General features: G+C 33.4%; 60 protein-coding genes and 1 pseudogene (1 of these 61 running past the window's edge). 55 read left to right on the top strand and 6 right to left on the bottom strand.

Annotation, left to right across the window (positions count from 1 at the left end):
- Nucleotides 1-718: the 5' portion of a hypothetical protein gene (locus tag HMPREF1871_RS04630; RefSeq protein WP_066130573.1), read on the bottom strand. 197 nt of this gene lie to the left of the window's left edge; 718 of the gene's 915 nt are visible here — the first part of the coding sequence; its start codon is at nucleotides 716-718; its stop codon lies beyond the left edge, outside the window.
- A gap of 239 nt (nucleotides 719-957) precedes the next feature.
- Here HMPREF1871_RS04630 and HMPREF1871_RS04625 point away from each other — a divergent pair, with 239 nt between their 5' ends.
- From HMPREF1871_RS04625 to HMPREF1871_RS04570, 12 genes are all read left to right on the top strand, one after another.
- Nucleotides 958-1,611, top strand: coding sequence for an RNA polymerase sigma factor (locus tag HMPREF1871_RS04625; RefSeq protein WP_198145775.1), 654 nt, complete (start codon nucleotides 958-960; stop codon nucleotides 1,609-1,611).
- Between the two features lie 85 nt (nucleotides 1,612-1,696).
- The gene (locus HMPREF1871_RS04620) at nucleotides 1,697-1,948 is read left to right on the top strand and encodes a hypothetical protein (protein ID WP_066130571.1); all 252 of its coding nucleotides are present in this window, start codon (nucleotides 1,697-1,699) and stop codon (nucleotides 1,946-1,948) included.
- Complete coding sequence (locus HMPREF1871_RS04615; RefSeq protein ID WP_066130569.1) at nucleotides 1,890-2,186, top strand: hypothetical protein; 297 nt, start codon at nucleotides 1,890-1,892, stop codon at nucleotides 2,184-2,186. The genes HMPREF1871_RS04620 and HMPREF1871_RS04615 overlap by 59 nt, the downstream gene beginning before the upstream one ends.
- Complete coding sequence (locus HMPREF1871_RS04610; RefSeq protein WP_066130567.1) at nucleotides 2,186-3,310, top strand: DUF2800 domain-containing protein; 1,125 nt, start codon at nucleotides 2,186-2,188, stop codon at nucleotides 3,308-3,310. The genes HMPREF1871_RS04615 and HMPREF1871_RS04610 overlap by 1 nt, the downstream gene beginning before the upstream one ends.
- On the top strand, nucleotides 3,300-3,845 hold the full coding sequence (locus tag HMPREF1871_RS04605) for a DUF2815 family protein (RefSeq protein ID WP_066130565.1): 546 nt from the start codon (nucleotides 3,300-3,302) through the stop codon (nucleotides 3,843-3,845). Before HMPREF1871_RS04610 ends, HMPREF1871_RS04605 begins: the two co-directional genes overlap by 11 nt.
- Before the next feature lie 11 nt (nucleotides 3,846-3,856).
- The gene (locus tag HMPREF1871_RS04600; protein ID WP_066130563.1) at nucleotides 3,857-4,048 is read left to right on the top strand and encodes a hypothetical protein; all 192 of its coding nucleotides are present in this window, start codon (nucleotides 3,857-3,859) and stop codon (nucleotides 4,046-4,048) included.
- Between the two features lie 2 nt (nucleotides 4,049-4,050).
- Nucleotides 4,051-5,982 (top strand): DNA polymerase, encoded by a 1,932-nt coding sequence (locus HMPREF1871_RS04595; protein ID WP_066130561.1) that lies wholly within the window; start codon nucleotides 4,051-4,053, stop codon nucleotides 5,980-5,982.
- Between the two features lie 13 nt (nucleotides 5,983-5,995).
- A complete protein-coding gene (locus tag HMPREF1871_RS04590; protein WP_198145774.1) occupies nucleotides 5,996-6,319 on the top strand; it encodes a DUF7768 domain-containing protein in 324 nt (107 codons plus the stop codon).
- Nucleotides 6,320-8,548 (top strand): phage/plasmid primase, P4 family, encoded by a 2,229-nt coding sequence (locus HMPREF1871_RS04585; RefSeq protein WP_066130557.1) that lies wholly within the window; start codon nucleotides 6,320-6,322, stop codon nucleotides 8,546-8,548.
- 135 nt (nucleotides 8,549-8,683) lie between these two features.
- Nucleotides 8,684-8,965, top strand: a complete 282-nt coding sequence (locus HMPREF1871_RS04580) for a VRR-NUC domain-containing protein (RefSeq protein WP_066130555.1) — start codon at nucleotides 8,684-8,686, stop codon at nucleotides 8,963-8,965.
- Complete coding sequence (locus HMPREF1871_RS04575; RefSeq protein WP_066130553.1) at nucleotides 8,966-10,309, top strand: DEAD/DEAH box helicase; 1,344 nt, start codon at nucleotides 8,966-8,968, stop codon at nucleotides 10,307-10,309.
- Nucleotides 10,310-10,356: 47 nt separating this feature from the next.
- Complete coding sequence (locus HMPREF1871_RS04570) at nucleotides 10,357-10,758, top strand: DUF1492 domain-containing protein (RefSeq protein WP_066130551.1); 402 nt, start codon at nucleotides 10,357-10,359, stop codon at nucleotides 10,756-10,758.
- A 73-nt stretch (nucleotides 10,759-10,831) separates the two neighbouring features.
- Here the strand turns inward: HMPREF1871_RS04570 and HMPREF1871_RS04565 are convergent, their stop codons facing one another.
- The gene (locus tag HMPREF1871_RS04565; RefSeq protein WP_198145773.1) at nucleotides 10,832-11,725 is read right to left on the bottom strand and encodes an Abi family protein; all 894 of its coding nucleotides are present in this window, start codon (nucleotides 11,723-11,725) and stop codon (nucleotides 10,832-10,834) included.
- Between the two features lie 159 nt (nucleotides 11,726-11,884).
- On the opposite strand from HMPREF1871_RS04565, the gene HMPREF1871_RS04560 reads away from it, so the two are divergent.
- The 27 genes from HMPREF1871_RS04560 to HMPREF1871_RS04435 all read left to right on the top strand — a co-directional run bounded on the left by HMPREF1871_RS04560 (nucleotide 11,885) and on the right by HMPREF1871_RS04435 (nucleotide 34,890).
- Nucleotides 11,885-12,241, top strand: coding sequence for an HNH endonuclease (locus HMPREF1871_RS04560; RefSeq protein WP_066130548.1), 357 nt, complete (start codon nucleotides 11,885-11,887; stop codon nucleotides 12,239-12,241).
- A gap of 224 nt (nucleotides 12,242-12,465) precedes the next feature.
- Nucleotides 12,466-12,933, top strand: coding sequence for a P27 family phage terminase small subunit (locus HMPREF1871_RS04555; protein WP_083505643.1), 468 nt, complete (start codon nucleotides 12,466-12,468; stop codon nucleotides 12,931-12,933).
- A 5-nt stretch (nucleotides 12,934-12,938) separates the two neighbouring features.
- Nucleotides 12,939-13,721 carry an S-adenosylmethionine synthetase N-terminal domain-containing protein gene (locus tag HMPREF1871_RS04550; RefSeq protein WP_066130544.1) on the top strand — a complete coding sequence of 261 codons (783 nt, stop codon included), beginning with the start codon at nucleotides 12,939-12,941 and terminating at the stop codon, nucleotides 13,719-13,721.
- Nucleotides 13,718-14,953 (top strand): site-specific DNA-methyltransferase, encoded by a 1,236-nt coding sequence (locus tag HMPREF1871_RS04545; protein ID WP_066130542.1) that lies wholly within the window; start codon nucleotides 13,718-13,720, stop codon nucleotides 14,951-14,953. Before HMPREF1871_RS04550 ends, HMPREF1871_RS04545 begins: the two co-directional genes overlap by 4 nt.
- A gap of 43 nt (nucleotides 14,954-14,996) precedes the next feature.
- Complete coding sequence (locus HMPREF1871_RS04540; protein ID WP_066130540.1) at nucleotides 14,997-15,209, top strand: DUF4314 domain-containing protein; 213 nt, start codon at nucleotides 14,997-14,999, stop codon at nucleotides 15,207-15,209.
- Between the two features lie 99 nt (nucleotides 15,210-15,308).
- Complete coding sequence (locus HMPREF1871_RS04535) at nucleotides 15,309-15,614, top strand: hypothetical protein (protein ID WP_066130537.1); 306 nt, start codon at nucleotides 15,309-15,311, stop codon at nucleotides 15,612-15,614.
- Between the two features lie 98 nt (nucleotides 15,615-15,712).
- Nucleotides 15,713-16,000, top strand: a complete 288-nt coding sequence (locus tag HMPREF1871_RS04530; protein ID WP_066130534.1) for a transcriptional regulator — start codon at nucleotides 15,713-15,715, stop codon at nucleotides 15,998-16,000.
- Nucleotides 16,001-16,097: 97 nt separating this feature from the next.
- Nucleotides 16,098-17,687, top strand: coding sequence for a terminase large subunit (locus tag HMPREF1871_RS04525; RefSeq protein ID WP_066130532.1), 1,590 nt, complete (start codon nucleotides 16,098-16,100; stop codon nucleotides 17,685-17,687).
- A gap of 57 nt (nucleotides 17,688-17,744) precedes the next feature.
- The gene (locus HMPREF1871_RS04520; RefSeq protein ID WP_066130530.1) at nucleotides 17,745-18,872 is read left to right on the top strand and encodes a hypothetical protein; all 1,128 of its coding nucleotides are present in this window, start codon (nucleotides 17,745-17,747) and stop codon (nucleotides 18,870-18,872) included.
- Between the two features lie 86 nt (nucleotides 18,873-18,958).
- Complete coding sequence (locus HMPREF1871_RS04515) at nucleotides 18,959-20,200, top strand: phage portal protein (protein ID WP_066130528.1); 1,242 nt, start codon at nucleotides 18,959-18,961, stop codon at nucleotides 20,198-20,200.
- Nucleotides 20,187-20,873 carry a head maturation protease, ClpP-related gene (locus tag HMPREF1871_RS04510; RefSeq protein WP_066130526.1) on the top strand — a complete coding sequence of 229 codons (687 nt, stop codon included), beginning with the start codon at nucleotides 20,187-20,189 and terminating at the stop codon, nucleotides 20,871-20,873. The genes HMPREF1871_RS04515 and HMPREF1871_RS04510 overlap by 14 nt, the downstream gene beginning before the upstream one ends.
- A gap of 4 nt (nucleotides 20,874-20,877) precedes the next feature.
- The gene (locus HMPREF1871_RS04505) at nucleotides 20,878-22,068 is read left to right on the top strand and encodes a phage major capsid protein (protein WP_066130522.1); all 1,191 of its coding nucleotides are present in this window, start codon (nucleotides 20,878-20,880) and stop codon (nucleotides 22,066-22,068) included.
- A 10-nt stretch (nucleotides 22,069-22,078) separates the two neighbouring features.
- The gene (locus HMPREF1871_RS04500) at nucleotides 22,079-22,351 is read left to right on the top strand and encodes a head-tail connector protein (protein WP_066130520.1); all 273 of its coding nucleotides are present in this window, start codon (nucleotides 22,079-22,081) and stop codon (nucleotides 22,349-22,351) included.
- Nucleotides 22,352-22,360: 9 nt separating this feature from the next.
- Complete coding sequence (locus tag HMPREF1871_RS04495) at nucleotides 22,361-24,205, top strand: collagen-like triple helix repeat-containing protein (protein ID WP_066130518.1); 1,845 nt, start codon at nucleotides 22,361-22,363, stop codon at nucleotides 24,203-24,205.
- On the top strand, nucleotides 24,192-24,524 hold the full coding sequence (locus HMPREF1871_RS04490) for a phage head closure protein (RefSeq protein WP_066130516.1): 333 nt from the start codon (nucleotides 24,192-24,194) through the stop codon (nucleotides 24,522-24,524). The genes HMPREF1871_RS04495 and HMPREF1871_RS04490 overlap by 14 nt, the downstream gene beginning before the upstream one ends.
- Nucleotides 24,521-24,898, top strand: a complete 378-nt coding sequence (locus tag HMPREF1871_RS04485; RefSeq protein ID WP_157058070.1) for an HK97 gp10 family phage protein — start codon at nucleotides 24,521-24,523, stop codon at nucleotides 24,896-24,898. The genes HMPREF1871_RS04490 and HMPREF1871_RS04485 overlap by 4 nt, the downstream gene beginning before the upstream one ends.
- Nucleotides 24,895-25,242 (top strand): hypothetical protein, encoded by a 348-nt coding sequence (locus tag HMPREF1871_RS04480; protein WP_066130514.1) that lies wholly within the window; start codon nucleotides 24,895-24,897, stop codon nucleotides 25,240-25,242. Before HMPREF1871_RS04485 ends, HMPREF1871_RS04480 begins: the two co-directional genes overlap by 4 nt.
- The gene (locus HMPREF1871_RS04475) at nucleotides 25,232-25,828 is read left to right on the top strand and encodes a major tail protein (protein ID WP_066130512.1); all 597 of its coding nucleotides are present in this window, start codon (nucleotides 25,232-25,234) and stop codon (nucleotides 25,826-25,828) included. The genes HMPREF1871_RS04480 and HMPREF1871_RS04475 overlap by 11 nt, the downstream gene beginning before the upstream one ends.
- Entirely contained in the window at nucleotides 25,828-26,184 is a 357-nt protein-coding gene (locus tag HMPREF1871_RS04470) for a hypothetical protein (protein WP_066130510.1), read from the top strand. Before HMPREF1871_RS04475 ends, HMPREF1871_RS04470 begins: the two co-directional genes overlap by 1 nt.
- A gap of 17 nt (nucleotides 26,185-26,201) precedes the next feature.
- Complete coding sequence (locus tag HMPREF1871_RS06305) at nucleotides 26,202-26,366, top strand: hypothetical protein (RefSeq protein WP_198145772.1); 165 nt, start codon at nucleotides 26,202-26,204, stop codon at nucleotides 26,364-26,366.
- Nucleotides 26,367-26,773: 407 nt separating this feature from the next.
- The gene (locus HMPREF1871_RS04465) at nucleotides 26,774-29,608 is read left to right on the top strand and encodes a phage tail tape measure protein (RefSeq protein WP_232297369.1); all 2,835 of its coding nucleotides are present in this window, start codon (nucleotides 26,774-26,776) and stop codon (nucleotides 29,606-29,608) included.
- Between the two features lie 2 nt (nucleotides 29,609-29,610).
- Entirely contained in the window at nucleotides 29,611-29,973 is a 363-nt protein-coding gene (locus HMPREF1871_RS04460; RefSeq protein ID WP_066130507.1) for a hypothetical protein, read from the top strand.
- Nucleotides 29,973-31,838, top strand: a complete 1,866-nt coding sequence (locus tag HMPREF1871_RS04455; RefSeq protein ID WP_066130505.1) for a hypothetical protein — start codon at nucleotides 29,973-29,975, stop codon at nucleotides 31,836-31,838. The genes HMPREF1871_RS04460 and HMPREF1871_RS04455 overlap by 1 nt, the downstream gene beginning before the upstream one ends.
- Nucleotides 31,831-33,225 (top strand): hypothetical protein, encoded by a 1,395-nt coding sequence (locus HMPREF1871_RS04450; RefSeq protein WP_066130504.1) that lies wholly within the window; start codon nucleotides 31,831-31,833, stop codon nucleotides 33,223-33,225. The genes HMPREF1871_RS04455 and HMPREF1871_RS04450 overlap by 8 nt, the downstream gene beginning before the upstream one ends.
- Before the next feature lies 1 nt (nucleotide 33,226).
- Nucleotides 33,227-33,628: a phage holin family protein gene (locus HMPREF1871_RS04445; protein ID WP_066130502.1), complete on the top strand. Its 402-nt coding sequence runs from the start codon at nucleotides 33,227-33,229 to the stop codon at nucleotides 33,626-33,628.
- Nucleotides 33,629-34,438 (top strand): N-acetylmuramoyl-L-alanine amidase, encoded by an 810-nt coding sequence (locus HMPREF1871_RS04440; RefSeq protein WP_066130500.1) that lies wholly within the window; start codon nucleotides 33,629-33,631, stop codon nucleotides 34,436-34,438.
- Between the two features lie 137 nt (nucleotides 34,439-34,575).
- The gene (locus tag HMPREF1871_RS04435; protein WP_066130499.1) at nucleotides 34,576-34,890 is read left to right on the top strand and encodes an N-6 DNA methylase; all 315 of its coding nucleotides are present in this window, start codon (nucleotides 34,576-34,578) and stop codon (nucleotides 34,888-34,890) included.
- A gap of 16 nt (nucleotides 34,891-34,906) precedes the next feature.
- Here the strand turns inward: HMPREF1871_RS04435 and HMPREF1871_RS04430 are convergent, their stop codons facing one another.
- Both HMPREF1871_RS04430 and HMPREF1871_RS04425 read right to left on the bottom strand, forming a co-directional pair.
- A complete protein-coding gene (locus HMPREF1871_RS04430; RefSeq protein WP_066130497.1) occupies nucleotides 34,907-36,088 on the bottom strand; it encodes an alpha/beta hydrolase in 1,182 nt (393 codons plus the stop codon).
- Nucleotides 36,089-36,126: 38 nt separating this feature from the next.
- Nucleotides 36,127-36,648 carry an HXXEE domain-containing protein gene (locus HMPREF1871_RS04425; protein ID WP_066130495.1) on the bottom strand — a complete coding sequence of 174 codons (522 nt, stop codon included), beginning with the start codon at nucleotides 36,646-36,648 and terminating at the stop codon, nucleotides 36,127-36,129.
- A 129-nt stretch (nucleotides 36,649-36,777) separates the two neighbouring features.
- Here HMPREF1871_RS04425 and HMPREF1871_RS04420 point away from each other — a divergent pair, with 129 nt between their 5' ends.
- A complete protein-coding gene (locus HMPREF1871_RS04420) occupies nucleotides 36,778-37,335 on the top strand; it encodes a TetR/AcrR family transcriptional regulator (protein WP_066130492.1) in 558 nt (185 codons plus the stop codon).
- A gap of 728 nt (nucleotides 37,336-38,063) precedes the next feature.
- Here HMPREF1871_RS04420 and HMPREF1871_RS06545 read toward each other — a convergent pair.
- Nucleotides 38,064-38,309: a ParB N-terminal domain-containing protein gene (locus HMPREF1871_RS06545; protein WP_425330837.1), complete on the bottom strand. Its 246-nt coding sequence runs from the start codon at nucleotides 38,307-38,309 to the stop codon at nucleotides 38,064-38,066.
- Nucleotides 38,310-38,693: 384 nt separating this feature from the next.
- Between HMPREF1871_RS06545 and HMPREF1871_RS04405 the strand changes: the two genes are divergently transcribed.
- The 15 genes from HMPREF1871_RS04405 to HMPREF1871_RS04340 all read left to right on the top strand — a co-directional run bounded on the left by HMPREF1871_RS04405 (nucleotide 38,694) and on the right by HMPREF1871_RS04340 (nucleotide 56,329).
- A complete protein-coding gene (locus HMPREF1871_RS04405) occupies nucleotides 38,694-38,903 on the top strand; it encodes an SHOCT domain-containing protein (RefSeq protein WP_066130488.1) in 210 nt (69 codons plus the stop codon).
- 59 nt (nucleotides 38,904-38,962) lie between these two features.
- The gene (locus HMPREF1871_RS04400; protein WP_066130485.1) at nucleotides 38,963-40,525 is read left to right on the top strand and encodes a recombinase family protein; all 1,563 of its coding nucleotides are present in this window, start codon (nucleotides 38,963-38,965) and stop codon (nucleotides 40,523-40,525) included.
- The gene (locus HMPREF1871_RS04395; protein ID WP_066130483.1) at nucleotides 40,518-40,934 is read left to right on the top strand and encodes a serine integrase family protein; all 417 of its coding nucleotides are present in this window, start codon (nucleotides 40,518-40,520) and stop codon (nucleotides 40,932-40,934) included. The genes HMPREF1871_RS04400 and HMPREF1871_RS04395 overlap by 8 nt, the downstream gene beginning before the upstream one ends.
- Nucleotides 40,927-42,489 (top strand): recombinase family protein, encoded by a 1,563-nt coding sequence (locus HMPREF1871_RS04390; RefSeq protein ID WP_066130480.1) that lies wholly within the window; start codon nucleotides 40,927-40,929, stop codon nucleotides 42,487-42,489. The genes HMPREF1871_RS04395 and HMPREF1871_RS04390 overlap by 8 nt, the downstream gene beginning before the upstream one ends.
- Before the next feature lie 446 nt (nucleotides 42,490-42,935).
- A complete protein-coding gene (locus HMPREF1871_RS04385) occupies nucleotides 42,936-43,529 on the top strand; it encodes a DUF4097 family beta strand repeat-containing protein (protein WP_066130478.1) in 594 nt (197 codons plus the stop codon).
- Between the two features lie 91 nt (nucleotides 43,530-43,620).
- Nucleotides 43,621-43,905 (top strand): hypothetical protein, encoded by a 285-nt coding sequence (locus HMPREF1871_RS04380; RefSeq protein WP_066130475.1) that lies wholly within the window; start codon nucleotides 43,621-43,623, stop codon nucleotides 43,903-43,905.
- A gap of 383 nt (nucleotides 43,906-44,288) precedes the next feature.
- Nucleotides 44,289-46,127, top strand: coding sequence for a hypothetical protein (locus HMPREF1871_RS04375; protein ID WP_198145770.1), 1,839 nt, complete (start codon nucleotides 44,289-44,291; stop codon nucleotides 46,125-46,127).
- Between the two features lie 491 nt (nucleotides 46,128-46,618).
- Entirely contained in the window at nucleotides 46,619-47,572 is a 954-nt protein-coding gene (locus tag HMPREF1871_RS04370) for a ketopantoate reductase family protein (RefSeq protein WP_066130472.1), read from the top strand.
- 404 nt (nucleotides 47,573-47,976) lie between these two features.
- On the top strand, nucleotides 47,977-49,455 hold the full coding sequence (locus HMPREF1871_RS04365) for an Lsa family ABC-F type ribosomal protection protein (protein WP_066130469.1): 1,479 nt from the start codon (nucleotides 47,977-47,979) through the stop codon (nucleotides 49,453-49,455).
- Between the two features lie 552 nt (nucleotides 49,456-50,007).
- Nucleotides 50,008-51,075, top strand: coding sequence for an ATP-binding protein (locus HMPREF1871_RS04360; RefSeq protein ID WP_066130467.1), 1,068 nt, complete (start codon nucleotides 50,008-50,010; stop codon nucleotides 51,073-51,075).
- Nucleotides 51,068-53,302, top strand: a complete 2,235-nt coding sequence (locus HMPREF1871_RS04355; protein WP_066130464.1) for a S8 family peptidase — start codon at nucleotides 51,068-51,070, stop codon at nucleotides 53,300-53,302. The genes HMPREF1871_RS04360 and HMPREF1871_RS04355 overlap by 8 nt, the downstream gene beginning before the upstream one ends.
- Before the next feature lie 22 nt (nucleotides 53,303-53,324).
- Nucleotides 53,325-54,032: an SMODS-associated NUDIX domain-containing protein gene (locus tag HMPREF1871_RS04350; RefSeq protein WP_066130460.1), complete on the top strand. Its 708-nt coding sequence runs from the start codon at nucleotides 53,325-53,327 to the stop codon at nucleotides 54,030-54,032.
- A gap of 18 nt (nucleotides 54,033-54,050) precedes the next feature.
- Nucleotides 54,051-55,532 (top strand): nucleotidyltransferase, encoded by a 1,482-nt coding sequence (locus HMPREF1871_RS04345; RefSeq protein WP_066130457.1) that lies wholly within the window; start codon nucleotides 54,051-54,053, stop codon nucleotides 55,530-55,532.
- Nucleotides 55,533-55,535: 3 nt separating this feature from the next.
- Entirely contained in the window at nucleotides 55,536-55,658 is a 123-nt protein-coding gene (locus HMPREF1871_RS06450; RefSeq protein ID WP_269746045.1) for a hypothetical protein, read from the top strand.
- The gene (locus HMPREF1871_RS04340) at nucleotides 55,658-56,329 is read left to right on the top strand and encodes a hypothetical protein (RefSeq protein WP_066130454.1); all 672 of its coding nucleotides are present in this window, start codon (nucleotides 55,658-55,660) and stop codon (nucleotides 56,327-56,329) included. The genes HMPREF1871_RS06450 and HMPREF1871_RS04340 overlap by 1 nt, the downstream gene beginning before the upstream one ends.
- Before the next feature lie 17 nt (nucleotides 56,330-56,346).
- Here the strand turns inward: HMPREF1871_RS04340 and HMPREF1871_RS04335 are convergent.
- Nucleotides 56,347-57,671, bottom strand: a pseudogene (locus tag HMPREF1871_RS04335) (relaxase/mobilization nuclease domain-containing protein); the annotation flags it as partial.

The following is a 57,671-nucleotide window of genomic DNA, read 5'->3' as shown; positions in this document are numbered from 1 at the left end:
TTTCATCACTGATTTCACGCTCAGCACTCTCATTTTGTTCAATGAGTGTGCTTATTTTTATATCTAGATGATAGGTACTGCCAATTGAACTAGTAAAAATATGAGCCTTACCTTTTTCAAGAGGTTCTTCATGCCAAGACTTAATCGTTGAAGCTCCAATTTTATTATCCTTGCGACTTGTTAAAATGAAATGCCAAACGCCAAGAATAAGTGAATAAAGATTTATGTCTAGCGTAGATATTAGATCTTTTTTAGTTATTCCTGTTCCGTTAGGTAGAGCATAAAAGACATCGTCTTGATTAATAGAGTGATCGTTTATTATAAGATTAAGAATCCCATAAACAAGCTCATCTATTTTAGGCGCCTTATCGATGGTAAGAAAGTAATCAAGTAGCTCCTTCATTCTAACTAAAAGAGTGTAATAGTCTTCTTTAATTTGTCTATCAAATGCAGTAATTAGTGCATTGTCATCAAATGGCAAACAATCAGCTTTGGAAATTTCACATTTTTTGTAACGTGATGTGTTGGTTTCCAAGGAAGAGCCAGATGGTTCGTAGTAACTGGAATCAAATATCGTAATTAAACCCTTCAGAAATTCAGGGTTTGTAATACCGTTAGCACTGTATTTTCGTATATCTTTTTTAGCTTTAGTTCTTTTGGAACGAAGCAGAAGAACTAAAAATGTTCCACCACATAAGCGAGGATAGGTATTATTCATAGTAATTTGCCTCCTGCAAACTCATTAATTAAAGTATCAACCTCATAAACCAAATAAACCCCATAAACCATGTACCGTAAACTTCACAAACTTCAAGTTATTCCTAGAGAGATAAATCTCTAGGAATTTTTTATGGCTAGTCAGGAATTTAGTACAATTCATATCAAATCATATTTAATAAAATTATATCAAAATATGTAAGTGCATACAAGACTGTAACACCATATGAGTAATTCTTAGTGATAGATCTCTCTGCAAATAAAGAAAGGCAGGGATTTCTAATGAGAATTCACAAAACTAATCAAAAAGACCGCGGGGTCTACAAGTACACAACAACACAAAGAACAGAAAAAGGAGAATACGTTGAAAAGATAATTGTTATTAAACCTGGAGAAAATGGTGTAACGGAGCTGGATATTAAAATGTTACACTCGATGGATGATAGCGAGGTTTATTACAACCTTAAGAATCTAAGACCTGAGCGAACTAAAGAAGAGAAAGCTGAAATAGATGTGTGGAAAAAAGAATTTATAAGCGACTTTAAAAAAAGTAATGGATACGAACCCAATGAGGACATTGTGAAAGGAGCAGTTGAGGAAAGATTCCCTAGAAACTATAACTTATCTCTTGATTTCGATAATGATGGAGAGATTGACCCGGATAAAAGGCTGATTGCATCTATCGCAGATAAGAAATCAGATGGAAAGCCTGAATGGTTGGACCATATTGAAGATCTACTAAGCTTATTAACAGAAAAGCAGAGATTAGTAATCAAGCTGATGTATGAAGATGGATATAAGCAGTCAGAAATTGCAGATTTAATGAACATATCTTCAGCTGCGGTTAAGGAACATTTGGACAAGGCGAAGAAGAAAATCAAAAATAATTTTTAAATATTCTAGGGCGAGGTTAAAAACTCGTCCTTTTTCTTTGCCTGTGATTTGTAAGGGAGATGACCCTTTCAGAAAGGAGGCAAACATGAGGCACAAAATAATCATCAATGTAACAAGTGAAGTGGGACAAAAAACCAATGGTCTTAAAGGTTCAATAAGAAGGTTACCAAGCAAACTTATCAGATTATTGTTTGGAGAATACAGACAAATCTACTTATTAGAACCGGGAATTACAGTAGACTCAGTGGATATTAGAGAAATCGAGAAAGGAGAAAAAGATGTCAAGGACAAAGCTACTAATGGAAATCAAAGAAGATGCAGAGAATCTTGCATCTAGTATAGGAATCCTGCTCACAGATTTAGAAAGTGATGAGGAATTACCTAAAGAAGAAAAAGAAAAACAAGAAGAAAAGACTTATGAAATTGAAGATGTTAGAAAGATACTAGCCGACAAATCAAGATTAGGTCATACAGCAAAGATAAGAGAACTCTTAGAAAAGTATGGGGCTAAAAAGTTATCTGAGATTGAACCAAGTAACTATAAAGACTTGGTGGCAGATGCGGAGGAGTTGTAATGGGTGCTCACGCAATACTATCAGCATCATCTTCTAATAGATGGATTCACTGTCCACCAAGCATTAGGCTTTCTCAAAAATATGAAGATGAGATTAGTCCTTATGCACTTGAGGGGACATCAGCTCACTCACTTGCAGAATACAAACTTAGAACTTTGTTAGGTCAAAATGTAAATAATCCAAGAGAAGACCTAGAGTTCTATAACGAAGAAATGGAAGAACTTACTGAAGGTTATGCATCCTATGTTATGGAAATTGTGAGTAAATATCAAAATCCTGCAGTCTTTGTAGAAGAAAGGCTTGACCTATCAGAATATGTTAAGGAGTCATTTGGTACAGCTGACTGTGTAGTTGTTGGAGGAGAAGACCTTCATGTAGTTGACTTAAAGTATGGTCAAGGAGTCCTAGTCGATGCAAAAGAAAATACTCAACTCATGTTATACGGGCTGGGAGCACTTACACTTTTTGATGGCATTTATGATATCGAGAATGTAATACTTCACATCTATCAACCAAGAAGATGCAATATCTCAATTTATGAAATCAATAAGATAGAACTTTATAAGTGGGGAGAAACCGTACGAGAGATTGCTGAGAAAGCATATAGAGGCGAAGGAGAATACTCTTGTGGAGAATGGTGCATCTTCTGTAAAGCAAAGAATAAATGTAGGAAAAGAGCGGAAGAAAATCTAAAACTAGCACAAGAAGAATTTACCCTACCACCAGAACTATCTGACGATGAAATTGAAGAGATTCTACCAAGACTAGACGAAATGGAACAATGGGTCAAAGACATCAAGGCCTATGCTTTAGAAAAAGCAATGAAGGGTCATAGATGGAAAGATTTAAAACTGGTTGAAGGCAGGTCAAATAGAAGATACAGAGATGAAGATGAAGTGATTAAGAAAGTAAAAGAACTGGGATTCAACCCCTTTGAAGAGAAGTTACTTGGCATTACAGCGATGACTAAGTTACTAGGTAAGAAAGTCTTTGATGATAATATCACTGACTTATTAGAAAAACCAAAAGGGAAGTTAAGTTTAGTAAGCATTAGAGACAAACGAGAAGAAGTAGTAATTGAAAATGTAAAAGAAGAATTTGGAGGATTTAATTATGCAAAATAGAAAAAAAATAGTTACTGGAGAAGTTAGATTAAGCTATGCAAATGTTTGGGAACCAAAGTCAATTAATGGGAGCAAAGAACGATATTCAGTGTCTGTCATTATCCCAAAGAGTGATCAAAAGACAATCGAAAAAATTGAAAAAGCAGTGGATGCTGCTATTGATGAAGGACTTTCTAAATTTAATGGAAAGAAACCAAATAAGAAAGCTATCAAACTTCCATTAAGAGATGGTGACACGGAAAAAGATGATGAGGCTTATGCTGATGCATACTTCTTAAATGCTAACTCTATGACAGCACCTCAAATTGTGGATAAAAATGTAGAACCAATTCTTGATAGAAGTGAAGTCTACTCAGGAGTTTATGCAAGAGTATCTCTTAATTTCTATGCCTACAATGTAAATGGAAATAAGGGCATAGCGGTTGGGCTAGGGAATATTCAAAAGCTAAGAGATGGTCAACCTCTAGGAAATAGGTCTAATGCAGCAGATGACTTCGATGCTATGGACGATGATGACGAAGATTTCTTAGCATAGGAGGATTTTATATGAAAGAAACAATCTTAGCTATTTTGATGGGATTATGGTCTTACTACTGGTATAAGTTAGGCTATGTTCAGGCTCAAATTAACGAAACAGAAAAGAGAATCAGGGAAATTTATAGAGATATAGAGAAACGATTGGATGAAACGCAAAGAACTATTGATAAATGCATCCAATCATTGGACGAAATTAAATAAAAATGAAAAAAATATCAATAGATCTTGAGACCTATTCTTCAGTTGATTTAGGCAAAAGTGGTGTATACAAATATGCCGAGAGTGAGGATTTTGAAATCCTCCTCTTTGCCTACTCTGTTGATGATAAAGAAGTTAAGGTCATAGATTTGGCAAGTGGAGAGATTATTCCTGAAGAAATATTATTAGCACTTAGTGATGAAAGTATAGAAAAGTGGGCCTTTAATGCAAACTTTGAAAGGGCATGTTTATCAAGATTTTTAGGTAAGAGACTAAAACCTCAAGGTTGGTACTGCACTATGATTTGGTCAGCTTATCTTGGGCTTCCTCTATCGCTTGAAAAAGTAGGAGAGGTTTTGAAACTAGACAAGCAAAAGATGAGTGAAGGAAAGGCTCTTATAAGATATTTTTCTATTCCTTGTAAACCAACTAAAACCAATGGTATGAGGACAAGAAATCTACCACATCACGACTTAGAAAAGTGGTCTACCTTTAAGGAATATAACCATAGAGATGTGGAAACAGAAATGGAGATTAAGAAAAAATTATCAGCCTTTCCTATGCCTCAATCAGAATGGGAAAACTACTGGATAGACCAGAATATCAACGATAGAGGAATTTTAATTGATGAAATTTTAGTTGATTCGGCTATTAAATTTGATGAAATTTTACGAGAAGAAAATATGGATAGAGCCATAGAATTAACTGGTCTTGAAAATCCAAATTCTCCCTTACAGCTAAAAGAATGGCTAAATAAAAAAGGCTTAGAGATAGATTCCTTAGCTAAAAAAGATGTAGAGTCTGCTCTTAAAAATGCTGAAGGAGATATTAAAGAAGTATTGGAACTTAGACAAGAATTGTCTAAGTCTTCAGTTAGAAAATATGATGCTATGAAAAATGTAAGAGGAAAAGATAACCGAGCAAGAGGTCTGATCCAATTTTATGGTGCAAATAGAACTGGAAGATATTCTGGAAGGCTTATTCAAGTTCAAAACTTAAGAAGAAACGATCTAAAAGACTTAGAACTAGCTAGGAGTCTTGTAAAAAATAGAGATTACGAAACTATGGATATTCTCTATGAATCTCCGTCCGATATTTTATCTCAACTAATAAGGACAGCCTTTATACCAAAAGAAGGCACCAGGTTTATTATTTCAGACTTTTCAGCGATAGAGGCCCGAGTACTTGCATGGCTTGCAGGAGAACAATGGGTACTAGATGCATTTGAAAATGGAGAAGATATCTATTGCAGAACAGCATCGAGGATGTTTGGAGTGCCAGTTGAAAAGCATGGAGTAAATGGTCATCTCAGACAAAAAGGAAAGATAGCGACTTTAGCTTGTGGCTATCAAGGAGCCTTAGGCGCTCTTAAAGCAATGGGTGGTATTGAGATGGGTTTATCTGAAGATGAACTTCAATCAATAGTCGATTCCTGGCGAGAGGCTAATTCAAATATAGTAAGTCTTTGGTGGGACATAGATGCAGTGATAAAAAGAGTTGTGAAGACTAGAGCTAAAGAAGAATATAGGAGCCTAGTTATTAGCTATGAAAAAGGCATCCTATTTATAGAACTACCCTCAAAAAGACGACTTGCTTATCCAAAGGCAAAAATCGGGATGAATCGATTTGGTGGAGAATCAATTGTCTATGAAGGAATTGTAGTAGGAAATAAATGGGACAAGATAGAATCCTACGGCGGTAAATTTGTAGAAAACATAGTTCAAGCAATAGCCAGAGATATTTTAGCTGAGGCTATGATGAGACTTGAAAAAAAAGGATTTAATATCGTCATGCATATCCATGACGAAGTTGTAATAGAAAGTGATTCATCTAGTATCGAGGAAGTAAATGAAATCATGTCCATAGTTCCTAGCTGGACACCTGGACTTATTCTCGATGCAGATGGGTTTGAAAGTGAATTTTATAAGAAAGATTAATGGAGGTAGCTTAATGAAAAAAACTAAATACTATCCCTTGGTATATATCTGCAGTCCATTTTCTGGAGATGTTGAAAATAATGTCAACAAGGCACAGAAGTACTCTCGATATGCTTTGGATAAAGGAAATATTCCCATAGCACCACATCTTTTGTTTCCTCAGTTTATGAGTGACGAAAGTGAGAGAAGGCTTGCTATGCATTTTAATTATGTCCTCTTAGGAAAATGTGAAGAAGTGTGGGTCTTTGGTGACAACATAAGTCCTGGAATGGCAGAAGAAATAAAGATTGCTGAGAATAGAAATATGAAAATCAAATATATTGGGGAGGTAGCATAATTGAAAATATACACTTCAAACGTAGTAGGGGTTGAATCAAACTGCATTTACCTAAATGAAATTGATGCAGTAGATGTTAGGTCTTTTGAGAAAGCTGCAAGTTTTGACCATGTAATGGCTAAGTATAAAAATTCCTACAGGTCTAATGATAATTTTATAGAGTCAGAATGTGTTCCCATGGATATAGACAACGACCATTCAGAAAATCCAGATGATTGGATTTCAGCTAATGATTTAAAGAGAATATTTGATGGAGTTAAATTTGCCATAGTTTACAGCAGAAACCATAGGAGAGAAAAGAATGGAAAAGCTGCAAGACCAAGAATGCACATATATTTTCCAATACCTAAGGTCACAAATTTAGCTGAATATGTAGGAATCAAAGAAAAATTATCAGAGACTTATACTTTTTTTGATGGTAATGCCTTAGATGGGGCGAGATTTTTCTTTGGAGTTAAGAATCCTGCTGTTGAAATAGTTAGGGGAAGGAAATATGTAACAGAAATTCTAAAAGATGACTTTGAGGATTTTGATAACTCTCAAGACTTAATTCAGCAAGGTTCTAGAAACTCAACTATGAATCATTTTGCTGGTAGGGTTCTAGTTCGATATGGAAATACAGGTGAGGCAAGAGAATTATTCGATAAAAAAGCATCACTTTGTTCTCCACCACTTCCAGATGATGAGCTAGAACAAATATGGAGGTCTGCTTGTAAATTCTATAAAAAAATAGCTGCAAGTGAAGATTATGTTCCACCTAAAGAATACACTGAAGGCATAAATTTAAGGCCTTCTGAATTTTCAGATATAGGTCAAGCAGAAGTTTTTGTAAGAGAATATAAAGACAGAATTCGTTTTTCACCTTCTACAGGTTTTCTTGTTTACAACAATTCCTATTGGGAGGAATCTGAACTAAAAGCACAAGGATGTTCTCAAGATTTAGTGTTAAAACAGATAGAAGAAATAGACAATGAACTTTTGAAGATGGATGAAGACATTAAGAAATCTGGAGTTAGAGATATTATGGCCTCAATGAGTGAGAAAAAGGCAATGGAGGTTTTTGATAAAAGTCAAAAATCTATATACTATAAACTTATCTCTTTAGAGGCTTATAAGAAATATGCAGTAAAAAGAGGGGACACCAGAGCAATCCATGCAACTTTAAAAGAATCAAAACCCATGCTTGAAATAGATCAAAGAGAACTAGATATAGATGAATTCTTGTTAAACACTCCATCATTTACAGTAGATTTGAAAACTGGAGAATACAGAGAACATAGGGCAGATGACTATATAACCAAAGAAACATCTGTAGATCCAAGTGATGAAAATATCGATATATGGCTTGATGCCTTGAATACCTTTTTTGTAAATGATAAAGAACTTATAGAATATGTGCAGAAAGTAGCTGGTATTTCTCTAATCGGAAAGGTCTATATCGAGGCTCTTATTATAGCTTATGGTGATGGAAGAAATGGGAAGTCTACATTTTGGAATACCATCTCAAGAGTTCTAAATTTATATAGTGGGTCAATCTCGGCAGATATTCTTACAGTTAACTCCAAGAGAAATGCCAAACCAGAACTTGCTGAAACAAGAGGTAAAAGACTATTAATTGCAGCAGAACTTCAAGAAGGATTAAGGCTAAATACTTCAAATGTAAAACAGCTTTGTTCTACAGATGAAATTGTGGCAGAGAAAAAATATCGAGATCCATTTAAGTTCATACCTTCTCACACCCTTGTCCTATATACTAACCACCTACCAAAGGTGGGTGCTTTAGATGAAGGAACTTGGAGGAGACTTATTGTAATTCCTTTTGAGGCAAAGATAGAGGGTTCTAGTGATATTAAAAACTACACTGACTATTTAGTAGATAAAGCTGGGGGTGCAGTTCTCAAGTGGTTAATCGAGGGTGCTAAAAAAGCCATTGATGAAGATTTTAAATTCAGCCTACCTAAAAAAGTGGCTGATGCCATCAATGAATATAAGGAATCAAATAATTGGTTCAAGCATTTCTTAAATGAGTGTTGTGAGATAGATTCATCATTTGAAGAGAAGTCTGGAGAAGTCTATCAAGAATATAGGGCCTATTGTTTAAGAATAGGAGATTATGTTAGGTCAACGACCGATTTTTACTCTGCTCTTTCATCCAATGGATTTAATAAGGTCAAACTTCGTGATGGAATTAAGATTCAAGGACTAAAGTTAAAAAGTGACTTTGTGTAAATTTAGCCATTGTGCAAGTCTCGAAGGTCATATATATAACTTTTATATAGTACTAAAATTAAAATTAGTATATATATAGGTTATAGAAGAGACCTTAGAGACCTTCACACAATCGCTAGAAAGGTTGAAATATCAATGTTAGAAAAAGAAATAGAAAAAGCCTTAATTGACAAGGTTAAATTTCATGGAGGTCTCTGCCTTAAATTTACATCTCCTTCAATGACAGGAATACCAGATAGGATAATACTTCTACCTAACGGAAAGATAGGATTCGTTGAAACAAAAAGACCTGGAGGAGAGCCAAGACCAATCCAGAAAAAGAGAATAAGGCAATTTAAAAACTTAGGTTTTAAGGTTTATGTTCTTGATTCAAAAGGAAATATTGATGAAATAATAAAAAGAATTGGAGGTGACTAATTGGAATACACTCCACATAAATATCAAAAATATGCTACTGAATTTATAAAAGAAAAAAAAGAATCAGCACTTCTACTTGACATGGGACTCGGCAAGACGGTTATAAGCCTAACGGCTATAAAAGATTTACTCTTTGATTCTTTTGAAATTTCTAAAGTTCTAATAATAGCACCATTAAGAGTTGCTAGAGATACATGGAAGGAAGAAATAGAAAAATGGTCCCACCTTGATATCTTAAAATATTCAGTAGCCATAGGTAGTGAAAAAGAAAGAATAAAAGCATTAAATAAGCAGGCAGATATTTATCTAATCAATAGGGAAAATGTAGATTGGTTAATAAATAAAAGCGAACTACCATTTAACTACGATATGATTGTAATTGATGAATTATCATCTTTTAAATCTCATAGGTCAAAGAGGTTTAAAGCCTTGATGAAAGTTAGACCAAAGGTAAAAAGAATAGTTGGACTTACTGGAACTCCATCATCTAACGGACTAATGGACTTATGGGCTGAGTTTAGACTGCTTGATATGGGAGAGAGACTTGGAAGATTTATCGGTCAGTACAGGGAAGTCTACTTCAAACCAGATAAGAGAAATGGACCAATCATATATTCCTATAAACCACTGCCTTTTGCTGAAAATGCAATCTATGAAAAGATATCAGATATAACCGTTTCTATGAAAGCTGAAGATTATCTAAAAATGCCAAAGAAGATAAATAATGAAGTCTTTGTAAATCTATCAGATAAAGAAAGAGGTATATGCGAAACCTTAAAAAAAGACTTGGTTGTTAGTATTAAAGATAAAGATATAGATGCTGTTAATGCTGCAGCCCTTTCTAATAAGTTACTTCAAATGGCATCGGGTTCTGTTTATGATGAAGATAAAAATATGATTCATATTCATGATAAAAAGCTTGATGCTTTAGAAGATTTAATAGAGGGTGCTAATGGAAAACCTGTTCTTATAGCCTATTGGTACAAGTCAGATTTAAAAAGAATCAAAGAAAGATTTGATGTAAGAGAACTTAAAACAAGTAAGGATTTTAAAGAATGGAATCAAGGTAAAATTCCAGTTGCCATTATCCATCCAGCATCTGCTGGTCATGGACTGAATTTACAAGCTGGAGGTTCAACACTTATATGGTTTTCTCTTACTTGGTCCTTAGAACTTTATGAACAAACCAATGCCAGACTTTATAGACAAGGGCAGAAAGAAACGGTTGTGATTCATCATATATTAGCAAAAGGAACTATTGATGAAGATGTGATGAAAGCATTAGAAAATAAGAACAAGACACAAGCTGCACTTATAGATGCAGTAAAAGCAAATTTAAAATGAGTAGAGGTTCTATAGGGAACTTACCTCAAAACTTATGGAGGTAAGAAATGAATGCAAAAGAATATTTAAAACAAGCTTTTTATTTAGACAAGAGAATTAATAGTAAGCTGGAGCAAGTTGAAAGTTTAAATGCTCTGGCTACAAAAGCTACATCGACCTTATCAGATATGCCTAAGAGTCCTAGTAGAGGAACATCTAAACTTGAAGATACTATTGTTAAAATCATAGATCTTCAAGAAGAAATCAATAGGGATATAGATAGATTGGTAGATTTAAAAAAAGAGATTGTAAGAACAATAAAAAAGATTGAAGACAAAGAACTTCAAGTCGTTTTAGAAAAAAGATACCTCTGTTTTGAATCTTGGGAAAAGATAGCGGTTGAGATGAATTACTCAATTCAGCATATCTTTAGACTTCATAGTAAGGCTTTGAAAAATATAGAGGTATAAAAAAATCGGGTGACGCATAAATGCATCACCCGCAAAACTTTCGTTTTCAATTCGTACTAATATTATAATGGTATTATTGAAGAATGTCAACAACCTCTTTGCAAAAATCATACATTTGGTTTAATGCTGGGGACGATCTATAAAGATAAGCATCCCTAATCATTCTTCCATCGAAGAGTTCCTTAATACTTTTTAGGTAATAAGTTTTTAAATCTTCACTTTTAATAACTATATTTACTGCAATTAATAAAGAAATAAAATCCTGAACAGAATTATTTTTTAGTCTATCTTGGATTGTTCGTCTTCGGGTATTATGTAAAAGAGAATCTAATATATCAACTAATTCATTTTTATAATAACCACTTTTATTAACTAAATCATGGATTACACAATTATTGTGGGCTGAAGCATTTCTTATGTTCCTAACGTTATATAGTAAATCAGAACTAAATTCACCGCAAGAGTATTCTTTGCAATAGTACTTATAGAAATTAACAAATTCGCCAAAAGGAATTACCTCTAGGTAAACCCATATAGGATAATCGGGATGGGTATATTTCGCTAAAAGATTTTTTACATAAGGAGTCTCTCTTCGAAATTCTATCTCGTCTAGCATCTTTGGATAAATAGAAAGATAATTTTTTACAATATCAAATTCGTCTATTCCCCTCTCTTGGATATCTTTTAAAAGATTAACCTTTAAAGAATGTTCTACACTAAGACTAGCGTTAAGAATCCATTGTTTTAGGTACATATCAATGGTGGATAGATCTTTCAAAGCCATAAAATCTAAACCTACATATTGATTATTATGTTTTGAAAAATTTGTTTTATATGCAGTTAGCTTAACATAATAATTGTGTTGATTTAAAAACTTTATAGCGTGTTCCTCATCGCATAAATTAAATGTAATTCCTTTATCTTTTAATTTTTCAACTAATTGTCCAGTCTCAAGAATGCTTAACACCTCTCTTCCTAAAATTTGTTTAATATAATTATATCATAAACATGAGAGTAAAGTTGATAGAATGAGAGTAAGCAGTTGTAGTATTATTAAAATAGCAAAAGAATAATTAAAAGAGTCTTGGAGATTTAATCTTCAGGGCTTTCTTTATGGAGTGATAAAATGCCAAGTAAACCTAAGAGACCATGTTCACATCCAGGTTGTCCTGAATTAGTTGATGGACGATTCTGTAAGAAACATGAGAAAGAATACAACAAAAACTATGAAAAATATAAACGAGATCCTAAAACTCATAAGCGTTATGGAAAAGCATGGAGACTTATAAGGAAAAGATATGTAGCAGAGCATCCACTTTGTGAGATGTGTTTAAAAGAGAATAGAATGACAAAGGTAGAGGAAGTACATCACATACTTCCTCTTTCTCGTGGTGGAACTAATGACGAAGACAATCTTATGAGTCTTTGTAAATCTTGTCACTCAAAGATTCATGCAAAGAGTGGAGATAGGTTTGGAGGATAGTTTTCCGAGGGGGAGGGGGAGTCTTAATCTCTACGACTGAACCCCATACCAACGGTGCCGCCCTTTCACGCACAAAAAGACGGGTTCAAACGCCCTATTAAAAACATGGAGGTGATAATATCGCTAAAGACGGAACATACAGAGGTGGAAGACGAGTAAAAGCAGGAGGGAAACCACAGCCTGCTGTTGAAAAAATAGAAAAAGGTAAAAAAGTAGAAATACTAATGAATGATATTCCAACATTCACTCCAGAAGAAATAGATGCAGTTGACTTACCAGACGGAGCAGTTCTTGATGGAACCGATATGCCTACACCAAGTGACTATCTATCTGCAAAACAAAAGAATGGAATACCACTAGGTGCCGATGAAATATATAAAGAGACTTGGGGCTGGTTAAAACATAGAAACTGTGAGAACTTAGTAAATCCAAGATTATTAGAATCTTACTCTCAGGCTTTTGCAAGATACATTCAATGTGAAGAGGCAATAAGTCAATTTGGACTATTAGGCAAGCATCCTACTACAGGAGGGGTCATCGCATCCCCTTTTGTACAGATGTCTAGCCAGTTTCAAAAGACAGCCAACCTTTTATGGTACGAGATTTATGACATAGTTAAAGAAAACTGTACAGAAGTTTATGAAGACTATGGGGAGGATATGATGGAAAAATTACTAAGGCAAAGGAGGTAATTATATTGTTTGAAAAAGTAAATCCAAAGCATCCAGATAAAATAGCTGATTGCATAGCTGGTGCAATTGTAGATTTATCATATAAAGAAAAGGAAAATCCTAAAATAGCAGTTGAAGTTTTGCTGGGGCATGGAAATTGTCATGTCATTATAGAAACAGATTGTAAGTTGAATAAGAAAGAAATTGAAACAGCAATTAAGAGGATAGCTGGAGATGTCAAAGCAGATATTAAATTAGTAGAACAGGATATCCACCTATCAAATAATCAAAAAGAAAAGATAAGATGTGGTGACAATGGAATCTTTAAGGGAGTACATACATCAGATGAAGAAAAGAGACTATCTTTAATTGCTCGTGAAATATATTCTAATTATCCTTACGATGGAAAATACATTCTTGATGGGGATAAACTTATTATTTGTCAGTCAAATGTATCTACAGAAATTTTAAAATCAATTTATCCAAGAGCAATTGTAAATCCATTAGGAGATTGGACTGGAGGATTTGATATTGATACTGGAGCGACTAATAGAAAACTCGGCTCAGATATGGGACGAGCAGTAACTGGTGGTGGTCTTCATGGTAAAGACCTATCCAAGGCTGATGTATCAGTTAATATTTATGCCTACCTAAAGGCACAAGAGGAAAATAAAGAGATTGAATTATCCTGTGCAATAGGAGATGAAACTATTGATGGTAGACCATATTCTGAAATTGTAGAAATTGCTAGAAACTACATTAATTCTATTGGTGGTTTTGAGGAATTTGCAAAATGGGGGATTATATGATTACAACAAAAGAAATGAAATTAGTCGATATTGAAAAACTTGTACCCTATGTAAACAATGCAAGAACCCACTCAGCAGACCAAATTAACAAACTACGATCATCAATCAGAGAGTTTGGTTTTATCAATCCTGTAATTATTGACAAAGACTACGGAGTTATTGCAGGTCATGGAAGAATTATGGCAGCAAAGGAAGAAGGAATAAAAGAAGTACCTTGTGTCTTTGCAGACCACCTAAACGAGGCACAGAAGAAAGCCTATATCTTAGCTGATAACAGAATGGCTCTTGATGCTGGATGGGATGAAGAACTATTAAGAGTAGAAATTGAATCCTTAGAAGATTATGGTTTTAATGTAGAACTTACTGGGTTTTCACCAGATGAACTATCTAATATTTTTGACTTAGGAAATGAGACAGAAGATGACGGCTTTGATGTAGAGAAAGAATTAGAAAAGCCTACTTTTTCAAAGTCTGGAGATATTTGGATCTTAGGAAAGCACAAACTTATTTGTGGAGATTCTACAGATGAGGTTACTTACGATAAACTTATGGGAGAATCAAAAGCAAATCTTATCATCACAGACCCTCCATACAACGTAAACTATGAAGGTTCAGCTGGAAAAATTAAAAATGACAATATGGAGCAAAGTAAATTCTATGAATTTTTACTAAGCTCTTTTTTAAATATGGAAAAGTTCCTCGCAGATGATGGATCGATATATGTTTTTCATGCAGATACAGAAGGACTTAATTTCAGAAAAGCATTTCAAGACGCTGGCTTTTATTTATCTGGTACTTGTATTTGGAAGAAACAGTCCCTTGTACTTGGAAGAAGTCCATATCAATGGCAACATGAACCAATTCTTTATGGTTGGAAGAAAAAAGGAAAACACAACTGGTACACAGGAAGGAAGGAGTCTACCATTTGGGAATTTGATAAACCAAGAAAAAATGGAGACCACCCTACTATGAAACCTATTCCACTTTTATCTTATCCTATTAAAAACTCATCTATGACAAACTCTATTGTACTTGATCCATTTGGTGGAAGTGGAAGTACACTAATAGCTTGTGAACAGACTGATAGAATTTGTAGGATGATTGAACTAGATGAAAAATTTGTAGATGTCATTGTAAATAGATTTATTGAATTAGTTGGTAGTGATAAAGATGTAAGCCTTTTAAGAAATGGAAAAGAGTATAAATATGAAGATATTTTTAATCTGACTTGATATAAATCCTAGATTGAGTGATATATGTATGTGAGGTGATTAGATGATTTCAAGTGAAATTATACAAAAATTAAAAGAGACGTATCCAGTAGGTACAAGAGTAAAACTAATCCAAATGGAAGATGACCAAGCACCTCCAGTTGGAACTTTAGGCACAGTTTATGGGGTGGATGCCATTGGATCAATCCTAGTAAAATGGGATAATGGTTCGATGTTAAATGTAATTTTCAGAGTGGATAGAATAGAAAAAATATAGAGCAAAGGTTGAAATATAGCCATTATATCCTCTAATTAACTTGACTTATTTTTGACAGTACGGTTATATGTACATACAAAAAAAGATAAGGAGAAAAATATGGTATACAAATACATGAAAACACAGGAAGATTTAAATGAGTTAATCGACTCTTCAGCAATTACAATGCTTGGACTTTACGAAGGAGAAAATGGAGACTTAGCTTTTCAAGATTACTTAAAAGACTACCTTGAAGATGATACAATTTACATCACAATGGGAAAAATAATCAACCAGCTTTACGAAACTAGCCTTCCTGAAGACTTAAGGATAGTAAGTTTAAAATATAATAAGCTTGGCAGACTTCCAATGATAAGGCTTGAGATTGGAGCTAAATGGTTTGACGACTTTATAGATAACCTTTAAGAAAGATTGGAAAATAGCCGATTTATAAGCACAAAAGACTTGACTAATACTCTCTTATACGGGAATATGTATATAACAAAACAAAGGAGAGTGAAACCATGAAAAAAGACCTTTTAGAAAGATTAGAAACAGAAGTCAAAGCCTGCAAAAGATACTCTGAAAACTCAATAAAAAAATCAAAAGAAGGCAAGATTGGAGCAGCCATTAACCTTCTAGACATAGCGGGAACTGCAAAGAAATGTGCAGACCAACTTCATGAAGAACTTTGGGAAGTATCAAAAGGAAATTTAACAGACGAAGAGTTTCAACTTTTTGCAGAATCAGAAATACTAGAAAGAGAACTAAAGAAAGCTTACAAAGAATTAAACATAGCAAGACAAAGATAAAATAAAATTCCAAATAGGGTTTAGGCTCTATTGGTTGTAGTAGAAGTCACAATCATGTGGCTATTTTTTATGCCTGTTTTTAGAGGAAGGAGGTCAAATGAAATATAAACCAAGTAGATTTATGCTTGAAACATCCCGATATGATAAAAACAAAGCAGACTATGCAGTTACCTTTATAGAATGCCTTAAACATACTAAAGGTAGATGGGCAGGTAAAGACTTCAAGCTTATTGAATGGCAAGAAGAAATCATAAGAGACTTGTTTGGTATTGTAAAAGATACAGGATATCGACAATTTAATACTGCATATATTGAAATACCAAAGAAGATGGGAAAGTCAGAACTTGCAGCTGCTGTAGCGCTTCTCCTTACTTGTGGTGATGGAGAGGAAAGAGCAGAAGTTTATGGATGTGCTGCCGATAGACAACAAGCAACTATAGTTTTTGATGTTGCAGCTGATATGGTAAGGATGAGCCCAGCCTTATCTAAAAGAGTAAAAATTCTAGCATCTCAAAAGAGAATGATATATAAACCAACTAATTCTTTCTATCAAGTTTTATCTGCAGAGGCTTATTCCAAACACGGATTTAATATTCATGGTGTCGTATTTGATGAACTTCATACTCAACCTAATAGAAAGCTATTTGATGTAATGACAAAAGGGTCTGGTGATGCGAGAACTCAACCTCTATATTTTCTCATAACAACTGCTGGAACGGATACTAAATCAATCTGCTATGAGACTCATCAAAAGGCAGTTGACATACTTGAAGGAAGAAAAACTGATTCTACTTTCTATCCTGTAATCTATGGAGCAGACAGAGAGGATGACTGGACAGATGAAAAAGTATGGCATAAAGCAAATCCATCTCTTGGAATAACTGTACCAATAGAAAAAGTAAGACAAGCCTGTGAATCAGCTAAGCAAAACCCAACTGAAGAAAATGCATTCAGACAGTTAAGGTTAAATCAGTGGGTCAAGCAAGCAATTAGGTGGATGCCTATGGAAAAATGGGATCTATGTAATTTTGCTGTTAATGAAGATGAACTAAAGGGCAGAGTTTGTTATGGAGGTCTTGACCTATCATCGACAACAGATATTACAGCCTTTGTTTTAGTCTTTCCTCCATTAGATGAAGAAGATAAATATCAGATATTACCCTACTTTTGGTTGCCAGAAGATAATCTTGACCTTAGAGTAAAAAGAGACCATGTAAACTATGACCTATGGAAAAAACAAGGCTACATTCAGACAACAGAAGGAAATGTAGTACACTATGGTTTCATAGAAAAATTTATCGAAAACTTAGGTGAGATATATAACATTAGAGAAATTGCCTTTGATAGATGGGGAGCAGTTCAGATGGTTCAAAACTTAGAATGGATGGGTTTTACAGTAGTTCCCTTTGGTCAAGGATTTAAAGATATGTCTCCACCAACAAAAGAATTAATGAAACTAACACTCGAAAGAAAAATAGCCCATGGAGGTAATCCAGTTCTAAGATGGATGATGGATAATATCTTTATACGAACAGACCCTGCTGGAAATATAAAAGCTGACAAAGAAAAATCTACAGAAAAGATAGATGGAGTTATTGCCACAATTATGGCACTTGATAGAGCTATAAGATGTGGAAATGATATAAGTGAATCGGTTTATGATGATAGGGGACTAATAATATTCTAATTATTTTAGATTTTTTTCATAAATGTTATAATAGGATTAAATGATATGAGGTGCTAAATGATTATGTTAGAAAAGTTAGTAGAAAATTATAAAACTAAAGTTGGAGAAATTAAAACTGCAGATAAATTGCTAAAATTATATAATCCATGGTGTGGAGTAAATTTAGATAGATTAATAGATGATTTTTTTAATTCTGTTGATACCAATTCAAAAGATTTTTCGTGGTTAAATATAGATAAAAAGCTTCTAGAATTACCAGAAAATTTTTGCAGAAATATTCATTATGGTATTCCCAGTCATCTTATTGGTGACATTGATAATGGAAGTTTATTTTTATGCCTAGTAAATCCAAATATAGAAATAGATGATAAGTTTATACCTGATGGAATTTTTTCATATTATAAACAAGCTAGAGAACTAAATAGTAATGATGATTCAATGAACATTATTGATGATAGAGGATTTCGTGTTATCGATAGAACATTCATTAAAAGATATATTGTTAATTCTAATAAAAATATATTGTATTCAGAATTATTAAAGTTAAAGAAATTAAAAGAATTAGGAATAGAATATAAAAAAATAAAATTAAATAATATTGCGTATTATTTTAACAACTATGTAGCAAATATTACTATCTCTTACTTAAATAATATAAAAAACCTTGATAAGAAGTACAAAACTAGAGAAGACTTATATAATAATATAGTTAATGATTGGGAATACATTGAATTAATGACTCAGAAGATTGTTAACCTTGAAGCGTATCCTTTTAGAAGTAATAACCCTAATTTTACTAAAGATAAGAATGAAGCTAAGAAAAGATTTGCAAATAATATAGTTGAATCAACTTCATGTGTAAGTCTATTTAGTTCAAGAATTATATTATGGAAAATAGTAGACTATTTAAGTAATCCTAAAAAATTAAAACCAAACTTTATTTTTAGAAGATTTAACACTGTTTGGTTACCATCATTAATAAGTGTTTTAAGATGTGACTTAGGTTATGATGATACACTAATTGAAAGTACAATAAGTGAATTGCATAAGACATTTTTTTTAACAATTGAAACAAAAGATTTTGACGGACAGAGAAATTACACTGACACTAGATTATTCAGAGATGACGTTCATTTAATTAATGGTGAATTTAATAAATTTGTTAAAGAAACTTTGAATTATTAAGTATCAATTACTTTTTATTAAATAGTAAAAAATATGGCCTTCAAAAAGAAGGCTTTTTAATTGCAAGTAACTAAGGAGGTGGCATTATAAACATTTTAAATTTAATATTTAAGTCGAGAGACAAACCTAAAGACGGGGAGAGGTTATCTTCATCGTCTTTTTTATTTGGGAGAACAACAGCAGGTAGGAATGTCAACGAATTTACTGCTATGCAGATGACGGCAGTTTATTCATGTGTGAGAGTTCTTGCTGAAACCTTGGCAGGACTTCCTCTTCATTTATATAAAAGAGGAGATTCGAACTCAAAGGAAAAAGCAAAAGACCATGCTATATATTTTCTCTTACACGATGAACCAAATACTGAGATGACTTCATTTGTATTTAGAGAGACACTAATGACTCATCTTCTTTTGTGGGGTAATGCCTATGCTCAAATAATTCGTAATGGTAGAAATGAGGTTATTGGACTTTACCCACTAATGCCAAATAAGATGACTGTAATGAGAAGTGAAGATGGAGAAATCTTTTATAAATACAATCACAAATCAGAAGAAGTTTTTCTTTTAAAAGAAGATGTCCTTCATATACCAGGGCTTGGTTTTGATGGACTTATTGGATATTCGCCAATAACAATGGCAAAAAATGCCATTGGCATGGCGATGGCTTGTGAAGATTATGGAGCATCTTTCTTCCAAAATGGAGCACAACCAGGTGGGGTTTTAGAGCATCCAGGTATTATTAAAGATCCAGAAAGAGTTAGAGAGTCATGGAATGCAGCCTTTCAGGGGCCTAAAAATGCTAACAAAGTGGCTGTACTTGAAGAAGGGATGAAATACCAACCAATAGCCATAGCGCCAAGTGAGGCCCAGTTTTTGGAAACAAGAAAGTTTCAGTTAAATGAGATAGCAAGGATATTCAGAATACCACCTCATATGATTGGGGACCTGGAAAGGTCATCATTTTCAAATATAGAACAACAGTCGCTTGAATTTGTTAAATACACCCTTGACCCTTGGATTGTTCGTTGGGAGCAATCCTTAGAAAGAGCACTACTAACAAAGAAGGAGAAAGAATCCTACTTTATTAAATTCAACCTTGACGGACTTCTAAGAGGAGACTATGAATCAAGAATGAATGGATATGCTGTAGGAAGACAAAATGGCTGGATGAGTGCAAATGACATAAGAGAGTTAGAAAACCTAGATAGGATATCAGCTGAAGAAGGTGGAGACCTATATCTTGTAAATGGAAATATGCTACCACTTGATAAGGCAGGTAGTTTTTATCAGCAGAAAGGAGAAGAGATAAGTTCTAATGAAGAACAATAAAATATTTTGGAATTGGAAAAAGGATTCAAATGAACTTTATATAGATGGAGTTATTGCAGAAGAGTCTTGGTTTGATGATGAAATCACACCAAGGCTCTTTTTTGAAGAATTAAAAAACAAAAGTGGAGATATAACTGTTTGGATAAACTCCCCTGGTGGTGATTGTATCGCAGCATCAAGAATTTACACCATGCTTTTAGAGCATGAGGGAAATGTAACCATAAAGATTGACGGACTTGCAGCATCAGCAGCATCGGTCATTGCCATGGCAGGAACTGAGGTGTTGATGAGTCCTACCTCACTAATGATGATTCATAATCCCTTAACTGTTGCCATTGGTGACTCAAAAGAAATGCAAAAAGCTATAGATATGTTAAAGGAAGTCAAGGAATCAATCATCAATGCCTATGAGATTAAAACAGGTTTATCCAGAGAAGAGATTTCTAATCTAATGGATGGGGAGACTTGGTTTGATAAGAACAAGGCTATTGAGATGGGTTTTTGTGATGGAACTCTAACTGACAAAAGAAAAGATGAAAAAGCTACAAACATGGTCTTTTCAAGGCGAGCAGTTACAAACTCGCTCTTAACGAAGATAAATAAAGAAGTGAAAACTCACTCAATGAGTGAGGTCGAAGGCAGATTAAACAAAATTAAAAATACTTGGAGGTAAAGATATGAACTTAAAAGAACTAATGGAAAAGAGAACTAAAGCTTGGGATGAGGCAAAATCATTTGCTGAATCTAAGAAAGATGAAAATGGTCTAATGTCTGATGAAGACTTTAAAACATATGAAGAAATGGAAAGAACTATCGAGAATTACACTCGTGAAATTGAAAGAAAGAAGAGGGAAAAAGAAATGGAGAAAACTTTAGAAAAACCTACAACTCAAGCATTAACAAATGAACCTTCTACTTTTAATGAAGAAGAAAAGCCAATGAGAGCAAGAAATGTCTACAAGAAGTCTATGATGAAAGCATTAAGAACTAACTTTAGAGATATTTCAAATGAATTAAAAGTAGGTACAGATGAAAGTGGTGGATATTTAGTTCCAGAAGAAATGGAAACAGATATTGTAAATGGTCTTGAGAATGAAAATATTGTAAGAAAATTAGCTACAAAAGTTCAAACTTCTGGACTTCATAAAATCAATATTGCAGCTACAAAACCGGCGGCCCTATGGGTTGAAGAAGGTGGCCAACTTACTTTTGGGGATGGTACATTTGGTCAAGTATCTCTAGATGCACACAAACTCCATGTAGGTATTAAAGTTACTGAAGAACTTCTTTATGATTCAGCCTTTAATTTAGAAAAATACATCACTGAAGAATTTACTAGAGCACTAGCAAATGCTGAAGAGGATGCCTTCTTAAATGGCGATGGAGTAAATAAACCTACAGGAATTTTTGACTCTAAAAAAGGTGGAGAACTTGGAGGTACAACAAAGGCTCAAACAATTACTGCAGATGAACTAATTGATTTAGTCTACTCCTTAGACAGACCTTATAGAAAGAAAGCGGCATTCATTTTAAATGATGCAACAGTAGCTCAGATTAGAAAGCTTAAAGATGTTAATGGTGCATATATTTGGCAACCATCACTTAAAGATGGAGAACCAGATAGACTTTTAGGATATCCTGCTTATACATCTGCCTTTGCTCCAAAAGCTGAAAAAGGAAAGCTTGCAGTAGCCTTTGGCGATTTTTCATACTACAAGATTGGAGATAGAGGAAACAGGTCTTTCCAAGACTTAAAAGAACTATTTGCTGGTAATGGCATGGTTGGTTTCTTAGGTAAAGAAAGAGTAGATGGAATCTTAGTTTTAAGAGAAGCAGTAAAACTTTTGAAAATTGGTGCTACAGCCTAAGGAGTAAAGTATGATTTCTCTTGAGGAGGCAAAGTCCTATTTAAGGGTGGATTTTGATGATGAGGATGAGATGATTGAATCTCTCATCCAATCATCAATCAAGCACTCTATGGATGTGGCTAGAGTTGACAGTGAAGAAGAACTTTCTAAAAATCCAAATGGAAAGATAGCTGTCCTCTATATGACTGCTTATCTTTATGAACACAGAGAAGAGGCAGATTATTCAGAACTAAACTTAACTCTAAGGGCTTTATTATTTGGTGATAGAAAATCAGGTTTTTAAGGAGGTATTATGGCCAATAATATAAATACTTTAAATTTAATCCAAACAAATGGTGGAATTAATATAAAACAAGGGGATATATCTTCAGAACTAAGTTTTCAGCTATGTGATTCAAAAGGTGAATCTATTAGTTTTTTAAATGATAAGGATGCCAGTATTCATCTTTATAGTAAAGAAAAGAAACTAGAATGGAAATGTAAGACAAAGGTAAATGAAGATAAGATTTCTTTTAGGCTTGATAAGCCACTAGCCATAGGATCATACAAAATAGAAATAAAAATAGATGGTCATATTTTTCCATCCGACCAAGGAACTTATATAAGGATAACAAAAGGTTATGAGTCATATACTGATTCTGAAAGTGCAATAGTTGCCATTGAAAATGCTAAAAATATAGCTGATGAGGCAATAAAAAAAGCTATTGAAAAGAATCTAGAAGATATAAGAGGACCGAAGGGAGATAAGGGTGATGAAGGCTCTCAGGGCAAAGAAGGCCCACCTGGTCCAAAAGGAGAAGATGGAAAAGACTGTGAAGTTATAGATAACCTTGAAAGTGAAGATGGTGAAAAAGCTCTATCTGCTAGACAAGGTAAAATTTTAAATAAAAAATACGATGAGCTTTTTTACGATGTCGATAATGGTAAGAACTTGATTGCTAAGGCTATTGTCGACAAGAAAGGAAAAGCTAATAAAGATGATAGCTTTAAAGACTTAGCAAACAAGATTGGAGAAATAAAAACTGGATGGGAGTCTGGGCATAAATTTGGTCCATACGAATTAAAAGCTGAATATAACTACCAATATGATACAGATCCCTTTCCAATCTTGGAAAATATAGACGATGCTTTAGGTATCGAGGATGCAGGTGATGCATACTTTATTATAAAAGAAGGAAAATTATCCTTACTTATTAACTCTAACGAAGCTATAAGTTCTAATAAGCGTAGATATTTAAATCTATGTAGTTATAGTATTGAAAATTGTTTTGGAATAGTAAGTGCAGATAATAATGGGTTTATTTCAATTTATGGGATATCCATGGTATTAGAAGAACTGTGGGTAATAGATACAAATATTCCATCAAGTAAAAAAATAAATCTAGAAACTTTTAATAATACCTTAATTATATCAGCAAATGATAGGTCTGAAGCAGAGTTTCATAATTTGAAGAATAAAAAATATCTAAGGGTTAATGAATATGATGATTTTTTTAGCTACTTCGATACAACTTTTGTACAAATTAATAACACCGTATCGGGATTAAGTGATAATGGTGATATTTTTTCACTCGATTTAAGTGGCTATAAATTTGATAGGATAATACATGCTAATTTAAGTGGTTTAAGAATCCACACTTTGGATGGCAAAATATATCATTTTGAATTAAAGAATGGTATTCCTGAAAGTCCAAGGTTAGAAGTTGACTTATTAAAATGGGCAAAAGGAAAATTTTTATCATATAGTAGAAATTATTCTGGCGAAAGGTACACATATGAAGGAATATCTTTACTAGTTGAATCTAATAACAATGTGAGCATAGCTTATGAATGGGAATATGATGAAACTACAGAAGTTAAAAATGATGATGATACTTTATTTATATCTCGTGTAAACGGTGATATGAAAACAACCGATGAAATAAACTTAATTACAAAAGAAAAAAGGATTACTGAATCACCTAACTATAAGAAGTTATTAAAAATAAGGAATGAAAGCAATGAGGATTACAACCAATATATGCTATTTTTTCTGCATAATGGAAATTTTTGTGGGTGGGGGAAAAGTCGTTATCTAGCTTATTATATCCTGCCAGAACTTCCGGAAGATACTGGAGACTATTATGAAAATAGCTGATTTTAATAGAAAAATAACCTTTCAAAATAAAGATGTTGAAGTCGATGATATAGGTAATCATAGATCAGTATGGTCCGATTATCTAATAACCAATTCATATATTTCCTTTCAAGGAAAAGGTGAAGAAGTTTTTCTTGGGATGGAAGTAGATAGGTCGGATATTTCTTTTACCGTAAGATTTCAAAATAGGTTAAAGAACATTAATACTTCAGAATACAGAGTTCTATTTGATGATGAAAAATACAATATCATCTCAATTGACTTTATGAACTACAAAAATAGACTTATAAAGTTTAGGTGTAGGAAGGTGAGTAGGTGAATGTAAAAATTGAAAACTTAGCCAGTGAAATTATGAAAGGCTTAGAAGAATATTCTGATATGGCAACAGATGAAGTCAAAAAGGAAGTTAAAAAAACTGGTAGTAATATTAGGAAAGATATACAAGAAAATGCACCTGTAGGAGAAACAAAGAAATATTCTAAATCTTGGTCAGTAAAAACTATGAAAGAAACTTCAAACTCAATAGAGCTCGTAGTTCACTCAAGGAATAGATATCAACTGGCTCATTTACTAGAGAAAGGCCACGTCCTTAGACAGGGAGGAAGAGTATCTGCTAGGCCCCATATTGGACCTGCTGAGGAGAAAGGAGTCAGAGAATTGGAAGAAAATATAATGAGGAAGTTAAGAGAATGAATAAGTTAATGGAAATAATTAATGAGATAGGACTTCCATTTGCCTATTCACACTTTGCTGAGGGAGAAAGTCCAAATCCACCATTTATGGTTTATCTATTTCCAAAGAATAAACACTTTGGTGCAGATGGAGTGGTTTTCTATAAAAACACCCAGATAGACTTAGAACTTTACACTGACAAGAAAGATTTAAAATTAGAAGAAAAGATAGAAGAGATACTTGATAGAGAAAAAATCTACTATGAAAAATCTGAAGTTTGGATTGAATCAGAAAGACTCTATGAAGTTTTGTACGAATTCACACTTAATTTAAAAATTACGGAGGTAAATAATAATGGCAAATAAAGTTAAATTTAATATTTGTAACGTTCACTACGCTCTCTTTGATAAAGCCGAAGAGGGCGTTATTAAATATAAGACACCAGTGCCAATGCCTGGTGCTGTTTCAATTTCACTAGATCCAAATGGAGAGCCTGAAAGCTTTTATGCAGATGGAATTGAATACTACACTATTTCAAACAATATGGGATATGACGGAGATTTAGAAATCGCCCTTATTCCAGAATCATTTAGGACTGATGTTTTGATGGAAAAATCAGATTCTAATAAAGTTCTAATTGAGTCTTCGAATTCTGAAACTGCGAACTTTGCACTGTTATTTGAGTTTGATGGTGACCAAAAGAAAATCCGTCACGTAATGTATAATTGTTCAGCAGCAAGGCCTACTCTTGAAGGAGAAACTAATGAGGAATCAAGAGAAGTTCAACCAGAGACCTTAACTATTCAAGCAAGACCACTTCCAAATGGAAATGTAAAGGCTAGAACAGGAGAAGAGACTACAAAGAAAACTTATGATGGTTGGTACAAGTCAGTTTATCTACCAATAGAAACATCATCTTCTACAACAAGGACAGCAGGAGGTAGTAGATAATGGCATTAACAAAAACTATAAAAATTGATGGAAAAGATGTTATATTTCGTGCATCGGCAGCTATTCCAAGAATCTATAGATTAAAGTTTGGTCGAGACATCTTTAAAGACTTGATGGAACTAGAAAAGTCCATGAAGAAAAACGATAAAGATAAATCTAACCTTGATATAGGTTCACTTGAGTTATTTGAAAATATAGCCTATGTAATGGCAAAGCATGGAGATAAATCTGTACCAGATAGTCCAGAAGAATGGTTGGATAATTTTTCTACTTTTTCAATTTATCAAATTTTACCTCAGTTAATTGAATTATGGGGATTGAATATAAAGACAGAAGAAATATCTAAAAAAAAGTAAGGCCAACAGAAAGACCAATGACTACACCCTTGTTTCTATTAAGGGCAGTGGAACTTGGCCTTTCTGTTTCTGATTTATCCCTACTAACAATTGGACTTGTAAATGATATGTTCACAGAAAAGAATAATGATGACTATAAATACAAGGAAGTAGCTACACAAGATGACTTTGATAAATTCTAGGGAGGTGAGAAATATTGGCAAATAGAATAAAAGGGATAACAGTTGAGATTGGTGGAGACACTACCAAGTTACAGACTGCTTTAAAACAAGTTAATACAGAGATAAAACATACTCAATCAGAACTTAGAGATGTAAATAAGCTATTAAAGATTGATCCAAAAAATACTGAACTTATCTCACAAAAGCAGAAACTTCTATCTCAATCTATTCAAGAAACAAAAGCAAAGTTAGAGTCCCTTAAACTTGCAAGTGAACAGGCAAATGCAGCTCTTGCTCGTGGTGATATTTCTCAAGCTCAATATGATGCCCTTCAAAGAGAAATTATTGAAACTGAAAACTCCTTGAAATCTCTAGAGCAACAAGCATCAAAAACTGGTAAAGCCTTTAAGAACATCTCGGACTCTTCTATGAAGATATCTAAGGTTACAGGAGAAGTTGGAAAAGAAATGACTACCAAGGTTACAGCACCAATTGTGGCCGTAGGGGCCTTGGGGCTAAAAACAGCAGCAGACTTTGAAAAGGGAATGTCCTCTGTAAAGGCGATAACAGGTGCAACTGGTGAGGACCTAATTCAACTTAAAGAAAAAGCTCTTCAACTTGGTGAGTCTACTTCTTTTAGCGCTAGTGGGGTAACAGAGGCTATGACTGAAATGGCAAAGGCAGGATGGTCTACTAAGGATATATTAACAGGTGTAGGAGGCGTACTTGATGCGTCAGCTGCATCTGGAGAAAATCTTGGTTCAGTTGCAACCATTGTAGCTGATGCCATATCTGGATTTAATATGAAAGCATCTGAGTCTGGAAGAGTAGCTGATGTATTAACTCAAGCAGCTAATGCTGGGACAATAGGTATAAATGACCTAGGCGAGTCTTTTAAATATATAGCACCACTTTCAAATTCGATGGGCTTTAATATTGAAGAAGTAACTTCTGCAATTACAGCCATGTCCATGTCTGGTATTAAGGGCTCACAAGCTGGTACTTCACTTAAAAACTCTTTAACAAATATGATTAAACCTACTAAAGATATGCAAGGTGCTATGGATGAGTTAGGTATCAAGATAACCAATCAAGATGGATCGTTTAAGTCTCTTGATGAAATCTTAAGAGGAATGAGAACATCATTCTCTGGTTTAAGCGATGAGCAGAAGGCATATTATGCTACAGTAATTGCTGGCAAAGAAGGTCAAGCAGGTTTACTTTCACTTCTTAATATGAGCCAAGAAGAGTATGACAAAATATCAGCATCTATGAAAAACGCAGGTGGAATTGCGAAAGAAACGGCTGATGTGATGCAAGATAATCTTTCATCAAAGACTGAGGCACTAGGAGGGGCACTTGAAACTCTATCTGTTCGTTTTGGAGATTTAGTTGTTCCGGCACTTACAAAATTTGTAGAAAAGATTACTGATGTTATAACAGCAATTTCAAATGCACCTCCAGAAGTTCAGAAATTCATTTTAATATTTGCCGGAATTCTTGCTGCCATTGGTCCAGTCTTGCTTATTATCTCAAAAGTAGCAGCGGTTATTGGAACAGTGACTGGTGCTATATCTATTCTTTCTGGAGGAATAACAACTGGTGCGACACCAGCGATGCTTGGACTTGCTAAAGTGTTTGGTGTTCTGAAAGGAGCATTTACTGCTTTAAGTGGACTTATTATGGCTCATCCAATAGTAGCAGCTATCGTTGCTATTGCGACGATTCTTATTCCTTTAATCATAAAAAATTGGGATACAATCAAAGAATTTCTTGTTAATACATGGAACTCGATTGTATCATCCTGTAAGGAAATATGGGGAGGAATTAAAGAGTTTTTTGCCAATCTTTGGAATGGAATTTGTGAGTTATGGAATGCAATATGGACTTCAATTACAACTACTATATCAAGCTTATGGACTAGCTTTATTGAAGGAGTATCTGGAATTTGGAACGGTATCAAAGATTTCTTTACAAATCTATGGCAAGGAATATATGAGTCTTGGTCTACAGCTTGGACAAATATTACGACTTTTATTTCTGAACTATGGACTGCTTTTGTAGAAGGCATAAGAGCACTTTGGAAAGGGGTAAAAGACTTTTTTGCTAATCTATGGAGTGGAATCTTAGAAACTTGGAATAGTATCTGGATTACAATAACAACTTTTCTAACTGAATCTTGGAATACCTTCATTGAGGGAGCCAAGAGTCTATGGCAAAGTTTAGGAGAATTCTTTACAAGCCTCTGGACGGGGATTCAAACTACTTTTACCAATATATGGACAGCTATATCAACTACAACTACAGAAGTATTTACAGCAGTTGGAGAATTTATTAGGACTATTTGGGAAAGTATAAAGACTTTAATTTCAACAGTTCTTGATGCTATTAAAGTAAAGGCTGAGACTATTTGGAATGGGATAAAAACGTTCTTGACTACAGTAATCACTGCCATAGGAACATTTATATCCACATCATGGAACAATATAAAAACAGTAATTCAATCGGTTTTAAATACTATTAAATCAATAGTTATGAATGTTTGGAATGCTATAAAGTCCTTTATATCTGGAGTTTTAAATGGAATTAGGTCATTAGTGTCTAATATTTGGAATAGCATCAAGTCTACTATTTCATCAACAGTTAATTCTGCAAAATCAGCTGTTTCATCTGCATTTAATTCAATGAAGTCCGCTATTTCTTCTAGTATGTCGAATATTTTATCTAGTATAAGAAATGGGTTTAATAATGCAGTGAACTTCATTAGAAATCTTGCATCACAAGCCTACAACTGGGGTGCAGATATGATTAATGGAATTGCAAGAGGAATTTCAAATGCAATAGGTAATGTAATATCTGCTGTATCTGATGTAGCATCAACTATTAGATCCTACCTACACTTTTCAGTACCAGATGTTGGGCCACTTACTGACTATGAAGAATGGATGCCAGATTTTATGGAAGGCTTATCAAAAGGGATTGAGAAGAGCAGGAGTTTGGTTAAATCTTCAATGGAAAATGTAGCAAGCGATATGGTTCTAAGTCCAAATATATCCTCTCTTGATATGGGTGGATATGATAAAGGAGATGCTGTAAATGGAATTGATATAGGAAGACAAATATCTGATGCACTTACAAACATTAATTTAAAATCAGAAAATACTGGAGATATAGTTATACCGGTCTATCTTGGAGGCACACTCCTCGATGAAGTTATTGTTAATGCCTCAATGCGTAAGAATTTAAGAAGTGGAGGTAGATAGAAATGAAACATCAATCATATTTAATTATTGAAGGAGTAGACCTACCTTTACCAAATTCTTATGATTTGGAGTTTAGAGATATTGAGGCAGACACCGGAGGAGAGACAGAGGCCGGAACTATTCAAAGGGATATTGTTAGAAATAAAGTAGCAAGTATATCTGTAGGTTTTTCTTGTAGTCCTAAGCTTGTAAAGACATTGAGTGGTTTTGCTAATAAGCCTAATCTTAAAGTTAAATACTTAGATACAGAAACATTGGAACTAAAAGAGACACAAATGTATATAGACAAGTTTCAAGTCAAATTAATAAAAGATACTTCTTATAAAGGGCTGTGGGAAGTATCTTTTTCATTGGAGGAATATTGATGTATCTAACAAGCAATGAATATAAAACAGCAATCAAAAAGAATTCTCGTAAATTTTACTGGACGGGGAATATCATATTAAAAGATGAAACAATCATTCCCTTTACCAATAAAGATATTCTTAAAGGGTCTGGATACATTCATCGTTCATGCTCTGGATCTTCTGAACTTGAAATAGGTACAGTTTATGCTGGAGAGTTTGGAATCAGTCTTTTTTCAGATATAGATAGGTATTCTTTAGAGGATTCAAAGCTAGAACTTTTTTACAATCAAGAATTAGAAAATAAAAAGATTGAAACCATACCGATGGGAATCTTTGATGTTACTGAGGCAAATAGGTCTAAGAAAATTTTAGAACTAAAAGGCTATGACTATATGCTTAGGTTTGATAAGAACTTCCCAGTTACGGATACCTTTGGTACGGCTTTTGAATTACTTAAATTATCATGTGAGAAGTGTAAGGTAGAATTAGGAATGACGGAAGAAGAGGTAAAAGCTTTTGAAAATGGTGAGGAAGTCCTAGCTATTTATCAAGACCACGATATAGAAACATACAGGGACTTTATACACTATATATCATCGACCCTTGGGGCTTTTGCACAGGTCTCTCGTGATGGTAAATTGGTCTTAAAAAAGTATGCAGAGAGTATATCAACTGAAATTAAAACGAGAGAAAGATTTTCTTCATCAATATCAGATTTCAAGACACGATATACAGCTATCAACTCAACAAATGCAAAGACTAAAATAGCTGAATATTACTCTTTAGAAAATGACGATGGACTAACTATGAATCTTGGAATAAACCCACTGATGCAATTAGGACTTCCAGAAAAAAGAAAAAGAATGTGTGAAAGCCTATTAACAGAAATTTGTAAGATTCATCATACACCTTTTGATATGGTAACTATAGGAGACCCAAGTCTTGATGTAGGAGATAGAGTAGCTATTTCTTATGCGGAAGAAAAGATTGAAGGGCTTATCACTGACATAGAATATAAGATAAATAGTAAGCATAGAATTCTTGGAGTAGGAAAGAATCCATACCTATCAAGGGCGAAAAGTAAGAATGATAAGAATATAGTTGGACTTTTAAATCAGATTGAATCTGAAAAATTAGTAGTTCATTCCTATTCAAATTATTCTGCCTTTAATCTTTCTACCACTGATACACCAATAATTCGTATAGAATTTGCCTCCAATAAAGAAACGGAGGCAATTTTTAATGCCTCAATCTTGTTAAATATAATTTGTGACACTGAAGAAAAAACAAGAAAGATATCGAGGAAAGTCAATAAACAAGTAGAGATTTTAAATAAAGATGGAAAATCCTATGATCCTCCAAAGTTTGAAGAAAAAGAAGAAGTAGAAGAATTAGACTTTATTGAAAATATAGAAATACCAACAAGGCTGGTTGTTGCTTATGTTTTTAATGATACAAAAATAGAACATCACATTCCAAAAGAAACCTACTTAAGCGGTGACCACATTTTAAATCTTTTCTATCCATTAACTAAACTACAGGAGAAAACTATGAACAATTTCTCAGTATTGATTAGGCTTGAATCAGGTAAGGCTATGATAGGTAAAGATAATGCTCTAGCAGCAATATCTGGTCAGTCTCTAGGATCTACAGCATCATGGGATGGAAAGATAAAGGTCGATGAATCTTGGAAGAGAATAGAACTTAGTCATTCACTCTTGCTTAGGAAATTGAATGCTGAATACAAAGTCGAAAGACAAGTTCCAAGACCGATAATATTCACTGAAAAGGTAGGAAGATTTAAATATCAAGGATTGATGTTTGGAAAATATAAGGAAGAAATTAATACAGATTTTAAAGATAAGGAGGAAGGAAATGCTTAAGGGTAAATCAGTCATTGAACTAACTGATGTGTGGACAAACAAGAAAGAGGTATACGAAGAAGAAAATTTAGTAACAAATGCAGTCCCAGATTTATTAAGACTGAATCCATCAGGACTTATGTATCCTATTCAAACGAACAATTTGACCAAGTTTGAAGATGAGATTTTTCCTATAGCAACTAAATGCTATGGAGGAATACTTCTTTTTGAGGATAAATTAGAAGAAGATCCAAACAAAATATTTGCTCCTTCTGATAATCAAATCATAGGTTATGCATCTAATGATGTAAATTCAACGGATGCACCAAGAAGAGGTTCAGTAAATCTTAATGAATCAACCCCTCTTGAAAATGGTTACAAGTTTGTGTGGGATTTTTCTACATCACAGGCAAACGGAAGAATCTCTTCGTTGGCATTAACACATTATAGAGCTGGAAGAAATTTTTACGGGGATGAGTATGGTAGGGAAGCCTGTCTTAGATTAAACAGGCTGTACAAGTATTCAAATAAATATGATGTCTTAAGAGCATATCTTGGATTAGTTGAGGCTGATCTAGCTAATAATGTTTTAATATCTTTATACCCTAGAGAAAATAAAACTTTAGATATAATCAAATTTAAAGAGCCTCTTTCGAGTGTAGGATTAAATGATCCTATTAATGGATACGGAAATAAAACTATAGAAAAGGTAAGCGTAATTCTTGAAGAATTTTTTGAAGAAAAATATAGCTGGTATTATGCTAATTTCATGGATGGTAAAGATGGTTACTGGTATGGATTTAACGCAAAAAATACTAATAATAATGTTGTATTAAGAAGAGTAAAAATAAATAAAAATGATTATTCTGTAACTTACAATAAATGGACTCTAAATAATATTAATCTAAATAGGATTGGGGAATATAGAAGTAACGATGCAAATTATCCATTTAAGATGACAGCAAGTCTAATGAAGAATGGATATCTATACGCAATGGCTGATAGTAAAAAGGAAGTATATAAGATAAACGCAAATAATCCTGTAGATATCACTAAGATTGACTTAGGCTTTAAGTCGGATTTTGACTATGGTAAATATACTTATAACTATTTATACGAGTGGGGAGATTATATTTTAGGCTATGACTTTATAATCAATTCTAAAGATGAGTTAATTAAAAATTATGGAAAAAATCAATTTTCGGGAATTGGATTAGATTATATAAGGACGTCTTTAATTCCAATGGGGTCGTTTATGATTGGTTATAGTTCAGATGAAGAAACTCTATATAAAACTCTTTATCTTCACACCCCATATCTAGGAACAATTAATAACCTATCTAGTCCAATATTAAAAACGGCGGACAAGACAATGAAAATAACTTACACATTAACAGAGGAGGAATAAAATGAACAAATTCTTTGAGATACTAAAAGTATGCTTTACAGCTATTGGAGGATGGTTGGGATTTTATCTTGGAAGTGTAGATGCTTTTATTTACACGCTTCTTGCTTTTGTAATAGCTGATTATTTGACAGGAGTTTTAAGAGCAGGGGTCGAAAAAAAGCTATCCTCATCTATAGGATTTAAAGGGATAGCTAAAAAGATTATGATTTTTATAGTTGTAGGAATAGCAAACCTATGTGATGTAAACTTAATTAAAGGTGATGGAACCATGATAAGAACAGCCATCATCTTTTTTTATATAGCCAATGAGGGGCTTTCTATATTAGAAAATTCTATAGCTTTAGGTTTGCCAGTACCAGAAAAATTAAAAGATATATTAAAACAATTTAAGGAGGAAAAATAAATGAGTAATAGCCCATTAGCACAAGTAAGAATTCTCTCTCCAAATCATAGTGGAAGAAGAAATCAGAAGATAACAAAAATCGCTATACACCACGCAGCAGGAGTTATAGGCGGGAAAAACCTTGCAAGTGTATTTATACCAAGGTCACGACAAGCATCTGCCAATTATAATTTAGGCTCAGACGGAGTTATTGTTTTAGGAGTAGATGAATCTAATAGAGCGTGGACAACATCATCTTCATGGTGTGACAATAGAGCAGTAACAATTGAAGTAGGGAACTCTACGAGAGGACCTCAGTGGTTAGTTTCTGATTACGTTTTGAATAGACTAATTGATTTAGTAACAGACATCTGTAGGAGAAATGGAATCTATCCTTGTACCTACACTGGAGGCAAGGGTGGTGTACTTCAAAAACATGAGTGGTATTCAAACACTAACTGCCCAGGACCATACCTTGGCAGTAAGTTTCCATATATAGCAAATGAGGTCAATAAAAGACTAAAAGGCAATAAAACTGTTGGTAAACCAACAGGTGGACTATATAGGGTTAGAAATTCTTGGTCTGATGTAAAAAGTCAGAAAGGTGCATTTAAGAATTTAGATAATGCTAAAAGATGTGCAGATAAATTCGGGTTCAAAGTATTTGACACTAATGGCACAAAAGTATATCCACTAGAAAAGACAATTGATCAATTAGCAAGGGAGGTTATAAGTGGAAAGTGGGGAAATGGAGAAGAAAGAAAAAGAAGGTTAACTAACGCTGGATACGATTATTATGCTATTCAGAGGAGAGTAAACGAATTAATTTAATATATCAATTAAATCCTGATATACTTCTAATTTAGAAGTTTGAACTGACATCCTTCAGTTATTTTTTTTGTCTAACTTTTGGGGGTCAGTTCAATATCATCATTCAACTGTTTTTAGAAAATAACAAACTGAAAGGCTTGCTTCCTGATGTAAGTTTTAACAATCCGGAAGAGCTTGGTAAAGGCAAGGAACTGGTTGATAAGGTTTCAGGCCATATTAAAGTATTTCAAGACCCTGCTATTGATTTCAAAAGCAACATGGCAAGTGGCGATGACATTATCGGAGATGCTTATGAGTACTTTATGATGAAACTTGCTCAAGAATCAGGTAAGAGCAATGGGCAATCCTATACACCAAGTGAAGTGTCTCGAACCATAGCAAGGCTAATTGGCATCGGTAATATATATGTTAACGTACAAAGACCTTATACCCTGCAGGATAGATGTACATGATATTCTTGAAATGAATTCAATTCTTTCTAACTTCTAAATCACGATGTTTTAAAAATGTCAACCATTGCAGTATCACATCTAAAGCCAGTTTGGCATTTCCTAAATTGCAATGATTTCCCGCATTTTCTTTTTCAGTAAAAAGGCGAAATGTGAGAGAGTTCGCATTGGTAAGTGCGTTGATTTCTTTGCCGATCATTCGGTAATCAACGAGGTGGTCTTGGTTGGCACCAAGAATCAATACATCTTGTTCAATCATGGAGGCCACATCCATAATCTGATATTTACTCACTTTCTTCAGATAATCATAAATGCTGTCAGCTCCATAGGCGTACATTCCATGATTGACACCCCATTGAAATAATGGGTCATTCTTACGTATCAATTTCATCATGCAAAGAATAGGGCTGAGAACGATGCTGAGATTATGTTTCAACATAAACCTAACAATACCGCCTACATTTTTTGGTATTTGGTCGAGAACCACGTCTAGAAAGTCCGGTAAAACAGACCAAGATACAACCCTTGTAATTCTTTTGTCAAATGCAGCAGCACGCAGGGCCAGCATAGCTCCCAAAGAAACACCAATAATAATGACGTTATTCAAGTGAAAGAAATCTAATATTTCTTTGACTGGATGTTCCCAAGCATATGTAAAGTGTTTCCCTTGAACACGAATAACGTTGCCTTGTCCAGGACCTTCAAATAGATATACATCATACCCTTGTTCAGAAAGATATAACATCGGCAAAAACATTTCCTCAAAGCATGAATCGTTACCACCGTGTAAAAGAATGGTGCCCTTACATTGTTTTTGAGCTTTTGCAACCATGATTGGCAGCATAACATCTTCATATGGAACTTGAATTTTCTGGACACGTCCCTCATCGAAATAAGAATGGTAATACTCATAAAACAGTTCCGTGGCTTTTATATAGTATTCCTTGTTGCCAGGATTTACATCAAAAAATTCGCTCATTCGGTAATATGCAATTGCCTGAGGGATTCTGTTTTGAGAGAGTGCATGATCCCCAAGGTAAATCATTTCCTTCTTCCAGCTTGTGCTGTCTGTAATCTTTTTGGCAGACTGCATCACATCGTTTAAATTCCCGCCATTCCAAAGAATGACGCGGTTAAGCTGAAAGTTAAAATTAGGATCAGGATTTAGGTGATACATACCTTGTTTAAATTTCAACTCCATGCAAAAGACCTCCTTAAAAATTTGCTATTTGTGTGTAATTAAATTTCCCACTTTTTGATAAAAGTTTCAAAAGATTTCATACATCTATGCAAAATAGCCACCATTAAGAGCATCAAAATAGCGCCTACTACACAACTGATCCATAATTGAGCTGTGGTAAAAGAAAGGAATTTATTTGAAACCCAAATGATATAAAAGCATAACGGAAGGAACGGGATTGCGGTGACAACTCCGGGTACATAGCCATTAAATTGCAACGCCAATATACAATGCACAATCAGGTGAAAGGTAAATCCAAAAAATAATCCCAGCCACAAAAAGTACCAATCAAAGATACAAGCAGAGAGGGATAAAGCTGAAATAATGAAAAATTCAATCAATACACCAATGGAAAATGACGGTGTGCTTCCCAAATCGGCAAATGGAATCTTCTTCATTTTTGTTGTTTGTATTTTTCTTTTATATTTCTGTTTCCATGCCTCCACAAAAATAATCTCCTCGAAGTCATGCAGCATAAAAATAACAGGGAACAGCCAAACAATCGTATTTATTGTATTCATAAAATTGAGCCTCCTTTATCTGTCTCACTTGTGTCACTTTCTAATTTATAGTATACTCAATAAGACATGATTGTCAATATAAGCGGTTCAAGTGCTACAATCCCGAAAAAGTGTGACAGGAGGAACAAAATGAGGTTGGTAAAAAAGGAAAAGAATCCCATCGCTGAGCAATCCCGTCAATGGTTTATGCAGTCCTTGTTGGATCTTATGAGCCAAAAAGACTACGCTCGTATTACCGTAACAGAAATCGCCGAACATGCGCTTTTATCAAGAAGAACTTTTTATAGGATCTTTGATTCGAAGGAGCAGGTATTACAGCAATGCTTCTTAGAAAGATGTGAGGACTACATTACTTATTTTCAAAAAGACAGGCACTATACACTGGAGCAGATTGTGGAAGTGTTTTTTACCTTTTGGGAGAAACAAATCGACTTTTTGCGTCTTTTGCAACAGAATCATCTATTCTATTATCTGCTGGAAGAATTCAATCAGGCCTTACCTGTGATTCATGATACCGTTCGTGGAAATCAAAATTTGTACGACAGCATCTTTGAAAGGAAAGCTGCACTGCTCGTCAGTGCCGGTGCACTTTGGAATCTTCTTTCCGAATGGATTCAAATGGAAAATCGTCCGTCTCCAAAAGAAATATCTAAAATGATGCTACAAATAATTGCATCTAATTCTTGAAAAGCACCCTGGTGTTTTTAAATCATGCGTAAAAGCTTCCACCCTTCCTGAACGTTCCTGCGTCATCTTCCACTGTGCTGAAAGTGATATTTTTAAATTCCTCCTACATTTCCATAAAGGTAGTGCAGCGTGTGCCCAATTCATTATATGTATCACAATGAATCTCAAAATAGTAAATACCGGCAAGAAATGCTCAAGGATAGCTGCGGCTCCCTTGCGCTGCCATTGTTCCAGCAGTTTGATGATGGTTTCCTCCATGCGCTGGACCTTAGAGAGAATGGGTGACCTGCTCATAATCCATCGTTTCTAAAAGCATCTGCTGTTCCTCTGGTTTGAGAAAAGACACCTCATAGGCCGGATTAAAGGCGATTTTCTTCTCGTCCACCATGTTCAATAGTTCGGGAATTAACTCTGTCAGGCGAATGTATTTTGAATCTGAGTTTTACTTTGTCCGATCTGCTCCGCCAAAATATCCCTGGATTTCTTTCCATTGGACTTGTGCCCAAGTTTTGCACAAGTTAAATCCATACGTTCACCCTGATGTTTCATAGCCTCCAACTTCATCTTGTAGGCAAAAGCCCTTTCACTGGGGAGGAGTTCTTCTCACTGCAAGTCGCTGTCAACCAGGATGATGGTGGCGACGTCATCGTCAAATCCCGGACAATGACCGGCATTGTCTCTTTCTCCGCCAGATGGCTGGCCCGATGCCGCCTGTGTCCGGTTACCAGTTAATAACCGCCATTGGGGTCAGAGCGGGCAATCTCCGGAACCAGCACCCCATACTGCAGGATACTGTCGGCAGTTTTCATCATGGCCTCATAGTCCTTGACCTTAAAAGGGTGGTCCTTGAACGGGTGCATCTCGATCAGAAGGATTTCCACCATCTTTTCCCGCCCCGCGTCGGTGTGATTTTCCTCTGTGGAGAACAGGTCATCTACTGATGCCAGTTCTACTTTTTTCGCACTGCTGTTCAAGTTTCAACACCTCCTTGATCAGATTTGCATAACCTTCCGCCACTTTGCCACCCGGATCGTGGGCGAAGATGCTCTTGCCCTCGGCTGCATGGGCGTTGACCGTAAGCATACCCAGGGAGGGCTGTCAGTCAATGAGAAGCACCTTTTTTCCGGCCTGTGCCAGCCCGACCCTCCTTAAAGAACAGTATCATTACATAAAAATCTAATATTATATTAGACCTATTGGTATTCGCACATAAATGCTGATAGGTCTTTTTTTATCTAAACTTTTAATTATTTAATTTTTACTCAAAGTCACTCCATATGTCCTAAGGAATATAGAGGAAAGAAAATTAAGGTTAAAAATAGAACTGATTTCTTTGACTGTGATATAGGAGGTGGAGTATGAGAGTAGAAAAGTTTGAAGGTAGAAAAGAAACTTTAAAAACCGAATATACAGAAAGGGATTTAAAGGCAGAGCTTAACTTTTATCTATCTGATAAGATCATCCAAGACCTCTTTCTTTTAGATGAAATTAGTCTTGAAGAATATAGAAAAATTAGGAGAGAAAACATTAAAAAATTCAGACCTATTCTTTCAGAATTATTGCTATAAGACTTGATATATACTCACTTGTACGGGAATATAGCACTAATAGAAAGAGAGGTGAGACGATGAAAAAGATAACCAAAATAGAAGCAAATCAAAAAGAAGAATCAGTATTAAGAGTCGCTGCCTATGCAAGAGTATCGACAGATGAGGAAGATCAGCTAGTAAGTCTTAAAACACAAAAAGCACACTACAAAAAGATGATATCTGAGAACAAGACATATACGTTTGCAGGCCTATACTTTGATGAAGGGATAACTGGAACAAAGAAAGAACGTAGAGACGGTCTCTTAAAAATGTTAAAAGACTGTGAAGACGGAAAAATAGATTTTATTCTAACCAAATCCATCTCAAGGCTTGCAAGAAACACAACAGATTGTTTGGAAATCGTAAGAAGACTTCTTGATTTAAACATTGGTATCTATTTTGAAAAAGAAAACATTGATACAAGAACCATGGAAAGTGAGTTGATGCTATCCATACTTTCATCCCTTGCAGAAAGTGAGTCCAGGTCTATATCAGAAAATAATAAGTGGTCCATAAAGAAAAGATTTCAAAATGGAACGTTTATTATATCAAGCCCACCTTATGGCTATGAGAACATAGACGGAAAGATGGTAGTTAACGAAGAAGAAGGAAAAATAATAAAAGAGATCTTTGAAAAGTATCTTTCAGGTAAGGGAACACATAAAATTGCAGAAGATTTAAATAAGAGAAAGATTAAAGGACAAAAAGGAGCAAGCTGGCATGGATCAACTATAAACGGAATCTTAAAGAATGAAAAATATACAGGGGATGTTATCTACCAAAAGACCTATACAGATGAAAATTATGATAGACATAAAAATAAGGGAGAAGAAGACCAGTATAAGATTATAGACAACCATGAAGCCATAGTAAGTAGAGAGGACTTTGAGAAAGTACAAGAGTTAATAAGACTTAGAGCCCTAGCAAAAGGAAATGGAGAAAACACTAAAAGATATCAAAATAGATATAGCCTATCGGGGAAAATCAAGTGTGGCGAGTGTGGTTCAAGCTTTAAAAGAAGACATCACTATAATGGTAAAGATAAATATATAGCTTGGACTTGTAGTGAGCACCTAAAAGATATAAATAAATGTTCCATGAAGTTTATTAAGGACAAGGACATAAAACTAGCTTTTGTGACTCTAGTTAATAAGCTAATCTTTGGAAAAGATAGTATCCTTACACCACTTTTAGAATCCTTAAAAAGAGTAGACAGCAGAGAAGAAGTCGAGAAGATAAACAAAATAGAAGAAAGCTTAGAAAAACTAAAAGAAAGAAAAGAGGTCTTAAACAAACTGATAACATCAGGAGTTTTAGATGCAAGTATTTACACAAAAGAAAGCAGTGAGATTTCAAATGAAGAAAGGAAGCTACTTAGGGAAAAGGAAAGAAGTCAAAAATCCATTCTGGGAAATGATGAAGAAATAAGAGAACTTGAAAAACTAATAGGAATCTTAGGAAAAAGTGAAATGATAGATCACTTTGAAGATGACATGTTTGAAGAAATCATTGATCACATACAGGTTGTCAATAGAGAGACTCTTGATTTTCATTTAAAGTGTGGACTTGTACTAAGAGAGGAAGTGAAAAATAATGTCTAGGTTATGTTATGGCTATACCATAAGAGGCGGAAGATTAGAAATCCAAGAAAACGAAGCTGAGTATATAAGAAAAATTTTTGACAACTATATTGCTGGTAACGCCCTTATAAAGTCTGCAGAACTTGTAGGTTTAAAGAAAAACAGCTCTAGTGTTAAAAAAATCCTCACCAATAAAAATTATTTAGGAAATGATATCTATCCCAAGATAATAGATATAGAAAGTTTTGGGAAGGCAGGTCAAATGTTAAAAGAAAGGGCAGTGGCCATGGGACGAGTTTGGGAAAAGGAAGAGGAGATTATTAAAGTTCCCTACAAATTTCGTTATGAAGAAGAAGGAGTTCTACCGATAGATCCCTTTGAACGAGCAAGTTATCAGTATAGTTTGATTGAGGTGATAGATGATGAATAACAAGGTTATAGTCATACCAGCTAAAAAGAAAAAGGGAAACTCAATCAAGGAATCAGAAAAGAAAAAACTAAGAGTAGCTGCCTATGCAAGGGTGTCAACAGACAGCGATGAACAAGCAACTTCTTATGACACGCAAGTAGACCACTACACAAACTATATTAAGAAAAATCCAGAGTGGGAATTTGCAGGAGTATTTTCTGACGAAGGTGTTAGTGGAACTTATACCAAGAAAAGAGATGGCTTTAATAAAATGATTGGAGAAGCCTTGGAAGGAAACATCGACTACATCATCACAAAGTCCATATCGAGGTTTGCCAGAAACACACTAGACTGCTTAAAGTATATTAGAAAACTTAAAGAAAACAACATACCAGTCTATTTTGAAAAAGAAAATATCAATACAATGGATGCCAAGGGAGAAGTTCTCCTTACTATTATGGCATCCCTTGCACAACAGGAAAGTCAGTCTTTATCTCAAAATGTGAAGTTAGGCTTTCAATATAGATTTCAACAAGGCCAAGTCCAAGTAAACCATAATAGGTTTTTAGGCTATACAAAAGACGAAGACGGAAAACTTGTCATAGTTCCTGAAGAAGCAAAAATAGTAAAGAGGATCTACAGAGAATACTTGGAAGGAGCAAGCCTAAGAGATATAAAGCTAGGGCTTGAAAAAGATAAGATAGTAAATGGAGCAGGAAATAAGAAGTGGCATGTATCAAACCTGAATCAAATTTTAACCAATGAAAAATATATGGGAGACGCTCTCCTGCAGAAAACCTATACAGTAGATTTCCTAAATAAGAAAAGAGTAAAGAATGATGGCATTGCCCCTCAATATTATGTAGAAAACAGCCACGAAGCCATTATACCTAAAGAAATATTCATGCGAGTTGGAGAAGAAATGTACAGACGAGCTAATATGGTAAGTGGCAAAGGGAAAAGAAGAATTTATTCCAGCAAATACGCCCTTTCAAGTATTGTCTATTGCTCTAAATGCGGGGATATTTACAGGAGAATAGCATGGAACAACAGAGGGAAAAAATACACTGTTTGGAGGTGTTGTACAAGAGTAACCCATGGACCAGATGCCTGCCATGCAAGAACAATAAAAGAGGAAGACCTACAAGAGGCAGTCGTAGAAGCCATCAACCAACTTATATCGGAAAGTAGTGAATTAAAAGAAATAATAAAAGAGAATATAGAAAAAGCCATCACAGGTAATGGAAGTAGGCAGATAGAAGAAATAGATAAAGAAATGCTGGCAGTTCAAGAAGAACTTTTAAAAGTTGCTAATGCCAAGAAAGACTACACAGACCTTGCAAATAAGGTAGAAGAATTAAGAAATGAAAAAGAAAAGATACTTCTAAATGTGGCGGAAGAGAAGAATGTAAAAAGTAGATTGATGGAATTAGAAGAGTTTTTAGACAATCAAGAATTAGAAATAGAAAGATACGATGAAGAATTGGTGAGGAAACTAGTAGATAAGATAGTTGTATATGAAGAAAAACTTAAAGTGATATTCAAATCAGGACTTGAAGTAGAGATTAATCAGTAAACAGCTCCTATTATTGGGCTGTTTTTTCTTTGCCTACAAATGATATAATGTATTATAAGATACATATTGACTAATATATTCCCACATACGAGGATTAAAAAAAATATTAAATATTATCCATACTGACCACTCAAGCCACGTTGAGACTGTCGTTTTGATGTCAAAAGTTGCACCCACTGAGTAAATAAGGTGCAGAAAATAAGGGCTTATTCATAGGCTATCGTTAAAAGGTTTAGCGTGTGGCGGCTTTAGGCTGGCTTGGCGTGGTTTTTGAACGTGTTTTGGCTTGTATGGGGAAAGATGTCGACGGTGTAGGGTTGAGTGCACAGGATGTTAACGTTAAAAGTTGCACCCACTTTGCACCCACCCTGTGAAGTGGGAAAATATAGCTCAAAAGTTAAAATGAGGCCTGATTATTAGTATGTGCACGGGGAGGTGCTTAAGTAATGGATAATAAGAAGTTTATCGCAGAGACGAAAGATGTTCGTTTAACGGTGAAACGTGCTGATACCTTTGGTGTGAGCTTTGTTAACTGTGAACAAGATATATTGAGGGTTGAGGAAGCGCAAAATGTTATAAGGCTTATTCAAACTAAAAAAGTTTCAGCTTCGAATTGGTTGAGGTGGTTTACTCAGGGTATGCCTGAAATTGTTGTGAGTTTGCCACATGATGTGGAAGTTTGTGAGGTTGAATCTGATTCTAATCAAGTGCTCATCACAGATATTCAGATTGGTAAGCTTTATGTAGAAGTGAACAATGGCAAGGTAGAAGTTGTTAATTTGAAAGCGGATGATGTCTTTCTTAAATGTTGTAATGGGTCGGCTTTAGCAACAAACGTAGAAGTAACTCATGTTTGTACACTTGATACGTTAAATGGCATGAGTATTTTAGAAGGAACAATCACCAAGGATGCAAGCCTTGAAGTAGATTGTGAGAATGGTGTCACCGAGGTTTCAGATAAGAAGAAGGTAAACTGTAAAAACGATGGATTTGCGCATTACATGGTGCACTGCCTTAATGGGAAAGCTATTGCGAAGTAGCAGACATATAGATCAAAAAAGAAGCAATAAAACTTGATATAAGTTGGAATTAGAGCGTATATAGACATACCAATAAAGGAGGAAGCCTTATATGCTCTATGTAAAATTTGATGATTTCGAAGATGTTAGCGTCATGGGAAATGAGAAAGACCATGGAATGTTTATTCTAATTAAGGATGGAAATGTGTATGCTGAGTGCGAACGGTGCGGTGTAGTTGAAAGGATCACCTCACCATGCGAATTCATTGCTAGCACATTTAGGTCAAGAGTGAACTTCAATGAAGGTTATGAACTTTGCGAGAAGTGCTTGCAAGAGGTTGAGTTTGTTACTGTCGCTTTGAGAACTGGAAAATTACCTAATCGAGAATTTAAATAATTGAAAAAGCAAAGCAGTGATAACCGTAGTAATACAGGAAAAACTAAAGGGTTAGACCATTTCCGAAATTAGCCTAACAATCTCATGTCGAGACGGTTTGTTTGCTGCCAAAAGTATAGAAGTGAAAGACTTAAAAATCTCGAAATTAAAGAAATCTGGGAGTTTAAGCAGATGATTTTGAATCACGGTATTCTTCTTGTTATTGTTTAATGGGAATCTATCCAAACAGAAATTGTAGTATGGTTGGGTGAAAAAATGAAAACGGGCAGGTGCAGTAGATGGATAGATGCAAAAATTTATATATTGCAAAACAATTATTATGCTTTGAAAATACTTGAGAAATGAAAATTGATAAACGTTGGCAAAATAATAGGAGATATCACATGAGTAAGAAATACAATGATGTGAGAATAAATTCAATTGAAAGAAATATGAAGAATAATCCTTTAGACTATTTGGATTATATTAACAAAAATAAAAATGAAGAAGAAATACTAAAAGTTTTAAAATACTCGGGTTTTTTTGTTACAGATAGAAATGAAACATTATTTAGTGACGATACTAAACGTATATTAAAAAATTGGGTTGAAGATAACCTTTCAGATAATAGTTATAAGAAATTTAAACGATTATCTTACGAGGGTGATAAACTAAATAAAAAAAGAAATCAAATAAAAAAAGATATATTAAAACTCGGACAGATGAATTGTTCATATTTAAACTGGGTGGAAAGATTTAATGACGAAATATCTATAAATTTAGATGAATTAAGTAAAACTTCATCTGAGTCTAAGCGACAACAATATCTAGTTTCTAGCGAAAATATCATTTTAGGATTTGGAACATTGCTTAGAGATGGATTTATAAATGACATGTCGACATATTATCAAAATACTGACGATACAGTTGTAAATGATATCATAGTTTTAATTCAGTTATTCAATTTAGTAAATGATATAATCGGTAATTGGATGTTCGGAGATGTGGAAGTAAATACTAGATTATTTAATAAATTATATATTAGAGAAAATCATGGAATAATTACGGATAGAATATTTTCATTTTTAGAGTACTATAATTTAAATAATGCTAAAAATTTGAAAGATTTTGATAATGAAAATGACATAATTAAATATTCGAATTCCTTTAGAGAAAAATTAAAAGAATTCTTTTATAGCGAAGACTTAACTGAAGAATACCTAGACATAAAACTGGAAAGATGGGTTTCCATCTACACTTATTTCTATAAACTAGCTATTAATGAGAAAAACGTACTAAAAATAGAAATAGAAAAATTAAAAAATGATTTACTTCAAAATAAATTTAGTGAGGCTGAAATAAAGGTTATTTTTAAGCATCTGGTATTTGGTCAAAGCAAAAATGATTTATTCTCATCATTTTTAATTGAATACAACAATTTTATACTTTTACTTCCGTCATTAATAAAAATGATTGAACCACTAAAAAGTGTAATGGTTCTTTTTACTAATAATAATGAAATATCGAAAAAGGGTTCAAAATATGAAGAAAACATACATAATTTATTATTGAGATACAATCTTAGTGCAATTAAGAATGTTAAAACAAGTAGTAATGGCGAGAGTTATGAATTAGATATTTTACTATATATAGATGATACACTGTTTGTCATTGAGTGCAAAACTCAATTTCAGCATGATAATGTGAGAGGATATTGTCGTAATATTCAGGAGTTAGATTATTACATTGATAAATTTAAACGCAATTTAAAATATTTTACCAAGGATGAAAACGGAAAGAAAAGCATTAATTCAAGACTTAAGGCTATTAATTGCAATATAGATAATGTAAATGTAGTCCCGATTTTATTAACAAATATTTCTTACTCTTTTGTTGAAAGAGAGGGAATATATATTTTAAATGATACAAAGTTATACAATTTTATAACTGCCAATCAGCCCGTGATACATTGTATTAATCCTATGAATAAGAAATATTTCCTAATAGGGATGTTATCTCCAGAATTGTTTAGAAATAAAAAAGCAAATACATTTATTGATTTTCTCAGAAAGAATAATAATTATGAAATAAGTTCATATTCTGCAATAGAAGAATTTTTTTTGGAAGAGCAAATTTTGAGAAGATATAAATTGTATATTACACGGCAATATTTCAACGAAGACAAGTTTTATAGAATAATTAAGGAATACTGTAGACAAAAATCAAATAGCTTACTTGAATAGTTCTTAATACATATCTTCGCAAACAGAATCAGATTTATTAAAACATGCCTGTAGAAGTGTGCCATATCAAGAGGTCAGTATAGTCTAATAATTTTTAACTATAACTCATATCTATCGTTAAAAAGTTCGTGGATATGTTTCCACATACAGACAAGACTACATGGCATACTTAGTAACAGTAGAATGTGTAACAATGCTTGTACGAGCTACAAATTAGCGAAGTAAAAACAGATGTAAGTCTTATACAAGGCATGACCAAGATTTAATTAAAGTGTAGAAAATGAAGGCTTATTCTAAGGCTAGAGCAATAAAAGATGAAAGGGTGAAGTGAAGCAAGTGAATGCATTGCATATAAAGAAAATAATGGTGAACCCTTAGCCACTGCACTTGATCCTGAACTTATCGCGAAGTTTGCTAAAGGGTTTATGGAATTATATAATGGGATTTATTTTTAAACAAAGACAAATTAGAATTTATGGAGGTGTATATAAATGAAAATATGTATTTTAGGCTTAGGTGTGATAGGTACAACTTATGGATATGTATTTCAAAAAGCAGGACATCAGATTGAGCATTTAGTTATAGAAAATAAAAAACAAAATGTTCCAGCAAGGCTGAATATAACTATATTAGACGGACGTTATGATAATAAGGGAGAAGAAAAAACAGATACATACACTGTAAATCTTGCAAAACCGGATATAAGTTATGATTTTATTCTTTTGAGTGTTTCATGCGGAAAAATAAAAGATGCTATAGCAACACTTTCGCAAAACAACATTACGGGAAGTTTAATATTATTCTGTAACTTTTGGAACAATCGCAAAGAGATTGAAGAAATAGTAGGTAATTTTAAATACATTATAGGATTTCCTACTGCTGGTGGAAGTATGATACAGCAAGAGTTGAACTGTGTTTTATTTGGCCATATAATGCTTGAAAGCAAGAGAAAAGCAAGCATTCCAAACTATAGAGATTTGATAGAACTTCTTAAATCTACAGACCTAAAAACAGAAGTTCCTTATGATATGGTGGAATGGATATGGATTCACATGGCAATAAATGCAGGTGTTACTTCTACTGCTGCACGAGCCGGAAAAATTGATGACCCAAAACAGCTTGCGATTAATCTTATGAGAGCTTTCCACGCATTATCTATGGCAGTGAAATCGATAAGAGAAACTGTTAAAGTAGTAAAAGCTAGAGGGGTCAATTTGAAATTATATAAAAATGAACTTCTTCCTTACAAAATACCTTCTGCTGTCGCAGGTATGATAATGAAACGAATGTTTGCAGGAAATGAGCTCACAAGCAGAATTATGACGTTACATAATGATGTAAAAGACATTATGTATGGATGTAAAAGTATTTATGAGGCTGGGAAGCAAGAAAATCTGGATTTACCCTTATTTTATTCAAATATGGATAAAATCTTTAATAGATAAATCCTAGATAAATTCGGCTTCATAAATTCCAGTTTGTCTAGATAATACCTTTTAACGATAACATTATGCTATCGCTAAAAAATTTGTGGATATGTTCCCACATACGAACGCAACTACTTGACATACTTGGTGTTCACTCGTTTCACGTGGAGACTGTCGTTTTGATGTCAAAAGTTGCACCCACTGAGTAAATAAGGTGCAGAAAATAAGGGCTTATTCATAGGCTATCGTTAAAAGGTTTAGCGTGTGGCGGCTTTAGGCTGGCTTGGCATGGTTTTTGAGCACAGTTTGGCTGTTTGAGGGAAGATATCAACGCTCTAGGGTCGAGTGCACAGGATGTTAACGTTAAAAGGTGCACCCACTTTGCACCCGGGTGGTAAATGATAAGTTTAGGTAGGTGATTTATGTCAGTAATTAAAATTGAAAACCTCACTTTCTCATATTATGGATATGTAAAACCGATATTTAAAAATGTATCGTTTTCCTTTGATACAAACTGGAAAACGGGTTTGATAGGAAGAAATGGAATTGGTAAATCAACTCTATTTAAGTTACTTTTAAATCAAGAAACTTATCAAGGTAAAATAAGCAAGGATGTTGAATTTATTAAATTTCCACCAAATATAAGCGATACTTCAAAATTAGGAATTGAGTTATATAAAGAACTAATATCAGATGAGGAAGAATGGAAATTATTTAGAGAACTTAATTTGCTAAATGTAGATGAGAACCTTGTTTATAGGGAATTTAAAACTCTTTCTAAAGGGGAACAAACAAAACTCCTTTTAGCTATTTTGTTTACAAGAGAAGATGGCTTTTTACTTATTGATGAACCAACAAACCATTTAGATATGGACGGAAGAAAAATTGTAAGTGAATATCTGAAAAGTAAAAAAGGTTTTTTGCTTATATCTCATGATAGAGATTTTTTAGATGGTTGTATCAATCATGTTATTTCTATTAACAGTAATTCTATTGATGTCCAATCAGGAAATTTTACATCATGGTATGAAAATAAATTGATGAAAGACCAATTTGAAATTAGTCAAAATGAGAGATTAAAAAAAGATATTAAACGATTAAAAGAGGCTGCAAGACAAAGTCAAATTTGGTCTGATAAAATTGAAAATACTAAAAATGGTGTGAAAGTATCAGGTGTAAAACCAGACAAAGGACATATAGGTCATCAATCAGCCAAGATGATGAAAAAATCTAAGAATTTGGAGAATAGACAAAACAAGGCAATAGAAGAAAAACAGAGTTTACTAAAAGATATCGAAATAAAGGAAAGCCTATTACTGCATCCGCTACATCATCACAAAAATCCCCTAATATCGGTTAGCGAGTTATCAGCATACTATGGAGAAAGACAGATCCTAAGTAATGTAAGTTTTCAGATAAAGCAAGGCGATATAGTGGCTATATATGGGGGTAATGGTAGCGGAAAATCAACCTTGATTAAAATTTTATTAGGTATAAATCACGAGTATACAGGTGAGATAAAATTAGCAGGTAATTTAAAAATCTCGTATATTCCTCAAGACACATCTAATTTAACAGGTAGCCTAAATGAATATATTCACAAGCAAGATGTTGATGAAACATTGTGTAAAACAATTCTAAGAAAATTAGATTTTTCAAGAGAATTATTCGAAATGGATATGAAGAACTATAGCGATGGACAAAAAAAGAAAGTTTTAATTGCTGTAAGTTTCTCAAAGCCAGCTCATATATTTGTTTGGGACGAACCACTGAATTATATAGATGTAATATCAAGAATACAGATTGAGGAAATTATAAAAGAAGCAAAGCCTACACTCATATTTGTGGAACACGATAAGCGATTTGTAGAAGATATCGCTAATAAAATAATACAATTTTAAGTAAAATACAAATCCCAGTTTGTAGTGCCTTAGACTTTTGTCATCATACGACATTCCCCTTGCCAGCTTCTCTCCTGCAACGAACGTTAAGGCTCTTTTCTTGATGCATGGTTATCATCAGGGTAGTCTTGATACGTTGAGAGTGTTGTATTGATGTCTAGGGCTTAATAGCTGGGTGCAAATTTGCCTTTGTATAGCAGAGGTTTGCGAGAGTTATCGTTAAAGGTTAGCATGCAGCGGCTGTAAGCTGGCTTGGCGTGGTTTTTGAACGTATTTTGGCTGTATGAGGAAACATGTCGACGCTTTGGGGTCGAGAGTACAGGATGTTAACGTTAAAAAGGTGCACCCACTTTGCACCCAGGGTGTGAAGTGGGTGTTAATTAAGCACGATTCATGTATAGTATGATGAAGAGTAGCATAAAAGGCTGCTCTTTTTTTATGAAGAAAGGATAATATAACTTTAGACATATAAATCTAAATATTTGTCCCATAAACGTAGAAATACGTCCCGATTTGCGATATAATGATAAAGAAATTAGGAGGTATGGCAATATGAAAAAACAAAATGTTTTGAATTTAATAAAATACCATGTGGAAAGGAATGAAAATTCCTTTAGAAATGAGGCTATAGCAATAGCAAGATATTTTGATAGCATAGGAGATTATCAGTTATCTGAATATATTATGGGGTTAATATCTGAATCAAATTTATATTCACCACAAAGTAGTGATTTTGAAAGTGAGTTTTTAAAGCAAGTTGAAATAAGAAATTTAGAGGCTTTAAATTTACCGCTTGAAATAACAGAGGATATAAAAGGTATTATTAATGCTGTAAATCATAATGTTGGTATTAATAAATTTTTATTTGAAGGATTACCGGGAAGTGGAAAAACAGAAGCAGCAAAAAATGTTGCAAGATTGTTGGATCGCTCTCTTTTTAGAGTGGATTTTGAAAATTTGATAGATAGCAAGTTGGGACAGACTAATAAAAATATAGTAAAAGTATTTAGAGAAATAAATATGCTTCCAAATACAAATAAGGTTGTGGTTTTATTTGATGAAATTGATGTTATTGCTTTAGATAGGATTAATTCTAATGATATTAGGGAGATGGGAAGAGTAACATCTACAATTTTAAGAGAATTAGATAGATTAACAGATCTTAATAAAGAAATAGTGCTTATTGCAACAACTAATATATATTCAAATTTTGATAAAGCATTAATTAGGAGATTTGATGCTGTTATTAATTTCAATAGGTATAGCGATGAGGATTTAATAGAAGTTGCTGAATATTATTTTTCTTCTTTTATCAAGAATTTTAAAGGAATATCAAAAGACACAAGATTATTTAAAAAGATATTGAAAATAGCAAAAAAAATACCTTATCCTGGAGATTTGAAAAACATTATAAAAACATCACTTGCATTTAGCGATGTTGATTCTGAGTATGATTATTTTAGGAGATTATATAATAGCTTGATAGGAAATCTGGATCACAAGGATATAAACCAGCTTCATGAGGAAGGCTTCACTGTAAGAGAAATAGAAAAATTAAAAGGAGAGTCTAAAAGTTCTGTCTCAAGAAAGTTAAAGAAGGAGGAAGTAGATAGTGAATAATGTCTTGGAATTAAAAGGGAAACGCTTTGTACAAGCCAGTAAAAATGGTAATCGTGGTGGTGTATCCATGAATGGGAGGATGGAAGTCAGTACAGAGCATTTATTAAGATTAAAAGCTCAGCTAATCCAGATTAAAGAATTTTGGGATAAAGAAACAAAACCGTTTGAGGGTATTTTGGTTAGTGTTTATTATAATAAGATTGTTGCGAAAAGTAATCGAATTGCTGGACTTTTTAAAGGGACATATTCTAATGAAGCAATTGTTGGAGCAAAATTTAATTCAAATCAGAGTAAGCATATAATAACATATTTTCTTGATGAAGATGATTTAACTAAAAGTATAGAGTTAATTGTAAATACTTCAAATATATTATCTCAAAAATTTAGAGGAAATATCAGCAAGAGCGAATTTAAAGACAAAAGTATTGTTAATTCGGAGGTTTTTAAAAAACTTTCTGTAAGTATGTCTACATTTAAACAGGTGATTGCAGATGTATCGTATATTGATTCTTTTGAGGTAGAGTTACCTACGATAGATATAAAACAGAGTATTATAACTTTGTATGATGTAAGAAAAGATACAAAATTATTATTTGAAAGATTAGGGATAGATATTTTAAGTAGCAGAATTTTAGATAATCAAACTGTTTACTTAGACGAAAAGCAGGTAGAACTACTTTTAGTAAAAGCACCTTATCTTGTTTCAATGGCAACCGTTGATTTGTCAAGTTTATCACCTGATGATTTTACCAATGAGCATCAAACAAAAATGATAACTATACCATCCCCAACTATTGAACCAACAATTGGGGTGATAGATACCTTATTTGATGAAAGTGTTTATTTTAGTGATTGGGTTGAATATCATGATATGGTCTCAGAAGATATATCAAAAAATCCAAAAGATTATAATCATGGGACAGCAGTATCTTCCATTATTGTTGAAGGAGCAAGATTAAATCCTTGGCTGGATGATGGCTGTGGAAGGTTTAAAGTTAGGCATTTTGGAGTAGCGGTAGGTGCTGAATTTTCTTCATTTTCAATAATAAAGAAAATAAAGAGTATTGTGGTAAATAATTCAGATATAAAAGTCTGGAATATTTCACTTGGTAGTAATCAGGAAATTAATGACAACTTTATTTCTGCTGAAGCTGCAACATTAGATAAAATTCAGTTTGAAAACAATGTAATATTTGTTGTGGCAGGGACAAATAAACCAAGTGCAGATATAGTAAAAATAGGATCTCCAGCAGATTCTGTTAATAGTATAGTTGTAAATTCAGTTAGTAAGAATGGTCTGTCTACTAAATATGCTCGTAAAGGATTGGTATTATCTTTTTATGCAAAGCCTGATGTGAGCTATTATGGTGGCAGTGAAGAAGAGTACATTAGGGTTTGTGAACCTTTAGGGGCTGTGAGTGTTGCTGGTACTTCTTATGCTGCACCGTGGATTGCGAGAAAATTATCTTATTTAATTGATGTGATAGGATTTAATAGAGAAGTTGCAAAAGCCATTATTATTGACGCTGCAAGAGGTTGGGATGAAAAACCGACTCCTGAGGAAGTTGCTTTATATGGGCATGGAGTTGTACCAATTCATATAAATGATATTATTCAAACAAAAGATGATGAAATAAAATTTGTGGTATCAGACGTTAGTGAAAAATGGAATACTTATAGCTACGATTTTCCAGTACCTCTAAAGGATAATAAGTATCCATATATTGCAAAGGCTACTATGTGTTATTTTCCATTGTGTGATAGATTGCAAGGTGTTGATTATATAAATACGGAATTAAATTTACATTTTGGGCGAATAGGGGATGATAAAAAAATCAAGGATATTAAGGGGGATAAACAGAATACGGAAGACACTTTAGAGGGAGAAAGAAATTATCTTTTGGAAGGTGAAGCCAGAAAGCAGTTTAGAAAATGGGATAATGTAAAGTATATCGCAGAGAGTGCTACAAAAAGAATGATACCAAAAGATTCTTATAGAAATAAAAACTGGGGTATGGAAGTAAAGACAAATAACCGATTAGCTCCTCAAGATGGTATAGGAGTTAGGTTTGGTGTTGTTGTAACACTCAAAGAAATAAATGGAGTTAATAGAATTGATGAATTTATCAGAAGTTGTACATTAAATGGTTGGTTAGTAAATGAAATCGATGTTGTTAATAGAGTAGATATTCACCAAAAAGTTAATGAAGAAATTAAGTGGGAGTAATAATGAAAGTGTAGGGATATAAGTGTTAGAAAATATAGGAATTAATTTGATTAGCAGTGGAATTTGTTTTTTAATTGGTATATTTGCAGCTAATTATAGAAGAATAGGGTTGTTTGTAAAATCGTTGATGCATCGGAGCGAAGATATTAGGTTTAGCATTGCGTATTTATATAAAATAAAAATAGATGATAAATATCTTTTAATTAAGGGAAGTAAAATAGAACAACTGCAACCTGTTGGTGGAGTATATAAGGTTTGTAGTTCGTTTAGTACTATTGAAAGGAAATTGAATATTATTTTTGAAAATAAACGAGGGTTTTATGAAAAAGAAGATTTAAGATTTTGTACCAAAGGAAAAAATATTAGCAAAGTTCTAAATTGGTTTGATAGTAGAGAAAATAGGGAAGTAGCGGTATATAGAGAGTTTTATGAAGAAATTATAAAAAATAACATATTGCCTATAGAAGTTCTAAGTAGCATGAGAATAGAATTTTTAAAGCAAATAAAACCTAAAATGGCTTATTCTAAGCATTTTAAAAAGAATGAAATATTATTGTTTGATATTTATGAGATTCATTTAACAAATGAATATATTGGTATGATATACAAATATGTAAAAGAAGAGAATGATTTAATTAAGCTTGTAGATAGAGAAGACATTGAAAAGGAATGTGTTGATATAAGAGGAAAATCATTTAAAATAGGAGCCCATTCGCAATATATTATTTAAGAAGAGAGGAGGAATAAAATGAAAAAATTTGAAATGGCGAAGGAGATAAAAGAGCTTATTAATGAAATTGATGTTTCTGAATCAAATTACGAAAAAGCATCAAACAGATATAAGGCAATAGCAAACTATATAAAAGAATCTGATCTAGCAGAATATAGTCCGGATATTTACCTACAAGGTTCTATTAAATTAGGAACAGCAATTAAACCTCTTACTGAAGACGGGGCGTATGATATAGATATTGTTTGTAATATGACTAAAAAAAGAAGGCACCACCAGACTCAAAGAGAATTAAAAGATGAACTTGGAAAAGTAGTTAAAAATTACTCATTAAAGCATAGTATGGAAAATTTTCCAAAAGAAAGCAATAGGTGTTGGACATTAAATTATGTGGATGAATCAAATTTTCATATAGATATTTTACCTGCTGTTCCTTGGAATGATACGGATGATGGAAATATTGCAATTTCAGACAAAAGAAGTGATAATTATGATGATATAACATTAGACTGGGAAGTTAGTAATCCTAAAGGATATTCTGATTGGTTTAAAAAACAAAGCGATTTTCAAACGATAAAAGAATCATATGCTAAACGATTTTATGCAAAGATAGAAGAAATTCCAGACTATAAAATAAAAACTCCATTACAAAGAATTGTGCAATTATTAAAGAGACATGCAGAAGTTATGTTTGAAGATGATATGGAACAAAAACCGTCTTCCGTTATAATTACTACTTTGATTGCAAAAATTTATCCTAAGTGTACGATTATTAGTGATGATTTTAAAACATTATTATTGAATGTGGTTAAAAATCTTTTGAGCGGAATTGAATATGAAAATGAAAATCCTTGTATTTATAATCCGGTTAATAGAAAAGAAAAATTATCTTTGAAATGGGATAAAGATAAAAAATATTTTGAAAATTTTTTGAAGTGGTATGATCAACTTAAAGTTGATTTTAGCGTAGATAATAAAGTATTGCCTTTAAATGAGAGTATGTTTTATATACAGAGAAGTTTGCGTAAAAATACTAATGAAATTGGAATCTCGTTAAATTCTTTAAGTCATCATCAAAAACCTAAATGGAAAATATCAAGTATTGCTAAGACTGACTTAGAGATAAAAGCATATTATAGTTGGCATGGTTTCAGATTTAAGCAAATAAAAAGTGGTGAAGCTTTGAATAAAAAAGGAAAACTTAGATTTGAAGTCAATGCACTTACACTTAATATAAAAGACTATGATATATACTGGCAAATAACCAATACTGGTTACGAAGCAATCAATGCAAATTGCTTAAGAGGAGACTTTTATAATTCTAAGCTTGAGCAAGGAAAAAGAATAAGAACAGAAGAAACTTGCTATGCAGGTAGACATTATGTTGAGGCGTATTTAGTAAAAAATGGTATTTTTTATGGGAAAAGTAAACCTTTTGAAGTTAATATAATTGATGGTCTTACTTTTGAGTGGTTTAATACTAAAAAACTAAGAGGGTAGTGTATGCCTGATACAATTATAAATTGGTTATTTGGATTAGTTAAAACAATACCTGAAGATATTATTAAAACGCTGATATTAGGTTTTTTAATTTTAGTTCTAAGAATACTTGTTGACAAAATTTAATGGTAATGATATTTAGTACAAATATAGAAATATCTACAAAAACTTCTTTTATCGATTCTCTAGAATATAATTATGTTTCAAAAAGAAAAAAGGAATATGTATACAGTCAAAATTCGAGTAATAATGATGTATGGGGAATTATTATTGTAGGAGCATTGATTGCTTCTATAATTGTTAATTTTTTTAAAGAATATGTAGAGTATATATCTTTGTTCTTAAAGTGGTTTGGGCTTATACCTTTAATATTATCTATTATATTTTTATTTATTATATCTTTTAGCAAGGAAGTTCAAAAAGTTACCGTTAAATTTATTATTGATTCAATAGTTGTTTCCACATTAACATTGTATTATGGATTTAACATTAAGGAAATGGTGGTAACAATGAGTCCGTCAATAGTTGATACAAGAAAATTTTTTATATCAGTATATAAAATTTTAGGTGTATCTATAGGAGTAATTCAACAAATGATATCTTATACCTTATTGTTGCGTGTATTCAGTGTCTATATTGATAGAAAAAAGAAAAATCCGATACAAGTAATTCGCAAATTTATTTCTAAAACAAAACGATTTGAATTGGTTTCTTTTCTCAGTTTTTTGGTAATATTGTTTTCAGTTTTATCATATTTACTGACTTTAAACGCTGTTCATAATTTTTTGTTGAGATAATAGAAAAACTCAAAAGTTTATCTCTCCATCTCCTTATCCATATAAATTCCGTAATTTTTTCGTATCTTGTAAAGCTCATCCATAGTAGATTTTGAGGAAGAATAGTCTTGCATAAGGGTATTCTTTTTTTCTTGCAATTTATCAAGTCTATCTAAAATATCCTTTGAATTTGGCAGCTTTGAATAGGACTTTTTTAGTTCTGAAAGGGCATTTTCATATAGGGTGATCTGAACTTTGTATTCTTCAAAAAATGTCTTGTCAGACGGATTAGCCTTATATTCTTTGTAGTATTGCCTGTATTTTTTACAGTGTGAACTTGCTCCATAGTGGTGGAAAGCTTCTGCATTTCCTTATCAATAGCCTTGATTTTCTCTTGTATATTTTGCCTTTCATCGGCTGCTTTTTGAATATACTCGTCAAGCTGTTTAACGGATTTAATGCCATGTTCTCTGATATAAATAACAGACTCAGCCATTGTATGAAGGTTATGTTTGGTTGCCCAATATTCGTAGCCTTTGCTTTCCTTTACCTTTGCATTGGTGTTCATGTCAATAACATTGCCGATGCGTTTTTTGACGTCGGGAGTCTTGATAAACTCTCTTTCTGAAATTCGTTCTTTTAACCTTTCTTCGGTATAATCTTCTCCGATTGTTTTAGTCCTTGTAAATCTCGCCTTATCTTTTGGCTTAAAAGCAATGTGCTTACCGTATTTGATTTCATAGCCAAGATCAGCCATCTTCTTTAAAAATTCGTCCCAGTCCTTTGACTGTTTTATCATTCTGTCAATGTAAAATTGAAGTTTACTTTTCCAAGAAGTGCCATGTTTTGCCTGTTCGTTTTCATACCAAGATTTACCGTTAATCTTATATTTTTTCTTATAGCTTTCGTAAAACTCGTCAATGACAGATAGGCTATTTTCTTTGCAGAGTTTATCACTCTGATAACGGATTTGGTGGTAGAGCTTTTCTTGTTAGACTGGTAGCACCTACCTGTTACCATATTTACATTATTGAAGATGATGTGATTGTGGGTATGCCCCTTATCTACGTGAGTAGATAAGACAAATTCGTACTGATCTTTGAGTATCTTTTTACACAGCTCCATACCAATCTGGTGAGCCAATTCAGGACTTGTTTCTCCCGGTAAAAATGATTGAATGAGATGTTTTGCAAGAACGGTTCCTTTTGTTCCTGCGTCATTTCGTGTTTTTAAAAATTGTGTATGAGCAGTTCCCTGATGGCATTTATGCGTACTGACTAAAATCTGCTCATCTGTTTTTTCGCCATTAACAATATAGTCAATGGCAAGATTAAGAGTTGATTTTATAGGATGTATTTTTGTA

The organism is Gemelliphila asaccharolytica (genome assembly GCF_001553005.1).
GTDB lineage: Bacteria > Bacillota > Bacilli > Staphylococcales > Gemellaceae > Gemelliphila > Gemelliphila asaccharolytica.
Note: the sequence above shows the minus strand (reverse complement) of the source record. Positions and strands in the feature narration are given on the sequence as shown.

Coding starts and splice junctions, on each gene's coding strand:
- HMPREF1871_RS04545 (WP_066130542.1), top strand. CDS start 13,718: ATGATTACAACAAAAGAAATGAAATTAGTCGATATTGAAAAACTTGTA.
- HMPREF1871_RS04455 (WP_066130505.1), top strand. CDS start 29,973: ATGTATCTAACAAGCAATGAATATAAAACAGCAATCAAAAAGAATTCT.
- HMPREF1871_RS04475 (WP_066130512.1), top strand. CDS start 25,232: ATGGCAAATAAAGTTAAATTTAATATTTGTAACGTTCACTACGCTCTC.
- HMPREF1871_RS04490 (WP_066130516.1), top strand. CDS start 24,192: ATGAAAATAGCTGATTTTAATAGAAAAATAACCTTTCAAAATAAAGAT.
- HMPREF1871_RS04370 (WP_066130472.1), top strand. CDS start 46,619: ATGAAAATATGTATTTTAGGCTTAGGTGTGATAGGTACAACTTATGGA.
- HMPREF1871_RS04470 (WP_066130510.1), top strand. CDS start 25,828: ATGGCATTAACAAAAACTATAAAAATTGATGGAAAAGATGTTATATTT.
- HMPREF1871_RS04395 (WP_066130483.1), top strand. CDS start 40,518: ATGTCTAGGTTATGTTATGGCTATACCATAAGAGGCGGAAGATTAGAA.
- HMPREF1871_RS04500 (WP_066130520.1), top strand. CDS start 22,079: ATGATTTCTCTTGAGGAGGCAAAGTCCTATTTAAGGGTGGATTTTGAT.
- HMPREF1871_RS04365 (WP_066130469.1), top strand. CDS start 47,977: ATGTCAGTAATTAAAATTGAAAACCTCACTTTCTCATATTATGGATAT.
- HMPREF1871_RS04450 (WP_066130504.1), top strand. CDS start 31,831: ATGCTTAAGGGTAAATCAGTCATTGAACTAACTGATGTGTGGACAAAC.
- HMPREF1871_RS04345 (WP_066130457.1), top strand. CDS start 54,051: ATGAAAAAATTTGAAATGGCGAAGGAGATAAAAGAGCTTATTAATGAA.
- HMPREF1871_RS04460 (WP_066130507.1), top strand. CDS start 29,611: ATGAAACATCAATCATATTTAATTATTGAAGGAGTAGACCTACCTTTA.
- HMPREF1871_RS04540 (WP_066130540.1), top strand. CDS start 14,997: ATGATTTCAAGTGAAATTATACAAAAATTAAAAGAGACGTATCCAGTA.
- HMPREF1871_RS04615 (WP_066130569.1), top strand. CDS start 1,890: ATGTCAAGGACAAAGCTACTAATGGAAATCAAAGAAGATGCAGAGAAT.
- HMPREF1871_RS04595 (WP_066130561.1), top strand. CDS start 4,051: ATGAAAAAAATATCAATAGATCTTGAGACCTATTCTTCAGTTGATTTA.
- HMPREF1871_RS04380 (WP_066130475.1), top strand. CDS start 43,621: ATGCTCTATGTAAAATTTGATGATTTCGAAGATGTTAGCGTCATGGGA.
- HMPREF1871_RS04535 (WP_066130537.1), top strand. CDS start 15,309: ATGGTATACAAATACATGAAAACACAGGAAGATTTAAATGAGTTAATC.
- HMPREF1871_RS04600 (WP_066130563.1), top strand. CDS start 3,857: ATGAAAGAAACAATCTTAGCTATTTTGATGGGATTATGGTCTTACTAC.
- HMPREF1871_RS04405 (WP_066130488.1), top strand. CDS start 38,694: ATGAGAGTAGAAAAGTTTGAAGGTAGAAAAGAAACTTTAAAAACCGAA.
- HMPREF1871_RS04465 (WP_232297369.1), top strand. CDS start 26,774: ATGAAGATATCTAAGGTTACAGGAGAAGTTGGAAAAGAAATGACTACC.
- HMPREF1871_RS04590 (WP_198145774.1), top strand. CDS start 5,996: ATGAAAAAAACTAAATACTATCCCTTGGTATATATCTGCAGTCCATTT.
- HMPREF1871_RS04495 (WP_066130518.1), top strand. CDS start 22,361: ATGGCCAATAATATAAATACTTTAAATTTAATCCAAACAAATGGTGGA.
- HMPREF1871_RS04525 (WP_066130532.1), top strand. CDS start 16,098: ATGAAATATAAACCAAGTAGATTTATGCTTGAAACATCCCGATATGAT.
- HMPREF1871_RS04520 (WP_066130530.1), top strand. CDS start 17,745: ATGATTATGTTAGAAAAGTTAGTAGAAAATTATAAAACTAAAGTTGGA.
- HMPREF1871_RS04400 (WP_066130485.1), top strand. CDS start 38,963: ATGAAAAAGATAACCAAAATAGAAGCAAATCAAAAAGAAGAATCAGTA.
- HMPREF1871_RS04480 (WP_066130514.1), top strand. CDS start 24,895: ATGAATAAGTTAATGGAAATAATTAATGAGATAGGACTTCCATTTGCC.
- HMPREF1871_RS04555 (WP_083505643.1), top strand. CDS start 12,466: ATGAATGATATTCCAACATTCACTCCAGAAGAAATAGATGCAGTTGAC.
- HMPREF1871_RS06305 (WP_198145772.1), top strand. CDS start 26,202: ATGACTACACCCTTGTTTCTATTAAGGGCAGTGGAACTTGGCCTTTCT.
- HMPREF1871_RS04580 (WP_066130555.1), top strand. CDS start 8,684: ATGTTAGAAAAAGAAATAGAAAAAGCCTTAATTGACAAGGTTAAATTT.
- HMPREF1871_RS04340 (WP_066130454.1), top strand. CDS start 55,658: ATGGTAATGATATTTAGTACAAATATAGAAATATCTACAAAAACTTCT.
- HMPREF1871_RS04420 (WP_066130492.1), top strand. CDS start 36,778: ATGAGGTTGGTAAAAAAGGAAAAGAATCCCATCGCTGAGCAATCCCGT.
- HMPREF1871_RS04510 (WP_066130526.1), top strand. CDS start 20,187: ATGAAGAACAATAAAATATTTTGGAATTGGAAAAAGGATTCAAATGAA.
- HMPREF1871_RS04610 (WP_066130567.1), top strand. CDS start 2,186: ATGGGTGCTCACGCAATACTATCAGCATCATCTTCTAATAGATGGATT.
- HMPREF1871_RS04385 (WP_066130478.1), top strand. CDS start 42,936: ATGGATAATAAGAAGTTTATCGCAGAGACGAAAGATGTTCGTTTAACG.
- HMPREF1871_RS04390 (WP_066130480.1), top strand. CDS start 40,927: ATGAATAACAAGGTTATAGTCATACCAGCTAAAAAGAAAAAGGGAAAC.
- HMPREF1871_RS04530 (WP_066130534.1), top strand. CDS start 15,713: ATGAAAAAAGACCTTTTAGAAAGATTAGAAACAGAAGTCAAAGCCTGC.
- HMPREF1871_RS04605 (WP_066130565.1), top strand. CDS start 3,300: ATGCAAAATAGAAAAAAAATAGTTACTGGAGAAGTTAGATTAAGCTAT.
- HMPREF1871_RS04430 (WP_066130497.1), bottom strand. CDS start 36,088: ATGGAGTTGAAATTTAAACAAGGTATGTATCACCTAAATCCTGATCCT.
- HMPREF1871_RS04375 (WP_198145770.1), top strand. CDS start 44,289: ATGAGTAAGAAATACAATGATGTGAGAATAAATTCAATTGAAAGAAAT.
- HMPREF1871_RS04570 (WP_066130551.1), top strand. CDS start 10,357: ATGAATGCAAAAGAATATTTAAAACAAGCTTTTTATTTAGACAAGAGA.
- HMPREF1871_RS04440 (WP_066130500.1), top strand. CDS start 33,629: ATGAGTAATAGCCCATTAGCACAAGTAAGAATTCTCTCTCCAAATCAT.
- HMPREF1871_RS04620 (WP_066130571.1), top strand. CDS start 1,697: ATGAGGCACAAAATAATCATCAATGTAACAAGTGAAGTGGGACAAAAA.
- HMPREF1871_RS04560 (WP_066130548.1), top strand. CDS start 11,885: ATGCCAAGTAAACCTAAGAGACCATGTTCACATCCAGGTTGTCCTGAA.
- HMPREF1871_RS04360 (WP_066130467.1), top strand. CDS start 50,008: ATGAAAAAACAAAATGTTTTGAATTTAATAAAATACCATGTGGAAAGG.
- HMPREF1871_RS06450 (WP_269746045.1), top strand. CDS start 55,536: ATGCCTGATACAATTATAAATTGGTTATTTGGATTAGTTAAAACAATA.
- HMPREF1871_RS04445 (WP_066130502.1), top strand. CDS start 33,227: ATGAACAAATTCTTTGAGATACTAAAAGTATGCTTTACAGCTATTGGA.
- HMPREF1871_RS04505 (WP_066130522.1), top strand. CDS start 20,878: ATGAACTTAAAAGAACTAATGGAAAAGAGAACTAAAGCTTGGGATGAG.
- HMPREF1871_RS04425 (WP_066130495.1), bottom strand. CDS start 36,648: ATGAATACAATAAATACGATTGTTTGGCTGTTCCCTGTTATTTTTATG.